Source organism: Sphingopyxis sp. Soil_C_28 (assembly GCF_057657055.1).
Map to the genome: position 1 here is coordinate 1 of NZ_JBDGJE010000001.1, position 56,893 is coordinate 56,893.

Sequence of the window (56,893 nt, forward strand, 5' to 3'; positions counted from 1 at the left end):
CGGGCGTTACGGGCTCGAGACAATGTGCATCGGCGGCGGTCAGGGCATCGCCGCGATCTTCGAACGCGCCGCCTGACGCGCTGGCGTTTCATCGCCTACTGGATAATGATGATTTGGGCGCCGTGCGATTTCGTCGGCGCGTGCCGCTGCGGCACTGTCCCGGCATAAATGCGGGAGAGCCATCATGGAATTGGACGTGGGCAAGTTGTGGGATCGCGAGATGATCCGCGATTGCCTCTATCGCTATTGCCGCGGGATCGACCGCGCCGACGAGGCGCTGTTGCGATCCGCTTGCTGGCCTGGAGGCACCGACGATCACGGCGCCTATAATGGGACGACTGACGGTTTTATCGACTGGGCGATGCAGGCGCTGCCCCTGATCGAACGCGGCATTCACCAGATTCACAATATTTTGATCGAGCTGCGCGGCGATCAGGCGGCTGTCGAAAGCTATTTCACCGCCTTGCAGCGGCAATCCGGCAGTGATGGCGGGCTGGTCGAACTCACCATGGCGGGACGATATGTCGACCGGTTCGAAAAGCGCGCAGGCGAATGGCGGGTCGCTGACCGGGTGGTCGTCTTCGATTGGGTTGAGGAACGCCCGGCGCCCCGTAAAAGCGAGGCCGAACGGTTTGCGCACCGCAAGTCGGTTGGCAAGCGCTGGCCCGAAGATCCCGTCTATGCGTTGTTCGGCACGGGACAGAGGGGAGAAGGTTGATGGGGATCGAGACGCTGGCATGGGAGCCGCTGTTCGTGATGCGGCTGAACGTCGCATATGATCAGGCGCAACCCATCGGGGGCGAAAGCCGGCTCGGGATTTTTCCGGTGCATGGCGGGACGTTCGAAGGGGCGCGGCTCAAGGGGCGGGTGATGCCCGACGGCGCCGATTGGGTAACTTGGCGGGCCGACGGGACGATGATCATCGACGTCCGCACGTCGCTCGAAACCGACGACGGCGCCCGGATCGCAATGCACTACACCGGGCTTACCGTTCCGACCTCGCCCGAAGCGGCGGAGCGTTTCAAACGGCGCGAGCCGGGGCCGTATGAGGATCTGTATCTTCGCACGACGCCGCGCTTTGTCACGGCGCACCCGGACTATCTCTGGCTGAATCAAGTGGTGGCCGTCGCCAATGGCATGCGCACAGACGACGGCCCGATGTATCACGTCTTCGCGATCAAGTGACTGCATCTGTGGCCGCGGTGAAATGATCGCCGTGGCGTTTGCGGAGTTCGGTCTTGAGCAGCTTGCCCGTCGCGGTATGCGGCAGGTCGTCGACGAACAGCACATCATCGGGCAGCCACCAGCGCGCGACCTTGTCGGCAAGGTGCGCCATGATCTCGTCCTTCGTGCACGCCTCGCCGGGATGCAGCCGGACGAGCATCAGCGGCCGTTCCTGCCATTTGGGGTGCTCGACGCCGATGACTGCGGCCTCGGCGACCGCGGCATGGGCGACGGCAGCATTTTCAAGGTCGATCGATGAAATCCATTCGCCGCCCGATTTGATGACGTCCTTGGCACGGTCGGTGATCTGGAGAAACCCATCGGGATCAATCTTGGCGACGTCGCCGGTGTCGAACCAGCCGTCGGCGTCGAGCGCGCTGCCCGCCGGCTGGCCTTCATAGGCGCTGAGCACCCAAGGCCCACGGACTTTAAGCAGCCCGGCGGCTTCGCCGTCGCGCGGCAGTTCCTGCCCGTCTTCATTCTCGATGCGCAGCTCGATGCCGAACACCGCGCGGCCCTGCAGCGCGCGCAGGTCGATCTGCTCGGCGTCGGAAAGCCCGGCATGATGTGCGAGCGGGCGGCAGACGGTCGCGACGGGGCTCGTTTCGGTCATTCCCCAAGCCTGCATCGTCTCGACGCCGATCAGCGCGCGGAAGCGTTCGATCAGCGAGCGCGGCGTCGCGGCTCCACCGGTGAAGATGCGGTTGAGCTTGAGCGCCTGCCGCTCTTCGAACGCGCGCTCGCGCTCGAGATGGTCGAGGAAGGCGAACCAGATCGTCGGAACGCCGAGCGAGAAAGTGACATCTTCATCGCGCATCAGGTCGAACAGCGACACGGGGTCGAGCGCCGATCCGGGTAGCACCAGCTTCGACCCCGCCATCGCCGCCGAATAGGGGATGCCCCATGCGTTGACGTGGAATAGCGGGGTGATGACGAGGATCGCGTCCGCCGCGCCGAGCGACATGCTGTCGTTCGCGAGCGCGCTCATCGCGTGCAGCACTGTCGAGCGGTGGCTGTAGAGAACACCCTTCGGATTTCCCGTTGTGCCGCTGGTGTAGCAGAGCGCGCTCGCCATATTTTCATCGAGATCGGGCCATGCGGGAATCGCGCGCGGGCCGCTGGTCAGGCTCTGATACGAGATTGGGTCGGTGATGCCCGTCGGCGGCATGTCGACCTGATCGCTCAGGATGATGACGCGCTCGATCTTGGCCAGGTCGCCCAACATCGGCTCGACGATCGCAAGGAGGTCGGGATCTACGCACAGCACGCGCGCGCCGCCATCGTCGATGATGTAGCGGATCTGTTCGGGGAACAGGCGCGGGTTGACGGTGTGGAGCACCATGCCTGCACCGCTGACGCCGTAATAAAGCTCGAGGTGCGGCAAGCGGTTCCACGCGAGCGTCGCGACGCGGTCGCCGGGGCGCAGCCCGAGATCGGCGAGGCCGGCCGCGATGTGGCGCGCATGGCGTTCGACCGTCTGCCAGTCGGACCGCGTCAGCGATCCGTCGGGCCCGCGCGAGACGATTTCGCGGCGCGGATGATTGACCGCCGCGTGGCGGATCAGCATCGCCGTCGTCAGCTGTTGCGCCTGCATCAGGCCTTGCATCGACACTCTCCCTTTCAATGGCTTGGTTGCCGGACGATTGCCCAGACGGCGACTGGCGCGAAGCGCTGCCGTCGGGCTGCTGCGACAATCACATTTGGGAAAGTCGCGCGATCTTCGCGCGCTCGCGAGCCAGCGACGCGATGCTGCGGCTAAGTCCGCTACAATTAATGGGAGATGCGAACATGAATCTGGATCTGGCCCCGGAAGACCGGGACTTTCAGCAGGAAGTGCGTGCCTTTTTCGCGGACAGCATCCCCGAAGGATGGAAGACGACCGTGCGCGCCGGGCTGCGCCTGTCGCCCGCAACGCTGACCGCCTATCAACGCCGCCTCGCCGACCGGGGCTGGGGCGCGCCGACCTGGCCCAAACAATATGGCGGCACCGGCTGGACCCCGCAGCAACTCCACATCTTCTGGTCGGAGGCGTCAGCCGCCGATGCACCCTCGCAATTCCACCAGGGGCTCGAACTGATCGGTCCGATCATCTTCACCTATGGTAGCCAGGCGCAGAAGGATTTCTACCTGCCGCGGATCATCACCGGGGAGGATTGGTGGTGTCAGGGTTATTCGGAACCCGGCGCGGGATCGGATCTTGCGGCGCTGCGCACCCGCGCGGCGCGCGAGGGCGACGAATATGTCGTCAACGGGCACAAGATGTGGACCAGCTATGCCCATGTCGCAAACCGCATGTTCATCCTTGCGCGCACGTCGACCGAGGCGCGGCGGCAACAGGGCATTTCGTTGATGCTCGTCAACATGGACGCGCCGGGCATCCGCATCAGCCCGATCCGCACGCTCGACGAAAAGCACCACACCAATGAGGTCTTCCTCGACGATGTCCGTATCCCCACCGCGAACCTCGTCGGCGAGGAAGGCATGGGCTGGAATTACGGCAAGGTGCTCCTCGACCGCGAACGCATGGTTGCCGCAGCGACCGCGATGTTCCTGCCGCAGACGCTGCGTGCGGTGCGCGCGGCGGCGGCGCGGCGACCCGTCGCCAACGGGACACTGCTCGACAAGCCCGAATTCCGCGCCAAGCTTGCGCAGGTCGAAATCGAGGCAATGGCGGTGCAGGCAATGGTGCTGCGCCTGATGGCGGATGCCGCGGCGGGCGCCGATTCGGGCGCGCGCGGATCGATGGTCAAGCTGCGCTGGTCCGAACTGACGCAGCAGGCGACCGCCTTGTGGGTCGAGGCGCTGGGTCCAAAGGCGCAGCATTTCGCGGCGCTCGACGATGACAGCGCGCTGCCGCAGGACATGCCGCTCGCCTTGCAGGGCGCGCTCTATTCGCGCGTGACCACGATTTACGGCGGATCGAGCGAGATCCAGCGCAACATCATCGCGCGCCGCGCGCTCGGCCTTTAAGGAGAAAATCGATGCAGTTCGCCTATAATGACGAGCAGCAGATGCTGCGCGACAGCGCCCGGCGTTTCGGCGAGGACGAATGGGGCGCGGCCGATCGGCTGAAGCGCCTGGCGGAGGGCGCCGACGGCAATGCGCGCCGCTGGGCCCAGATGGCCGAACTCGGCTGGCTGATGCTACCGATCGCCGAAGCCGACGGCGGTCTTGGCGGCGGGCCGATCGAAATCATGTCGATCATGGAGGGTTTCGGTCGCCACCTGATGACCGAGGCCTATGTCAGCCACTGCGTCCTCGCGCCTGCGCTGATGCAGGGTGGCGGCGACCATTGCACGGCGCTGCTCGAACAGGTCGGGGCAGGGCAGGTTCGCATTTCCGCCGCGTTGATCGAGGAAGAAGGTTATGCGACCGCATCGATCGCAACGTCCGCCGCGCAGAGCGGTGACGGTTTTCGCCTGACCGGCGCGAAAGCCCATGTCGAAGATGGTGCCGATGCCGACTGGTATCTGGTATCGGGGCGCACCGCAGGATCGTTCGGGGCGCGCGAAGGCGTCAGCCTGTTTCTCGTCCCGCGCAATGCTGACGGGCTCGTCGTGGGCCGTTTCCGGTCGGTTGACGGCCATCGCCATTGCACGCTTGAGCTAGCCGATGTTGCAGCGATCCCGGTCGGGGCAGTCGGCGAGGCGGCGGACCGCATCGATGCCGCGCTCGACCGCGCCATCGTGGCGCACCTTGCCGAAGCTGTCGGATCTATGGAGGCCGCGGTCGACGCGACGCTAGATTATGTGCGAACGCGCCAGCAGTTCGGCGCGCCGATCGGCAGCTTTCAGGTCGTACAGCACAAGATCGTCGATATGAGCGTCGCCTGCGAAGAAGCGCGTGCACTCACGATGGTTGCCGCGTCGCAGCTCGCTAGCGGCGGTGACGCGGCGTCGTTGATCGCGGCGGCAAAGGTCCGCGTTGCCCAGTGCGGGATTGCGGTGGCGCAGCAGGCGGTGCAGCTTCATGGCGGCGTGGGTACCAGCGAGGAGCTGGTCGTTAGCCACCACCTCCGCCGCCAGATGATGCTCGACCTCGCACACGGCGACCGCGACTATCACAAGGCACGCTTCGCCGACCTGACGCGTTAAGCATTCTTCGCCTCGTCGGCCGCGATCCGGCGGCCGGCGAGCCAGAAGAGCAACGACCCGACCGCCAGCGGGAGCGCGACGAGCGCCATGGCCACGCGCAAACCCTGCTCGCTCCCCAGCGTTGGCGCGAGCAGGTCGCTGGCGATGCCGACGAAGAGCGGCCCGAGGGCGAGGCCGATTGCGTTGGTGACGAACAGCTGCACCGCCGCGGCCATTGCGCGCACGCGCGCCGGGACGAGCGTCTGGACGGAGGCGAAGACCGAGCCATAGTTGAGCGCGTGGACGAGGATCGCGCAGCTGAGGAAGGCGAAGGATAGCGGAACGCTGTTCGCGAGCGCGGCGCCTGCGAACAGCGGCGCAGCGATGACGAGCGAGGTCGTCGGTACCAGCGTGTAACCCGCGATACCGCGCCGGGCGGCGCGATCGGCGAGATGGCCCCCGACGAACGTCCCAACCATGCCGACCAGCCCGACGATCATGCCAAGGCTGATCCCCAGAAACACGCTGGGCGGCACGCCCCAGTCGGCGGCGAGCGCACCGATGCCCGCCGTGTGCGTCCGCATATAGAGCGAGCCGAAGAAGGACGCCTGACCATAATAGCCAAAAGCACCCATGGCGGTGCCGAAGGAAATGAACCAGAAGCTCGGCAGGCTGCGCAGCGTTTCGAGAACCTGCTTCAGCGGGATCTGCGGCGGCGCGGCGGTGATGGCGGCGGCCTGTTTGCGCGGCTCGTCGAGCGTGAACCAGACGATGACGGCCAAGATGATGCCGGGCAGGCCCGCCATCAGGAAAGCGGCGCGCCAGCCGAGTGTCGCAAGCAGGATACCGCCGAGGACGAGCCCGGCGAGCGAGCCGACCGGCACGCCCAGCGAATAGAGCGCGAGCGCGCGGCCGCGATGTTCGCGCGGGACGTAGTCGGTGATCAGGCTATGTGCCGCGGGGGTGCAGCCGGCTTCGCCAACGCCGACCCCGATGCGCGCCAGCAGCAATTCAGTGAAGTTGCGCGCAAGGCCGCACAGGGCTGTAAATCCGCTCCACACGAACAGCGCGATTGCGATCATCCCGACACGGTTGCCGCGGTCGGCGATGCGCGCGAGCGGGATACCGAGCAGCGTGTAGAAAAGCGCGAAGGCAAGCCCGCTGATCATCCCGATCTGCCAATCCGCCAGATTCAAGTCGGCCTTCATCGGTTCGACGAGGATTGTGACGATCTGTCGGTCGAGCATGTTGAACGCATAGACGATCATCAACAGGAACAGCGCGCCATAGGGCATGCGTGCGGGCGCGGTTTCGCTGGGCATCGGGGTGGTATCGCCGGTCATAAGCCTCTCCATGGCGGGCGCATCGCCCGTCCGTCGCTGATGCCACTCTAGGGATTTGGCGCGCGCGCGCAGGGCGGCTGCCTCCCAACCGCGCGATTATCCCCATGCTGATTTGTCGTACCCCGCGCAGCCTGCGCTCGCGGAGGCGGCGCGTGCCGTTCAGATGCTGGCGGAAAGGAAACGGCGTCATGGCATTCGCAACGAACGGCGAGATTCGCATCTCTTACGAGCGCATGACTGCGGGCGATGGCCCGGCGGTAATCCTGCTCGCCGGCGCCGGGCGCCCGTCGACCGATTTCGATTATCATTTCTGCGCCCCGCTTTTTGCAGCGGGCTTTGTGCCGCTCCGCATCGACAGCCGCGATTCCGGGCGATCGACGGCGCTGATCGATGCCGTTCCCGATTTGCTGGCGATCAAGGCTGCCGCGCTGGGCGAAGGGAATGGTCGTCCGCCCTATGATATCGCCGATATGGCGCGCGATGTGCTGGCGGTGATGGAGGCCGAAGCGATTGGGAGCGCGCATTTCGTCGGCCGGTCGATCGGCGGCCTTGTCGCGCAGCAAATTGCCATTCTGAATCCCGACCGCGTGCTGAGCCTGTCGCTGGTCATGGCGATGAGCCGGTCGATGGCCGACGTCATTCCCGACGCCGCGCTCGATCGCCTGATGGCCGAGCATATCGCCGACGAGGATGCCTATGTCGCGCGCCAGCTGGGCGTCGCGCAGACGAATGGCATGGCACAGGATTTCGACGCCGCCCGCGTGGCCGTCGAGGCGCGGATCGCGTGGCACCACGGCATCCATCGCGGCGGCACGGCGCGGCATTTCGCTGCCAGCCTCGCCGTCGATGATCTGCGCCCGCCGCTCGCGTCGCTCCGCGTGCCCACGCTGATCCTTCACGGCCGACACGACAAGGTGATCCCGTTGGCGCGCGCGATCGAAACCGCCGAGGCAATCCCGGGGGCGGTAATCGAGGTCGACGAGACGATGGGACATGATGGCCCTCCTCGGCTCCGGCAGGCCTGGGGCGCCCGAATTGCAGCGCATCTGGCGGGCGGCGCCGCCGCCGTCTGAGTCTCGCCTCGATATCACATATGTGATATGGCTTCCGAAAGCCCCGGTTTTGGCCGCGCGGCGGTCTTTGAAGTTATGTTACCTCCATCAGAGACCGTCGCAGGACGGCAGGTGACCGACCGTTTAAGGCCTGCGTGCCTTCCGTAGTTGGGATGGAGAGATGAAAAGAAAACCCGTCAAATCGGCATCGCGCACGTTTGAGGTGCTCGAACTGTTCCGCGACCGCCGCCAGCCGCTGCGCCTCAACGAAATATACTCGGCGCTTGGTTATCCGCAATCGAGCACGACGAACCTGCTCAAGAGCATGGTGATCGAAGGCTACCTCAATTACAATCGCAACACGCGGACTTATCTGCCGACGTTGCAGGTCGCATCGCTCGGAAGCTGGCTTTACGGCCATGTTGCATTCGGCAACGGATATAGCTGGCTGATCGAGGAACTGTACCGCAAGACAGACGAGACGATCGTGCTCGTCACCCAGAACGATCTGTTCATCCAATATGTGATGATGCGCGTGCCCGACCATCCACACAAGCGTCCGCCCAATCCGGGCGAGATGCGGCTGATGCTTGATGCGACGTCGGGTATGGTGCTGATGAGCCGGATGCGCGACCGCGAGATCGACAAAATCTATCGCTATTCCAACTATTACGAACTCAACCCCGACCGACAGATCGCGCTCGAGGATGTCATGAGCCGCATCCGCTGGATCCGTCACACCGGCTATTGCTATTGGCCCGAGCATCCGGTGCCGGGCATCGCGTCGATCGCGATGCCGCTGGGTGAAAGCATCCACGGTATCCCGCTGGTTATCGGAATTGGCGGGACCACCGAGCGCTTGTCGCCGCGGCGCGCTGAATATGTTGAGCTGATGCGCGACACCATCGCAGAATTTCACCGGCGCTTCCCGCAGGATCAGCGCGAAACCGGCGGCGAGGATGTCGAAGACTATGCCATCGCCGCCGAGTAGCCATTTCATTTGAAATAATGCCGAACGCTCGCACGCTGCGCGGCGTGTCCGGCGCGTCGACGTATATCGTCGCGCCGGAAGAGGAGTTTGTATGCCCGTTGAAATCGATCTGCTGGACGCCGGCGTTGCCGGGCTTGGCGAAAGCCCGCTCTGGGACCACCGGAACGCGCGGCTGTGGTGGGTAGATTCGATCGCGGGACGCCTGCATTCGAGCGATGCCGAAGGCGGCAAGCAGGCCGAATGGACCTTCGATCAACCGATCGGCAGCATCGGACTGGCCGAAGGCGGATTGATCGTCGCACTGGCCGACGGCTTCTATCGATTTGCCATCGAAAGCGGGCGTATCGAACGCGTTGCGAGCCTCGATTTGGCGCCGGAAACACGACTGAACGACGGCAAGGCCGATCGCGCTGGCCGCTTCCTTGCTGCGTCGATGCGAACGGGCGACGCGATCGGGGCCGCTGCACTGTTCCGGCTCGACGCCGACGGTGCGACCGCCTGTCTGGAGGCGGGGATCGGAATCGGCAATGCGATCTGTTTTTCGCCGCGCGGCGACACGCTCTATTTCGCCGACAGCCTCGACGGCATGTTGCGCCGCTATGCCTATGATCAGGAGAGTGGAAAGGTCGGCCAGCGGCATGACCTCGTCGATTGCCGCGAACATGGATCGGGCGCGGACGGCGCGACGGTCGATGCCGAAGGGCGAATATGGGTCGCGCTGGTCCTGGCCCAAGCGGTCGCTTGCTACACGCCCGACGGAAAACTGCTGCGCTCGATCCCGGTGCCGCTGCCTTATCCGTCCTGCCCGGCCTTTGGTGGCCCGAACCTTGATATTCTTTACCTGACGAGCATCGCCAATTCGGGGCATCGGATCGTCGCCGATCATCCCGATGCCGGACGCATCACCGCGATCCTGGGGCTCGACGTTCCCGGGATAGCGGAGGGGATTTACCGCTGAACGCGCTTATTCTTTTCCCTATTCTGCGAACTATCGGCTGTTTCAGCTGACTTCAGGATGCTCAGCGCAGCGCGATCGAGATGCCGCCGTCGACGAGCAGTGACTGACCGGTAATGAAGCCCGACCGCGCGGGGTCGGCAAAGAAGAGCACCGCTTCGGCAATATCCGACGTTTCGCCGAGTCGACCGAGGGGCGTGCTGGCGACGCGGGCTTCGAACGTCGCTTCGTCGAGCATGGCGCGCACGCCTTCGGTCGCGACGGTTGAGGGTGCCACCGCGTTGACCCGGATACCCTCGGGCGCCAGTTCGATGGCAGAGGAGCGTGTCATCCCCTCCACCGCCGCCTTGACCCCGCAATAGACCATGGCGTTCGGCAGGCCGAGATGCGCCGAAACCGAAGCGATGTTGATGATCGACCCGCCGCCGCGTGCCCGCATCGCGGCGGCCGCCGCCTGTGTGCCCCAAATGATGCCCGCGATGCCCACGCCCAACATCCGGTCGAGGCTGTCTTCGTCAATATCCTCGATCGCGGCATATTTGGTCCACATCGCATTGTTGACCACGATGTCGATGCCGCCGAGCGCCGCTGTAATGGTGTCGAACGCTTCGGCCAGCGCGGCGCGGTCGGACACGTCGCAACCGAGCGCAATCGCCTTGCCGCCCGCCGCTTCAATTTCCGTAACGAGGTCGCCGGCCCAATGCGCCTTGCGGTCGAGCAGCGCCACCGCAGCCCCCGCTGCCGCGAACCGCTGCGCGATTTCGCGGCCGAGCCCGCGCGATGCGCCCGTTACCAGCGCGACGCGCCCTTCAAATTGTTTGGACATGCTTGTCCCCATAAAAATGGAGCCCGCTTTTGGCGGGCTCCAGTGGGAGAGAGATCAGAATTTGTAACCGACTTCGACGCCGTAGACCCGGCCCTTGTTGAGGGGCGAGAAGGTCGACCCGGCAAAGAAGGGAAGGGGCGCCTCGGTCCCGAACGTCGCCTCGTTGAGAAGGTTGTTTCCGTAAACCGATACCTTCACGCGGCCATGCGTCACCGCCAGGCTGGCATCGACCATCGTTGCCGCGCGCAGCAAGCCGGTGTTCTGGTCATTGTAGAAAGCGGCATCGCGATGGTTCGCACCGACGCGGGCTTCGGCATCCAGATCGCCGCCGAGGCTGGTCGCATAGGTGATCGACCCGCCATAGCTCCACGGCGACAGGCGCGGCAGTTTCAGCGCGAAGTCCCGGTCGTTGATCACGCCGTCGGCGTTCAGGTCGAACAGAATCTTTTCATATTTGCCCTTGGTATAACCAAACTGTCCCGCGATCGTCAGGCCGGCGACCGGCTTGAGCAGCAATTCGCCCTCGATCCCCTTGATCGATACATCGGCCGCGTTGGTGATGATCTGGAAGTTGCCGAACGGTGCGAACGGCGCCTGGAACTCGCGCTGGGTGCCGTTGATCCGGCTGTAGAAACCGGAAAGATTGATCCGCGCAAAGCCGCCCACTTCCTGTTTCAGGCCAATTTCATACGCGTCCTGCTTTTCCTGATCGAACGGACCCGGATCGACATTCGGATTGAGGTTGCGGAAGTTATAGCCGCCGCTGCGGAAGCCCTTGGCAAAGGATGCATAGAGCAAGGTGTCCTCGCTCGGCTTGAACTGGACGCCGACGCGCGGCGTAAAGCCACTCCAATTATCCTTGTCGCGGAAATCATAGCTGCACCGCAGCGTGTCGAGATTGCACCCGCCAACGCCGATCGAACGAACCTGAACCTCTTTCTCTTCGGCCGAATAGCGTGCGCCGACGCTGAGCGTCAGCATGTCGGTCAGGTTCCAGTCGACCGTCGCAAAGACGCCGCCCGTCCGCTGCTTTTGACGTCCGCCGCCCGATACGGTCAGCGCCCCGCCCGACAGCAGGCGCTGTTCGGCATAGTTGATGTCTTGGTTGAAGTAGAAGAGGCCCGTCGTGACGTCGAACGCGCCAAAGGTGCCCGCGTAACGCAACTCGTTGCTGAACTGCCACTGGTCGATGTTGTTGCGTGAATGGAGGCTGGTGATCGGTGAGCCATCAACGTCGGCGCCGGAATCGTTGCTGAGTGCGCGCACTGCGGCGATGTTTGTGATCTTGCCGTCGCCAAAGGCGGTGTCGATGTTGAGCTCGGCAATGCCCTGATCCCAGTCGGTTTTGACGAAACCGGCATAATTCTGGTTCACGCGAAAGCTGTCGCGCGGGAAGAGACCATGGTTGGTGACGGCGGGGCCGTCGCCGCGGATGCGGCCATGCTCATACCGCAGGACGAGGTCGAAAACGTCGTTGGGTTGCAGGCGCAGTGCCGAGCGGACGATCAGCGTTTCGCTGCCGCCGATCTTTTTGCCGTCGAAGTCGTTTTTGAACCAGCCGTTGTCGTCATTATAATAGACGGCGACCTTGCCGCTCAGCACGTCGCCCGCGAGCGGGCCCGAGACCGAGATGCTGGCGCGCTTTTCCAGACCCGTCGACAGGCCGGCCTTCGCGTCGAGGCGGAAGCGGTTCGTCGGGGTCGTGGTGCGCAGCAGCACTGCGCCGCCGGTCACGTTGCGGCCGAACAACAGACCCTGCGGCCCGCGCAGGATTTCGACGCCCTCCAGATCGAAGGTGTCGAACAGGACGCCCGCGCTGACACCCAGATAGACGCCATCGACAAAGACGCCGACGGTCGGGTCGATCGAGGGGATCGAGCTGTTGATGCCGAGGCCGCGGATCGAGAAATTGGCGTAACCGGGCGTCGTACCGACACTTTCGAGCGAGGCATTCGGGACGGCGTAGCTCACGCTGGCGATCGAACGTGCGTGGATGCTGTCGAGTTCGGTCGAACCGAATGCGGTGATCGCGATCGGCACGTCCTGGACATTCTGCGCCGAACCGCGCTTGGTCGCGGTCACGATGATGTCGGTCAGGCCGCCGCTGCTCTGCTGCGCCTCATCCTGCGCTGCCTGCTCGTCCTGCGCGAGCGCGGGCGATGCGGTAATCAGCGCAGCGAAACCGACACTCGCCAACAAAAGCTTATAGTGTTTCGTCATTGTCCACTCCCTGGTGTGAATCGCGCTTTCCGTTGGTCCTCCGGTGGGCGATTCGCCGTGAAGGGGTGCGCGGGTTTTAAATCATGTTGCCGTTCGATGACGAACCGGCCGCCCCCCGTTCTGGCGTTCCGGTGCCAAGAGCAACCAAGGGGCGGGGTGGGGCCCAATAATCACAATCGCGATTCCGCACGGGCGCTTTCAATCCAGAATGAGATTTTTGACGCGCAGCGCGGCTTTCGCGTCCCGATCTCGATGCGCCGATGCCATGACCGTGAGCAACTGGGAGATAAGATCATGAGCAGCATTCGAACCGAAATCGAAAATCATGTCGCGCTCGTCACGCTCGACAATGCGCCGGTCAACGCAGCCGCGCTGGACATGCTTCAGGAACTCACCGACGTCTTCGACAGCTTCAACGACCGCGACGATGTGCGTGTCGCGGTGCTGACCGGCGCCGGGCGCTGCTTCAGTGCAGGCGCCGATCTCAAGAACCGGCCCGACCTGTCGATCCCCGGCAAGCGCTGGAACCGCAACCGCGTCGTCCGCGAAGTGGCCTATGCGATCGCCGATTGCGCCAAGCCGGTGATCGCCGCGGTCAACGGCCCGGCACTCGGCGCCGGGCTAGGCCTCGTGTCCAGCTGCGACATCATTGTCGCCTCAGAAAATGCGGTGTTCGGCTTGCCCGAAATCGACGTCGGCCTGATGGGCGGCGGCAAGCATACCGCGCGGATCATCCCACACTCGCTGACGCGGCGGATGATGCTGACCGGATACCGCGTCCCGGCCGAAGAAATGTACCGCCGCGGCATCATTGAGGCGTGCCTGCCCGCCGATGAATTGCTGCCCTATTGCATGGATATGGCCGCCGTGATCGCGGCGAAAAGCCCGCTCGCGACGCGCTATGCCAAGGACAGCATGCGGACGATCGAAAATATGACGCTGCGCGACGGCTATATTTACGAGCAAGGCAACACGGCCAAGCTGTCGACCTCGCACGATGCGCAGGAAGCGGTCGCGGCGTTCGTCGAAAAGCGCGCGCCCGTCTTCCTCGGGCGCTGAGGACGCGCGGCGATGGACTGGAATTTCGGCGACTTGCTGGACGCGACCGCGGCGCATGTACCCGGCGACCGGCCGGCGATCATCCGCGGCGATCATGTCACGACGTGGGCGGATTTTGATGCGCGCACCAACCGGCTGGCCCGCGCGATGCTGGCGGCCGGTCTGCCTGCGGGCGCGCGCATCGCGATCCTCGCGCGCAACATCCCCGAATTTATCGAAATCGCGGGGGCGGCTTTCAAGGCGCGGCTGACTCACGTCAATCTCAACTATCGCTACACGACGTCCGAGATCGAATATGTGCTGCGCGACTGTCAGGCGGCGGGGCTTTTCTATCAGGATGAATTCGCACCTGTCGTCGCGCCTCTGATCAGCGGCGCGATCGACCACCTGACCTATGCGGTGCAGATCGGCGGCGACGGCGCCTATGACGGCATCGTGATCGAGGGCGATGGGTCGCCTCTCGGGATCGCGCGCTCGCCCGACGACGGCTATCTTCTCTACACCGGCGGCACCACGGGGCGGCCGAAGGGGGTAATGTGGCGGTCGGCCGACGCGCGGCGTTCGCAGCTTGAATCTCCGGTTGCGGGGACGGCGCCTGCCAGCATGGACGATCATATCGCGCATGTTCTGAAAGGCGCCGCCGGCCGCGTGATGCCCGCCTGCCCTTTGATGCACGGCGCGGGGCTCAACAGCTCGCTTTCCGAGCTGTTGGTCGGGGGTACGGCGGTGTTGCTGCCCTCGGACCGCTTCAGTGCGGAGGAATTATGGGCCGAGGCGGCGCGCCATCGTGTCACGCGGATCCTGATCGTCGGCGACGCCTTTGCTCGACCGATGGCGGATACATTGCTCGCGAATCCCGGCCGGTGGGACCTGTCGGCGCTGCGCCTGATCTCGTCGGCCGGGCTTATGTGGTCGGAGCAGGTGAAGGCGGCATTGCTTCACGCGTTGCCGGACCTGACCTTGCTCGACATCCTTGGTGCGTCCGAGGCTTCGGGTTTCGGCTTTGCGATCACCAACAAGGACCGCGCGACACCGACGGGGTTGTTCGAACCCGGAGCGCAGACGGTGATCATCGATCAGGAAAGCGGCCGCGTGCTCGCTGATGACGAGGTCGGGCAAGGCTGGCTCGCGCGCCGTGCGCCCTTTGGTGCAGGTTATCATGGCGATCCCGAAAAGACCGCCAGCGTCTATCGCACGATCGACGGCACGGACTATGCGATCCCCGGCGACATGGCCGAACGCTTGCCCGACGGGCGGTTTCGCCTGCTCGGTCGGGGCAGCATGTGCATCAACACTGGCGGCGAAAAGGTCTTCGTCGAAGAGGTTGAGGAAGCGCTGAAGCGCGTCGACGGCGTCGCCGATGCGATGGTGTTCGGACTGCCCGATCCCAAATGGGGCGCCGTCGTCACCGCGTTGATCGAAGCGGGCGATGCCCCCGACGATCACGCGCTGCGGATCGCGCTGTCGCACGATCTCGCCGCCTACAAGCAGCCGCGTAACATCATCCGCGTCGAGATGCTGCCGCGCCACGCGAGCGGCAAGAGCGACTATCGCAGCGGAATGGACATCGCCCGCGCGCGCATTGGCGACGCGGGCTGAGCGCCCCTCAACACGAAAATTCCCGGAAAGAAGAGCATGCAACAGGCTGACAATCAAAACGAACCCGCTCCCCGCCGGCTCGATGCGCTGATCATCGGTGCCGGATTCGGCGGCATGTATGCGCTGCACCGCACCCGCGGCATGGGGCTCGACGCCCATTTGATCGAGGCAGGCGACGATGTCGGCGGCACCTGGTATTGGAACCGTTATCCGGGCGCCCGCTGCGACGTCATGAGCATCGACTACAGCTATTCCTTCTCCGACGCGATTCAGCAGGAATGGACATGGAGCGAGCAGTTCGCTGCACAACCCGAGATCCTGTCCTACGCGCGCTTCGTCGCCGACAAGCTCGACCTGAAGCGCGACATCAGCTTCGAAACCCGCGCGACCGCCGTGCAATATGACGAGCAAGCGGCACTGTGGCGCATCGAGACCGATCGCGGCGAGGTGTATGAAGCGAACTATTGCCTGATGGCGACCGGCCCGCTGTCGGTACCGAAGCAGGTCGATATTCCGGGCGCCGAAAAGTTCAAGGGCGAGCTCTACCTGTCGGGAAAATGGCCGCATCATGACGTCGATCTCAAAGGCAAGCGCGTTGCGGTGATCGGCACCGGGTCGTCGGGTATCCAGATCGTGCCGGTGGTCGCCGAACAGGCCGAACATCTCACCGTCTATCAACGCACGCCCAGCTTCACCCTGCCGATGCGCAACCGCAAGCTCGACGAAGACTATGTCGCGCACATCAAGGCGCATTATCCGGGGCTGCGCGCCGTGGCGCGTCATTCGCTGACCGGCGGCGTTCGTCCGATTACCAGCCGTCCGGTGTTCAGTGTGACCCCGGCCGAATGCGAAAAATTGCTGGAGGATGCGTGGCAGCACAGCGGCCTGGCGTTCCTCGGGCTCTTTTCGGACCTGCTGACCAACGCCGAAGCCAATGAGGTGGTCGCCGAGTTCGTTCGCGGCAAGATTTCCGAAACGGTCGACGATCCTGACACTGCACGCAAGTTGACCCCGCGCGGCTACCCGATCTTCGCGCGGCGGCCATGCCTCGATACCGGCTATTACGAAGCCTATAACCGCGACAATGTTACGCTGAAGGATTGTCTCGAACATCCGATCCTCGAGATCACCGAAAAGGGTATTCGGACCGCCGAGGGTGAGGTCGAGGTCGACATCATCATCGCCGCGATCGGCTATGACGCGCTGACCGGCGCGATGCTGTCGATCGACATCAGGGGCCGGGACGGGCGCGCGCTCAAGGACAAATGGGCCGACGGCGGCCGCTCGCACCTGGGCCTGATGATCGAAGGCTTTCCGAACCTGTTCGTCATTGCGGGGCCGAACGGTCCGTCGGCGCTTGCGAATTTCATTCTTTTGAACGAGCAGAATGTCGACTGGGTTTGCGACTGCATCACCCATATGCGCGCCGGCGGCCTGCGCTCGATTGAGGCGAACCTCGACGCCGAGGAAGGCTGGATGCAGAAGGTGACGACGCTGGGCTCGCTGTCGCTCTATCCGACCGCCAACACTTGGTATACCGGCGCCAATGTGCCGGGCAAGCCGCGCACCTTTCCGGTCTACATCGGTGGACTTGGCCGCTATCGCGAAATTTGTTCCGACGCAGCGGCTGAAGGCTATCGCGGCTTCACGCTGAGATAGGTCGGGGGTACGCGTCCCGATATGGAGTGACCGATATGTCGTCCGAAAGTCTGTTCGCGCCGTTGCCCCTTGCGCGCGGCGCGCCGATGAAAAACCGGCTGATGCTGGCGCCGCTGACCAACCGGCAGAGCCATGTCGACGGCACGCTTTCGGATGCCGAGCGCAATTGGCTGGAAATGCGCGCGGGGGGTGGCTTCGCGCTCACGATGACCGCCGCCTCCCACGTCCAGCCGGTTGGGCAGGGCTTTACGGGGCAACTCGGTGTTTTCTCCGACGACCATGTCGAGGGACTCGCAGCGCTCGCGACGGGGATCAAGTCACGCGGCTCGCTATCGTCGCTACAACTGCATCACGCGGGCAGTCGCGCCGAACCCGATCTTATCAACGCGCCAGTCGCGCCGTCGGAAGTCGCCGAACGCAACGTCCGGGCTCTGTCCGAAGCCGAGGTCGAGACACTGCGCGACGATTTTATCATGGGCGCACGGCGCGCCGAGCAGGCGGGCTTTGACGGCGTCGAGATTCATGGCGCACACGGCTATATACTCGCCGAGTTCCTGTCGGCGACAAGCAACCGGCGAACAGACCGCTATGGTGGCAGTATCGAGAACCGCGCGCGGATCATCTTCGAAATCATCGACGGCATCCGCGCCGTAACCCGGCCCGATTTTCAGCTTGGCCTCCGGCTCTCGCCCGAGCGCTTCGGTCTCGAACTCGACGAAATGGGCGATGTGGCGGCCGAAGTTCTGCGGCAGGAAAAGATCGATTTCCTCGACATGTCGTTGTGGGATGTCCGCAAGCAGCCCGAGGATGAACGGTTCAGAGGCCGGTCGCTGATGAGCTTTTTTACGGATTTGCCGCGCGGAAACGTTCGCCTCGGCGCGGCGGGCAAAGTGATGGACGCCGAAGACGCGGCTTGGGTGCTCGACGCCGGGTGCGATTTCGTCGTGATCGGCCGCGCTGCCATATTGCGCCACGATTTTCCCGAACGCGTCCGCCGCGATCCGGCCTATCGGTCGCCGGAGCTTCCTGCATCGGTCCAGCATTTGCGGGACGAAGGGCTGAGCGATATCTTCATTCACTATATGCGGCGCTGGCCGGGTTTCGTGGAATCGGACCCGGTCGGATAGATCTTCCTTTCGGCAGGGTGATTTGCCCACGACTGGCTAATCGCTGGGAGCCGCGCCAGCGGTGGCGCTGTCTTTTCATAACGGCCGCGCCGTCGCAAGCTTCGGCGGAACGTCTTGTAAGGTCTGGACAAGGCCCTTTGGCTGTTTAAATGTGATGATATCACGTCTCATGATTCGGTGCGACCTGTCCCGGCAGGGCAGGCTGCACCCGTAGAAACAGCCAGGGGGGATTAAATGGTTCGGGTTATTCTGGCTGCCGGAGCCGCTATCGCGGCACCGGCGGTCGCGGTCGCGCAGGAGGCGGCCGAAAACGAGATCGTGGTCCTCGGTACGCGCGAGCAAGGCTATCGAGCCACTGTGGCTCCCCGGACCAACAAGTCCGACACCCCGATCAAGGAAACACCCTATTCGGTGCAGGTCGTGACGCGCGAGCTCATTCGCGACCGGGGGATCACCACGATCGGCGAGGCGCTGCGCTATGTTCCGGGGTTCAGCCCGCAAGTTGGCTTCGGCGCGACCAACGACCGTTTCTATATCCGCGGCTTTATCACCCCCTATAATCTGAAGAACGGCCTTCGCCGCTCGGCTTATGCACCCGATGAGCAGTTGCAGAATGTCGAACAGATTGAGGTGCTGAAGGGCTCCGCGTCCGCTCTCTATGGTCGTTTCGAGCCCGGCGGCGTCGTCAACTTCGTCACCAAGAAACCGCTGGGCGAGCCCGTCGCCGAAGTCAGCGCGCTCTACGGCTCTTTCGACCACCTACGGCTGACGGCGGACTTTTCGGTGCCGCTGTCCGAAACGCTGGGCCTTCGTGTCAATATCTCGCATGACGACCGCGACGGCTTTCGCGATTTCATTTTTTCGCGCGGCACCTTCATCGCGCCCGTAGTCCAATGGAAGCCGACGGACGCGACCAGCGTGACGATCGAAGGCGAATATGCGCGCAAGCGCGGCTATTTTGATCGCGGATTCGCCAATGATCCGCTGTTCCTCGAAGCGCCGCGCAAGCGGCAGTTCGGCGAGGAGGACGCGCGCTACACGAACAAGGGCGGCGTCGCGAGCCTGTTCGTCGACCATCGCTTCTCCGATGTTTTCTCTGGACGCATTGCCTTAGGCTATTCGGACTTCACCAAGGACAGCTATTATTACGCCTTCGGCTTTCCACCCGTCAGCCGCGCCGATCCCGCCGACCCCAAGGTCAATCGCCGCACGAGCCGAGCCTATGATCGCCAGACCGATCTGACTGCGCAGGCCGAACTCTATGCGCGCTTCACTACGGGCGCCGTCGAACACAAGGCGCTCTTCGGCGCCGAATATGGCTATGATCACTGGCGATTCGACGTTCGCAATCCACCCTTCGGCGTCAACATCCCGATCGATTTCGACAATCCGGTCTATGGGCAGCGCGCCGAGCCGACGCTACTCGTCTCGGACGGTGCCTGGGATAGCGATTCCACGGCCATCTATGCGCAGGACGAGCTGAAGCTTGGCAATTGGCGCTTGCTGGTCGGTGGCCGCTACGACTGGAACGAACTTCGCAATCGCGATTATCTGGCCGGAACGGGAGAGGGAGGGACGAAGCGCGGCGCCTTTTCGCCGCGCGCGGGTCTCACCTGGACGCCGGTACCTGCGCTCTCGCTCTACGGAAGCTGGGCGCGGTCGTTCCGTGCGCAGGTCGACGTCGGTCGCCTCAAGGGCGGTTCGTTGCCCAAGCCGCTCATCGGCGAAAGCTGGGAGGTGGGCGCCAAGGCCGAGCTTTTCGGCGGGAGGCTGACGCCGACGCTCGCGCTCTTCGATATCACCCGTCGTAACGTTGCGGTATCCGACCCCGTCGACTTCGATCTCGTGATCCAGATCGGCAAGTCGCGTTCACGCGGGATCGAGGTCGAAATTCCCGCCGTGCTGACTCCGCACTGGCGGCTCATCGCCAATTATACCTATCTCGATGCGAAGATTCTCGAGGACAGTTTTGCAACGCCGGGGGCGCGGCTCGTCAATGCGCCGCGGCACTCGGCAAGCCTCTGGACGACTTACGATTTCACGGGTGCTCTCAAGGGTGCGAGCGTCGGCTTCGGGATTCAGCATATCGGGAGCCGCGCGGGCAATACCGACAATAGCATCCTGCTGCCGGCCTACACGCGCGTCGATGCGAACCTCGCCTATGAGTTCGACGCCGGCTTCGGGCCACTTCGCGCGCAGCTCAATATCCTCAACCTCTTCGATAAATTCTATTACGACAGCGGCGGCGCCTTCATTCCCCTCTATCCAGGCGCGCCGCGCACCGTCACGGCCAGCCTCTCCTATCGTTTCGGGGGAGGGCGGTGAGGCTGCTGCTCGCGCTGGGATCGCTCGCGGCGCTCGCCGCCTGCGCACCGATCCCGATGCGCGAACCGCCCGTGCGCGACGCCATCGCGGTCGGCTCCCAGCCTACGGCCAATCTCGCCGAGGGCTGTGTCGCCGACTATCGGCCGGGTACCGACTATTTCCCCGACAAGGCAGCCTTCCGCCATTCGGCCCAACTCAAGGTCGAATATAACAAGAACTGGAAGCGCGTGACCTTCACCCCGTCGGTCGACACGCGCGAGACGCTCAGCCTGCTTCTGGTCCAGTGCGGCACGCCGCCACCGAAGCTCGGCCCGCGCGACACGCTCGTCGAAGTTCCGGTGCGCGACTTCGCAACCGCCAATGTGTCGCTGCTCGGCGCCGCGCATCTTCTCGGTGTCGACGAACGGCTGAAGGGCGTGCCGACGCGCAACGTCTCGATCCCGGCGATCGCCGCGCGGATCGACGGCGGCGAGACCATTCCCATCTACGCCGCGCAGCATGGCAATGGCGAGCAGGCGGCGGCGCTCGGCGCCGATCTCTTCTTCACTTTCTACTCGGCCTATCCCGACGCCAATATTCACCCGCTATTGAAGCGCCTCGGCGTCGTCTCGGCGCCGCAGTCCGACCATACCGAACCCACCCCGCTCGGGCGCGCCGAATGGATCAAATATCTCGGGATTTTCTTTAATCGCGAGGCGCGCGCCAACCAGATCTTCGATGACCGCGCGGCCCGCTATGTGCGATTGCGCGAACGCGTCGCGAAGGTCGATCGCCGGCCGCTCGTCCAGCTCGGCTATCCCGAGAACCGCGACGAGTGGAGCCAGGCTGGTGGGCGTAACCAGCTCTACCGCATGATCGAGGACGCCGGCGGTCGCCATGCTTGGCACGACATTGCCATCGCGGGCAGCCTCACCTACGCGCCGATGGAGCAGCTTTTCAACCGAGCGGCGACCGCCGACGTCTGGCTCGGCAATTTCATGCCGGGCGCCACAGACATGGCGGCGCTCCGCCGCGACCATCCACGGCTCACATGGCTTCGCGCCGTGCGAGATGGCCGCGTCTATTGGTTCGACGCCGGCAAGGTCGGACCTTTCGCGAACAGCTGGTCTGACCAGGGCATGACCGAGCCGCAGGATGCGCTCGCCGAGCTCATCGCGATCCTCCATCCCGAATTGCTCGCTGCGCCCGCGCGTCCGCGCTTCATCCGCAAAATCCCCGGAGGCTCGGCATGATAAGGTCGCTTCCTTTCACCCTCATTATCGGCGGGCTTATTGCCGCGCTTTTCCTTGCCGAACTGGCGCTCGGCGTCGTCGATATTCCGGTCGATGCGATCGCCGCGAGCCTGACCGGCGGACCCATCGCGCAGGAAGGCTGGGGCCATATCGTCCGCGAATATCGCCTTCCGCGGGCGCTCGCCGCGCTCGTCGGCGGCGCCAGCCTCGGCGCCTGCGGGCTGATGCTCCAGACGCTGTTCCGCAATCCACTCGCCGACCCCTTCGTTCTGGGCATCGCGCACGGCGCCCGGTTCGGCGTCGCGTTGCTCGTCGTCGCCACCGGCCTCGCCGGTCCTGCCTTTGCCGAGAGCTACGGGCTCGTTGGCGATGTCGGTCTCGCGGTCGCCGCCTCGGCCGGGACGATTCTCGTCATGGGTTTGCTTATGTTGCTCGCGCGCCGCGTCGATAATGTCACGCTCCTGCTGTCGGGACTGATGCTCGGCTATATTGCCGCGGGCCTGATCAGCCTTTCGCTCCATCTCATCGACGAGACGCAGGCGTCAGCCTTCAAGGGCTGGGATGATGCGAGCTTCGCGGGCGTGACCTGGTCGCAGCATATTCTTCTGCTTCCGGCCTGCGGTCTCGGGCTTATGCTTCTGATGGCGCTCGCCAAGCCGCTCAACATCCTGATGCTCGGCGATACCTATGCGCAGAGCCTCGGCGTGCCATTGAAGGCGCTGCGCTACGCCTGTTTCGGCGTCGTGGCGCTGCTCGTCGGTACAGTCACCGCCTTTTGCGGCGCGATCAACTTCCTGGGGCTGATCGCCGGCCACGCCGCGCGCGGTGTGCTGCAGACCGAGGATCACCGGATACTGCTGCCGGCGGCGGCGCTGGCCGGCGGCGCGCTCGCGCTCGCCACCGATCTCATCACCCATCTCCCATGGGCCCGGCACCTCCTTCACCTCAATGCGGTAAACGGGCTGATCGGCGGCCCGATCGTTCTCTGGGTGCTGCTGCGGCGCCATGCCCGGTTCGGAGCCGCAGCATGAGCGCGATCCTTTCGACTGACGAACTCGCAATCGGCTACCCGGACCGCCTCGTTGCCGACCATCTCTCGCTCGATCTTCATCCGGGCGATGTCGTTGCGCTTGTCGGGCCGAACGGGACGGGCAAGACAACCTTGCTGCGCACGCTCGCGGGCCTCCTCCCGCCGCTGGCAGGATCGGTTGCGCTTGAGGGTCACCCTCTCGCGTCTCTGTCGTCGCGCGAGAAGGCGCAGCGTCTTGGGGTCGTCCTGACCGAGCGGCCGCAGACGGGCTATCTGACTGGGTTCGAGCTCGCGTCCGCGGGCCGATATCCCCACACCGGCTGGCAGGGGCGGCTCGCGGACGAAGACGTCGCGATTATCGACGAGGCGCTCGCGCTCGTCGGCGCCGCGGCATTTCGTGACCGCCCCGTGGCGAGCCTTTCCGATGGCGAGCGGCAACGCGTCATGGTTGCGCGCGCGCTCGCCCAACAGCCGCGCCTCCTGCTTCTCGACGAGGTGACGTCCTTTCTGGATGTGCCGCGCCGCGTCGCCTTCTTCGCGCTGCTCGGCGAGCTGGGGGCGCAAAGAGGCTATGCGATCGTCATTTCGACCCACGAGCTTGAGCTGGCCCTGCGCTGTGCGAACCGGCTGTGGCTCTACGACGGCACGAAGCTCCTCGATGGCGCCCCCGAAGACCTGATCCTCTCGGGCGACTTCGCGCGCATATTCGCGGCGGATGGCGTGAGCTTCGATGAGGATGCCGGTCATTTCGAACTGCGGCGTCCGGCGACCCGCCGGGTGGCGCTGGAGGGGGAGGGCGTTCGGGCCGCATGGACGCGCCGAGCGCTCGACCGGGCGGGATTCGCGGTTGACCCGGCGGCTTCGATCCGCTTGTCGGTGGACGCTACGGGATGGGGGATCGGAGCGGAGCGCGCCGACAGCATCGCTGCGATGCTTGGACGGCTTGATAGCTTGTAACGCCAGGCGGCGTCCTTGATGTTGGGAATGTCTGCATTCTGCGACGGCATGCTGAAAGCTGCCGGTCTCAAATCGGCCAGAATTGACGGTCGACTGCGGGCGCTTTGGCGGTTCTCTCCGCGGGTGAGCCCACCTGAGGGTTTCCCCGATGCCCTTCGGCGGACCGCGAACCGGTTCATGGAGCTTTATCGCAGCCAGGCGCAGACCTTCGAAGAAACCGGATCGCTTCTTGAAATCCAATCAATGCTCCGGCGGTGGCGCTGCGGGCTTGCTCGATGTCATTGTCGCAAGCTCACCCCGAGTGTGCGCCGCTATGCCGCACTGACGCGACGAGGGAGCTTCCAGTTCGGTCGCACGAAATGGCAGGTATAACCGTCCGGAAGACGTTCGAGATAATCCTGGTGTTCAGGCTCGGCTTCCCAGAACTCGCCAGCCGGGGTGACTTCGGTGACGACCTGACCCGGCCACAGACCCGAGGCATCGACGTCGGCAATCGTGTCCTCTGCCACCGCCTTCTGCTCGTCGCTCGTGTAGAAGATTGCCGAACGATAGCTGTCACCGACGTCGTTGCCCTGGCGGTTCTTCGTCGTGGGATCGTGGATCTGAAAGAAGAACTCGAGCAGGGCGCGGAAGCTGGTGAGCGCGGGATCGAAGATGATCTCGATCGCTTCGGCGTGGCCCGCGTGGTTGCGATAGGTGGCGTTGGCGACGGCGCCGCCCGAATAGCCGACACGGGTCGAGATCACGCCGGTTTGCCGGCGCACGAGATCCTGCACGCCCCAGAAGCAGCCGCCGGCGAGAATTGCGCGCTCTATGTTCATGCCACATCCTCCACCTGGTCGAGGTAGGCGCCGTACCCCTCGGCTTCCATGTCGTCGCGATGGACGAAGCGAAGCGACGCCGAATTGATGCAATAGCGCAGGCCGCCGCGATCCGGCGGCCCGTCGTCGAATACATGGCCGAGATGGCTGTCGCCATGCGCAGAGCGCACTTCGGTCCGGACCATGCCCAGGCTCCCGTCGCTCAGCTCGCTGACATTCGCGGGCTCGATAGGTTTGGTGAAGCTTGGCCAGCCGCAGCCGGACTCATATTTGTCGGAGGACGCGAACAGGGGTTCGCCGGAGACGATATCAACGTAAATGCCGGGTTTCTTGTTGTCGAGATATTTGCCCGTTCCGGGCCGTTCGGTGCCGTTTTGCTGCGTCACCCGATATTCCTCGGGGGTGAGGGCGGCGATCGCGTCGTCGGTTTTGCGATACTCGGTCATGTCGGTCTCCACTTCGGCTTTGCATATGGTGTCGGCGCCAGCAAAATTCACCCTCTGCTGTTTGAATGTCTGGCGCGGGACGAACGAAAACGCGGCGCCTCGCTTCAGGATGGGACTGGGGTCAGGCCGGCCGTAGCGAGCGGATCGGTCGAGCATTGACCGTCCAACAGACATTGCCTCTCCGAGGTCCGGCGGGCGCATTCCCGCGACACATAAAAATTTGAGGCGGCTCTGTCTTGCCCATGTTGTCGAACACCCGCTCTCTTCATTTGGTCCCCGAACGCTGCCAATCTCCTGTCGGACATATCCGGCAGGAATTGGTCTGTGGTCAGCCAACGCCAGTGAAATATCTGACGTCGGGTAGAAAACTGCCGTTGGCGCTTCTATCTATAGGGCTGCTCAAACCTCGCCACCCCAGCCAGAACGGCGGCCACGGACAAGCGGCCTTCGACAATATGAGAGACGATATCATTGTCCAAAATTGTTAATGGTGCCAGCCTGAAGCCACGCTCGGGAGCACCGCCCAAAAAGATCGTCTTGCTGCTCCACGGCTTTGGTTCGAGCGGCACCGATATGATCTCGCTCGCACCGCAATGGCAGGAAGCGCTTCCCGATACATTATTCCTTGCGCCGCACGCGCCGCAGCGATGCGGAATGATGGGGGCTGGCTATCAATGGTGGGGATTGTCAGGATTTGCGCCGTCGGCGCTGGCAGCCGGCGCGGCCTCGGCAGCGCCCGCCATCGACGCCTTTATCGATCGCAAGCTGGCCCAATATGGGCTGGCCGAGGCCGACCTGGCACTCGTCGGCTTTAGCCAGGGCACGATGATGGCGCTGCACATCGGGCTACGCCGGCCGCGGGCGGTAGCCGCGGTGGTCGGATATTCGGGGATGCTCGCCGGAACGATGGGGCTTGCGTCCGACGATCTCGCGAAGCCACCGGTCTTGTTGGTGCACGGAACCGCCGATCCGGTGGTTCCGATCGCCGCGCTTCATATGTCAGAGAGCGAACTCAAACGACTTGGCGTCGAGGTCACGACCCACATATCCTACGGGGTAGCGCACAGCGTCGATCCCGTTGGCCTGCGGCTTGGCCGAGATTTTGTGTCGGCGGCCTTTGATCGGACGTCGTGACCGCGTTTCAGCATAGAGCCCCGAAATCAGACTGATTACAAACGGCTAAAAGCGGCCATGAGTCCCGATGCTGTTGCCCGTGCGGGTACGGCATTTGTGGGGCATCCTTCTACGATTCTGAGACGGTTAGAAGAGTTTGAGATGAGCCATTGTGCAAGACCGATGCGCTGCAGTTGGCGAGAGGCGTCCATCAAGGCGCTCGTTATTCAGGGATTTTGGGGGAGTGGTGCCGCTTACAGGACTCGAACCTGTGACCCCATCATTACGAATGATGTGCTCTACCAACTGAGCTAAAGCGGCAACGAGGGGCGCCACTAGCAGCGCCTCCGGGTGAAAACAAGCGTCCTTGCGCACGATAGCGTGTTCGCGTTTGGAGCCGCAAGAGGTGAGGTGGCCCGTCGCGCAATTCTAACCCAGCGGCAATTCGGTCGTCGCCTTGATTTCGGACAGCGCCACGGTCGAGTTGATTTCCTGCACCCCGGGCAGCTTGCTCAGCTGGTCGAAGAAGAAGCGTTCATAGGCGTCGATATCCTTCGCCACGATGCGCAGCATGAAATCGGTCGTGCCCATCAGCACATAAGCGTCGAGCACTTCGGGAAACCCGCGGATCGTGGCACTGAATTCGTCGAGGTTGGCGCGGCCATGGGCGTTGAGCTTCACCTGCGCGAAAACATGTGCGTTGAGCCCGACCTTGCGCCGGTCGATGATCGCGACGCGTTTCTTGATGAACCCCTCGCGCTCGAGGCGATCGATGCGGCGCCAGCACGGCGACACCGACAGCCCGACGCGCTCGGCGATCTCCGCCGTCGTCTGATTCGCGTCGCGCTGCAATTCGCGGAGAATTTTTATCTCGAATGGATCCAGATCGGTCATTATATTCTCATATCGCAAATATCTGGATCATAATATCCCATAATCTTCTCTCGCTCCCGATAATCGATCAAGTTTGCCCAAAACGGAAATGCGACAACCGGCGCTCAATCAAAGGAGAGTGTTTCATGGTCGTCCGTCTTTCCCGTCTGGCTCCGCCGCTCGAATGCGTGCGCCTTTATGATCTGGAAGCGGGACTCGACGGCTTCATTGCGATCCACTCGACCGCCTTGGGGCCGGGGGCCGGCGGTTGCCGCCTGTGGTCCTATTCCGATGCGAGCCACGCGCTCGCCGATGCCGTCCGGCTTGCCGAGGGCATGAGCTATAAGAATGCGCTCGCCGGGCTGCCGCTTGGCGGTGCGAAGGCGGTGCTGCGGCGGCCCGAGGGCGAATGGGACCGGGTCGCACTGTTCCGGGCGTTCGGCCGTGCGGTCGAACAATTGGGCGGTCTGTATGTGACGGCCGAAGATGTCGGGACGTCGGTCGCCGATATGCAGGAGGTCGCGACCGCTTCGCGCCACGTCGCGGGCTTGCCGTCCGCAGAGGGGCGCGCGGGCGGGGATCCGTCGCCATGGACCGCGAAAGGTGTATTCGACGCGATGCAGGTCGCGGCGGAGTTTGCTCTGGGGAGGGGGCTCGAGGGCCTGACCGTCGCGGTGCAGGGCACCGGCAATGTCGGCGCCGACCTTTGCCGCCGCCTAGCCGATGCCGGCGCGCGGCTTGTGATCGCCGACGTCAACCCCGTGCGCCGCGACCGGTTGCAGGCGGTGCATGGTGCAAAGGTCGTCGATGTGTCCGAAATCGCGTCGGTCGATGCCGATATCTTCGCGCCCTGCGCGCTCGGCGGTGCGCTCGATCGCGAGAGCGTCGGGCGGATGAAAGCGAAGCTCGTGTGCGGCGCCGCGAACAACCAGCTTGCGACGCCCGATGTCGCGGCGCTGCTGCTCGACCGCGGCATCGCCTATGCGCCCGACTATGTCGTCAATGCTGGCGGGATCATCAATGTTTCGGCCGAATATCTGGGCGAGGACGAGCGCGATGTCGCGGTTCGGGTAGCCGGGATCGGGCCGCGCGTCGGGGCGCTGCTCGAACGCGCGGCGCGCGAAGGCCGCTCGCCCGCGGTGGTCGCCGACGAAATGGCCGAGGCGGTGATCGCCAGCGCGCAGCGTGTGGCTGCCTGATGCATCGTTTCCGGATCGATGCGATCCTCGACCCGCAATCGCTGCTGCGTGTCGCGGGATATTTCGCGCAACGATCGATCGTCCCCGCCGAGATGAAGATGCATGTCCTGCCGGGCCATATGCGGATCGATGTGACCGTCGGAGGCCTCGATACCCGGCAGGCGAGGGTGATTGCGGCAAAGCTGGGCGAGGTGGTTGCGGTGACCGGGTCCGAGCTCGAGGAACTGGCGGCCTAGAGGGTCGATGGCGGCCCGTAGCGAACGGAGCCAAGCTCAGCTACGGGCCGCAACAGTATCTCTACTGTTTTGGTAGAGTGTCATCAGGGCGATTGCCTGGCTGGACTGCGGGCATTCGAAACAGCGCAGCAACCACTCGATTCATCGCCTCATGCCGCAGAAGCAGAAGATCAGAACCGGACTCATCATCCGCCACGTCCCGCATGAGGGGATCGCGGGCTATCGCGCGCCGATCGAGGCCGCGGGATATGATCTTGCGCGGATCGATGTATGCGATCCGGGGTTCGGCGCGGTCGACCTCGCCGAACCCGATCTGCTGATCATGATGGGCGGGCCGATGGGGGTGTATGAGCAGGACCGGCATCCGTGGATTGCGTGCCAGATGCGGCGGCTGGCGCGGCGGCTCGATGCCGGGCGGCCGACGCTCGGCGTCTGCTTCGGGGCGCAGATGATGGCCGCGGCGATGGGCGCGCGCGTCTATCCCGGGCCGGCGAAGGAGGTCGGATTTCATCCGCTGACCTTCGTCGATGTCACCTCGCCGCTGCGCCATCTTGCCGATGTGCCGGTGCTCCACTGGCACGGCGACACCTTCGACCTTCCACGCGATGTCGAGCTTCTGGCATCGACCGCGGCCTATCCACATCAGGCGTTCCGTCGCGGCAACAATATATTGGCGCTGCAGTTTCACGGCGAAATGGGCCTCGATCCGCGCTTCGACGAATGGCTTCGCCAATGGCCCGATGTGCTGGCCGAAACCGGCGGCTGCGTCGACGGGATGCGCGACCTCCATCGGCGGCATGGTCCCTCGGCCGTCGTGGCGGGGCGGGCGATGATCGCCGAATGGCTGGCCGGCCTGTCGGACTGACCCAAATTTTCTTTCGTCAGGACGAGGCGGCACCCGCTTGCCTCGCTCGCGGGCGCGTGCAAGGGGCGCCTGACGGGTAGCCGGAGGCGAGACGATGCAGTTCGACGTGGTGATAGTGGGCGCGGGGCATGGCGGGGCGCAGGTGGCGATCATGCTGCGCACGCAAAAGTTCGAAGGCAGCATCGCGATCATCGGCGAGGAGCCCGAGCTTCCCTATGAGCGTCCGCCCTTGTCGAAGGAATATTTCGCGGGCGAGAAGGAATTCGAACGCATCCAGCTGCGCCCCGCCAAATATTGGGACGAGCGCGAGGTGACGATGCTGCTCGGCAAGCGTGTCGCCAGCGTCGATCCGGCCGCGCACAATGTCACCACCGATGGCGGCGAAACGATCGGCTATGGCAAGCTCGTCTGGGCGACCGGCGGCCACCCGCGGATGCTGCCGATCCCGGGCGGCGACTTGCCCGGCGTGCAGGGCGTGCGCACGCGCGCCGATGCCGATGCGATGAAGGCGGCGTCGGAGACGGCAAAGCAGATCGTCGTGATCGGCGGCGGCTATATCGGGCTCGAAGCCGCGGCGGTCCTCACCAAGGCGGGCAAGAAGGTCGTGCTGCTCGAAGCGCAGAATCGCGTGCTCGCGCGTGTCGCGGGCGAAGATCTCTCCCGGTTTTACGAAAAAGAGCATCGCGACCATGGCGTCGAACTGCACCTTGGCGTCTGCGTCGACGCAATCGAGGGAACCGACCGCGTCACCGGCGTCCGGCTCTCCGACGGCGAAATCATCCCAGCCGATCTGGTGATCGTGGGTATCGGCATCGTCCCCGCGGTCGAGCCGCTCGTCGCCGCCGGCGCCGATTGCGGTAACGGCGTGCGCGTCGACCGGCTCTGCAAGACGAGCCTGCCCGACGTCTATGCGATCGGCGACTGCGCGGCGCATGTGAACGACTTTGCCGAAGGAGCGGAGATTCGGCTTGAGTCGGTCCAGAACGCCAATGATCAGGCCAATGTCGTCGCCAAGGGCATCGTCGGCGACGAGGCCGCCTATCATGCGATCCCGTGGTTCTGGTCGAACCAATATGACCTCAAACTGCAGACCGCGGGCCTGTCGACCGGGCACGATCAGGCAGTCCTGCGCGGCGATCCCGCGACGCGCAGCTTCTCGGTCGTCTACCTCAAGGCGGGCCGGGTGATCGCGCTCGACTGCGTCAATGCGACCAGAGATTATGTCCAGGGCCGCATGATCGTTACCGCAGGCCTGATGGCGACGGCAGAACAGCTTGCCGACAGCGAAACCCCGCTGAAGGCGCTGCTCCCCGCCTGACGCCACATCGGCTATGCGTCAATCGGCGGCGGTTCATCGCCCAGCGCCCGCTTCAGCGTCGCCTTGATATTGCGGAGCAGTCGGCGCAGCGCGATGATCACGATGACCGCCGCCACCGCGAGCAGGATGGCGATGACGATCGCGAACGGCGGGTAAGCAATGGCAAGCGCGAGCAACCCGCCCGTTGCGACATCTTCGCCCGTCGACACCACGGCGTTGCTGAACGGTTCGGGGCTGACATTGACGACCGCGCGCGTCGTCGCCTTCGCCCCGTGGCTCAGCAGCGCGCCGCCGCCGCCCAGCAGGAAGGCGATGACCTGCCATGCCGGGTCCGAGGAATCGACGAGCGCCAGCGCGAGCAGCGCGCCGCCGAGCGGGCGGATGATGCTGTGGACCGTGTCCCAGATCGAATCGACCCAGGCGATCTTGTCGGCGAGGAATTCGGCAAGGGTGCCGACCGCCGCGACCCCCAGAACCCAGGGGTTGGCGAGCACCTGAAGCGCTGCAAGATGTTCGGGCAGCGGCAGCCAGCCGAAATGCATCGCGGTGCCGGTGGCCAATATGGTCAGATAGAGCCGCCAGCCGGCGAGGAGGCTCAGACTGCCGGCGACGCCCAAAATCTCGACGATTCCCAATATCCTGCTCCCCGTCCCGGATCCCTCGGTCGTGCGTCATCTTGCACCTGCGCGCGCATGCCCGCAATGCCGGGATGACAAGGTGCGGCGGCGCGGTTATCGATCAGACCATGACTGATGCATCTTTGCCGCCGCCGCCGACCGAGGTCTTGCCCGACGGTGCCATCCCCGCGGCGACGCTTGTCATCATGCGGCCCGCCGATGGCGGCGGACCCGACGAGATTTTGATGGTCAAGCGGTCGACGAGCATGGCTTTCGCGGCGGGCGCAGTGGTGTTTCCCGGCGGCCGGGTCGATCCCGACGATTACCGGGTGGCACGTCTTTATGACGTCGGCGTCGATGAAGCCGACGGCGCGGCGCGGGTCGCGGCGCTGCGCGAGACGCTCGAGGAAACGGGGCTTGCGGTCGGCTGGCCGGGGCTCGCCGAAAACGATGTCGCCGATGTGCGCCGGGCGCTGCTCGCCGGGACCTTGCTGTCCGACATCCTCGCGGCGCGCGGCGAGCGAATCAAACTGGAATCATTCGTCCCTTTCGCGCGGTGGTGCCCGAACTTCAAAGAGGCGCGCACCTTTGATACGCGCTTCTATGCCGTCGCCGCGCCGCCGCACGGTCATGAGCTTACCGTCGAGAAGGCCGAGCACAGCCATATTTTCTGGGCCAGCGCGAAGGACACGCTGGCGATGGCCGACAGCGGCGAAGTGGCTGTGATCTTTCCTACTCGCCGCAATCTCGAGCGCCTCGCGAGCGCCGCCGATTTTTCCAGATTTTCCGAGCATTGCGGCCAGTTTCCGGTCGAGCTGGTGACCCCCTGGATCGAAGATCGCGACGGGCAGGCCTTTCTCTGCATTCCCGAGCATCTTGGTTACCCTGTCACGAGCGAATCCTTTGAGCGCGTACGACGCGGATAAAACGGGGGCGATGCAACAACTTTTTCCTTATTTAGAATTTACTAAGAATTGGCGGGGTAGGGCAAAACGTCGTTGCAATTGCTGTATGCTGTGCCTAAGAGGGCCCTGCAGAAGCAGACCGGGGAGTGATCTTCGGTGTGATTCGACAAAAGTAATCCAGTGGACGGAGAATATGATGAACCTGCTTAAGAAGGCTGCGATCTCTCTCGCAGCAACCTCGATGATCGCGGCGCCGGTCGCCGCTTCGGCTGCTCCCGCAGCAACCGCAGCTTCGGCTGTTGATGGCCAGAGCGAACTCGAAGGCAGCACCAGCTGGATCATCGCTATCCTCGCTCTCGTTGCTGTCGTTGGTGGCATCATCATCGCGTCGGACAACGACGACGATTCGCCGACCAGCCCGGGCTGATCTGGCTAACCAGAGTTTTTCAAAGGGCTCCGAGCTTCGCTCGGGGCCCTTTGTTTATTCCGGCGCATAAATTTCCGCAGTCACCGCTCAACGCGCGGCTCGATGCGAATTAGAGCGTGACGGCCCGGTTCGCCCGCGACCGCGCGAGCGGGATCGCCTGCCGCGCCCGCTGCATCGCTGCCGCGTCGACGGGCGCCAGCGCCAGCGCATAGCCCTTCCCGCCGACATCCGCTGTTGCCCCTGCGTCGGCGAGGATCGCTCCCCACGGATCGACCGCCACGCTGTGACCATAGGTCTGCCGGCCATCCTGATGCGTGCCGCTTTGCGCAGCAGCAAGGACATGACAGCCGGTCTCGATCGCCCTTGCGCGCATCAGGACGTGCCAATGCGCCTCGCCCGTCGACACGGTGAAGGCCGCAGGGATCGCGATCAGTGTCGCGCCGCGATCGACCAGCGCGCGATAGAGCTCCGGAAAACGCAGATCATAGCAGACGCTGAGCCCCAGCTGTCCCAGCGGCGTATCGACGACAGACAGCGTGGCACCCCCGGCATAGGCCGCCGATTCCTGCCAATTCTCACCCGATGGCAGGGTGACATCGAACATATGCACCTTGTCATAGCGCGCGCGGATGCTGCCGTCGGCGGCAATGACATGGCTGCGGTTCACGCGCCGCTCGCCATCGTCGGCGAGGAGCGGAATCGACCCCGAATGCAGCCATATCCCATGCTTTTGCGCGATGGCCTGGAGCGCCGCAGGCCACGGACTGTCGGCTTCACGGGCGATATGCGCACCCGATCGCGCGCGATCGCGGTCGAGCAGCAGCGACATTTCGGGCAGGAACGCCATCGCGGCGCCGCCCGCGGCCGCTTCGCCGACGGCATGGTCGATGGTCGCCAGATTCGCGGCGGGGTCGATGCCGCTCGTCATCTGGACCAGTGCGGCGAGCGGGGCGGGGTGATTGTCCATAACAGCTGGCTAAGCCCGCGGTGGCCGCAGGACAAGCGCTCGTGACAGTTCAGTGGCCAGCAAGGTTCGAAGGCGATAAGATGCGCCGATGGTATATTTTTCCGCGCGCGCGCCGCTTCGTTTGACCCGATCCCTCCTTTTCGCCGGCGCTGCCGCCGCGTTGCTGCTGGCCGGGCCCGTTGCCAGCGCGCAAGGTGGCGCACCGACAAATGCGGGCATGCAGGCAAAGAGCGGCGACTGGCTCTATGTCGGCAGCGACATTCCGCGCGATACGGCGTGGCAATTCGGCGTCCTCCCCAACGGCGTGCGCTATGCGGTGCGCAACAATGGCGTCCCCCCCGGGCAGGTCTCGATTCGCGTCCGCATGGATGTCGGCTCAATGTTCGAAACCGAGCAGGAGCGCGGCTACGCCCATTTGCTCGAGCATCTGACCTTTCGCGGTTCGGAGCATATTCCCGACGGCGAAGCCAAGCGCATCTGGCAGCGGTTCGGGGTGACCTTCGGCAGCGATTCGAACGCGCAGACGACGCCGACCCAGACGGTGTACCAGCTCGATCTGCCCAGCGTTACGCCCGCCAACCTCGACGAGAGCATGAAATTGCTGTCGGGCATGGTCCGCGAACCGCGCATTTCCGAACTCGCGGTTGCTGCGGAGCGCGGCGTCGTCATGTCTGAATTGCGCGAATCGGACGGTCCGCAAAAGCGGATCGCCGACGCGACCAATGCGCATCTGTTCGCCGGCCAGCTCCTCGGCGACCGTTCGCCGATCGGCACGACCGCATCGCTGGGCAAGGCGAGCGCCACCTCGGTCACCGCCTTTCATAACCGCTGGTATCGCCCCGACCGCGCGGTCGTGGTCATCGTCGGCGATGCCGACCCGGCCGTGCTCGCCGGGCTGGTCGCTAAATATTATGGCGACTGGAAAGCCGACGGCCCGAATCCGGCCAATCCCGATTTCGGCAAACCCGACCCCAAAGCACCCGCCGCGCGCGAAATCGTCGAGGCGAATCAGCCGCTCGCGCTGACGCTGGCCATGGTGCGTCCATGGAAAAAGCGGATCGACACGGTTGAAAACACCCGGCGTCTCTATCTCGAGTTCATCGCGCAGGCGCTCGTCAACCGGCGGCTGGAAAATCGGGCGCGTAGCGGCGGCAGCTATCTGGTCGCGACGGTCGAGCAGCAATATGTGAGCCGCAGCGTCGATGTGACGATGGCGTCGATCGTTCCGCTCAGCGACTGGAAAGCGGCGCTTGCGGACGTCCGCGGCGTGATCGCCGATGCGGTCCGCACGCCGCCGTCGCAGGCGGACATCGACCGCGAAGCCAACGAGATTCAGGCGTTTCTGGTCAAGGAACTGGAAAATGCGCGGAACGAGCCGGGTGCGCGTCTCGCCGACGACATGGTGCGCGCGGTCGATATCGGCGAAACGGTGACCAGCCCGCAGGGGCAGGTCGACATGTTCAAGGCGATCCGCGCATCCGCAACGCCAAAGGTGATGCTCGACATCAGCAAGGCGATCTTCGCCGCGCCCGTAACGCGCGTCGTGCTGACGACGCCGACCGCGGCGGGCGGCGATGCCGCCGTGCTCGCGGCGCTGAAGGCTCCGGTGACCGCGCGCGACGACCGGCTCGCGACGGTGAAGGCCGATTTCAAACAGCTGCCCGCTCCTGGCAAGCCGGGCACGATCGCCTCGACGAGCAACATCCTTGGTCTGCGCGCCGAACGCATCGAATTTGCCAATGGCGTCACCGCGTTGATTTCGAACAACAAGGTCGAACCGGGCAAGGTTCGCGTCAATGTGCGCTTCGGCACCGGCAACCGCAGCGTCGCCGCCGACGCGCCGAACCTGCTGTGGACCGGCGATTATGCTCTGGTCGCCAGCGGCATCGGGCCGTGGGGCCAGAATGAGATCGACCAGCTGACCAACGGGCGGCAGATCCAGATGAACTTTGCGATCGACGACGATGCGTTCGAACTGTCGGCCGAGAGCAACCCGGCCGACCTTGCCGACCAGATGCGACTGATCGCCGGCAAATTGGCTCAGCCGCGCTGGGATCCGGCACCGATCGAACGGCTGCGCATTGGTTTTTTGACCGGATACGACCTCAATGACGCCACCCCCAATGCGGTGCTCGACCGCAATTTGCGCGGCTGGCTGACGAACAATGACGCACGCTGGGCCGCGCCCGACAAGGCGCAGATCGAAGCGCTGACCCCGGCGGCCTTCCGCGCCTTCTGGGAACCGCGGCTCGCCAGCGGGCCGATCGAAGTTCAGATTTTTGGCGACCTCGAAACGGTCGATTATCGCAAGATCCTCGCCGAAACGCTCGGCGCCCTGCCGCCGCGCGGGACATTGGCGCCGCCCGCCGGGCAGCGCGTCGATTTTGCCAGGCATGTCACGGTTCCCGAGATTGCCTATCATCGCGGTCAACAGGGCCAAGCGGCAGCGATGACCGCCTGGCCGACCAGCGGCGGCTTGGCCAGCCCGCGCGACGCCCGCGGGCTCGAAGTCCTCGCGGCGATCTTCAACGACCGCCTCTTCGACCGGCTCCGCGCCGAACAGGGGGCAAGCTATGGCCCCGTCGTCGACAGCCATTGGCCGACCGGGTTCGACACCGGCGGATATCTGCTCGTCGGCAGCCTGCTCGCACCGAAGGATCTCGATCGGTTCTACGGCATCGCGCGGGATATCGCGGCCGACCTCGTGACAAAGCCGGTCACTGCCGACGAACTGACGCGCAACGCCGGCCCGATCCGCGAACAGGTTGCGCGCGCCTCGACGGGCAATGTCTATTGGATGTTCCTGCTCGAAGGCGCGACCCGCGACCCGCGTGTCACTGCGGCGGCGCTGTCGATTCAGGATGATATCTCGGCGGTTACCGCCGCCGACGTCCAGCGGCTGGCGCGGCAATATCTGACGCCCGAACGCCAATGGTCGCTGGCGATTCTGCCCAAGGGGATGACATTGGCCGACGCCTCGGGGTTGGGAGCGGCGTCGGCGTCGGCGTCGGCGCCGGCAGCAGGCGGGCGCTAGGCGTCGCTGCCGGCCACGGGTCGCCGCGTCCGCCGGATGCGGGGCTCGTTCTCCAGCTTGCCCTTCGTCATGATGTCGTGCCGCATCTTCGCACGCACGTCGTGGATCGACGCGATGACGGGCCCCATCGCAACGCCCAGGTCGATCAACACCGCTTCGGCCAGTTGCAGCGAGCTTTCGAGCGTCTCGGGAACCGCATCGCTCGCGCCCGCCTGATAGAGGACCGCGGCATGGTCGGCGTCGCGCGCGCGGCTGATGATCGGCAGCTCGGGATATTTCTGGCGCAGCTGGCGCGTCATGCGGAGCTGTTGCACCGGATCGTCCATGGTGAGGACGACCGCGTTGGCGGTCTCGATGCCTAGCTTGTCGAGGGCGCCCGGCCGCGCGACGTCGGCAAAGCGAACGATGAAGCCGTCGCGCCGCGCCGCGGCAACGGTGTCGATGTCGGCGTCGACCGCCATATAGGGCCGCCCATGTTCGCGCAGCAATTCGGCGACGGTGTGGCCGACGCGGCCAAAGCCGACGACGACGGTGCGGCCCTCGGGTGTTTCCTCTGGCTGTCCTTCGCCGGTCCGCATCTCGATCCGCCGCGCGATATCGTGGCCGATACGCGCCAGCAAAGGCGTGATCGTCAATCCGATCGCGGTGACCAGCTGCCAGAATTCGGCCGAGCTGCGGCTGATGATTTGCGCCTGGAGCGCCGTCGCGAGCACGATCAGGGTCGTTTCGGACGGGCTCGACATCAGCAAGCCGACCTCGGCCGCGGTGCCGCGCCGGGCAACATTGGAAAAGCGGAGCAGCGCCGCGGTGACGAACGCCTTGATGACGATGACGCCGACGACCGCGACGATCAATTGTGGCCATTGCTCGGCGATTGTCTTGAGGTTCAGTCCCATCCCGACACTGATCAGGAACACCCCGAGCGCGAGCCCCTTGAACGGCGCGGTGATCGCCTCAACCTCGTTATGATATTCGGTTTCGGCGATCATCAGCCCCGCTAGCAGCGCGCCGACGATCGGTGACAGGCCGACCGCCGCGGTCGCCATCGCCGCGACGATGACGACGAGCAGACTGGCGGCGAGGAACAGTTCGGGGTCCTTGGCGCGCGCGGCCTGCGCAAAGATGCGCGGCAGCAGGAACCAGCCCGCGACCGCGAGCACCGCAACGACAACGACGCCCTGCCACAGGGTGGTCAGCAGCACTTCGGTGTTGTCGGCCGCGGCGTTCGGCGCGAGCGCGCCGAGGATGAAGATGATCGGGACGATCGCCAGATCCTCGAACAACAGCATCGAGAAGGAGGCGCGGCCGACCGCCGATTTGGTGCCCGCGATCGGCAGCACCAGCGCGGTCGACGACAGCGCGAGCGCGATCCCGAGCCCGAAAGCGGCGGGCGTCGAATAGCCGCCGACCAGCTTGAGCGCGACGCCGAGGATCAGCCCGCCGAGCAGCAGTTCGGCGGCGCCGATCCCGAACACCAGCTTTCTGAGTTGCCAAAGGCGACGGAACGACAGCTCGAGCCCGATCGAGAAGAGCAGCAGGATGATGCCGAATTCGGCGAAGAGCGCGATGTCGTCGGTCGATCCGATCGTGATATGTTTCAGCCACGGATAGTCGCCCGCCAGCGCGCCGAGCCCCGAGGGTCCGACGAGCAGACCGACGAGGATGAACCCGATCACGGGCGGCAGGCGAAAGCGCGCGAACGCCGGGATCACGATGCCCGCGGCGCCGAGGACCACCAGCGCATTGCCGATGGCGGAGGTTTCTGCTTCCGATACCATAAGGGCCGACCTTATGCAGGCCGGCCCCGATTGGCTAGAGGACTAACCCAACCTTTTTGGTTGTTTTCAGCTGCCCATCTTCTTTTCGAGATTTTCGACGATCGCCTCGAAGAAGCCTTCGGTGGTCAGCCAGTTCTGGTCGGGACCGATCAGCAACGCCAGATCCTTGGTCATCTTGCCGCTTTCGACCGTCGCAACGCAGACCTTTTCGAGGTCGTCGGCGAATTTGATCAGCTCGGCATTGTCGTCGAGCTTGCCGCGATGCTTCAGACCGCCGGTCCACGCAAAGATCGACGCAATCGGGTTGGTCGAGGTCGCCTTGCCCTGCTGATGCATGCGATAGTGGCGGGTGACAGTGCCGTGCGCGGCTTCGGATTCGACCGTCTGGCCGTCGGGGGTCATCAGCACGCTGGTCATCAGGCCGAGCGAGCCAAATCCCTGCGCGACGGTGTCCGACTGGACGTCGCCATCGTAATTCTTGCAGGCCCAGACAAACTTGCCCGACCATTTGAGCGCCGATGCGACCATGTCGTCGATCAGGCGATGTTCGTAAACGATGCCCGCGGCGTCGAAATCGGCCTTGAATTCGGCGTTGAAAACTTCCTCGAAGATGTCCTTGAAGCGGCCGTCATAGGCTTTCAGGATCGTGTTCTTGGTCGACAGATACACCGGCCACTTGCGCGCGAGGCCATAGTTGAGGCTGGCGCGCGCGAAGTCGCGGATCGAATCGTCGAGGTTGTACATCGCCATTGCGACGCCCGACGAGGGGAACAGGAACACTTCTTCGTCGATGACCTTGCCGTCTTCGCCCTCGAACACGAGGCGCAGCTTGCCGGGGCCGGGGACACGGAAGTCGGTCGCCTTATACTGGTCGCCGAACGCGTGGCGGCCGACGACGATCGGGTCGGTCCAGCCGGGGACGAGCCTGGGCACGTTCTTCATCACGATCGGTTCGCGGAACACGACGCCGCCCAGAATGTTGCGGATCGTGCCGTTCGGCGACTTCCACATCTTCTTGAGGCCGAATTCCTCGACGCGCTGTTCGTCGGGGGTGATCGTCGCGCACTTCACGCCGACGCCATGCTTCTTGATCGCATTGGCGGCATCGACCGTGATCTTGTCATCGGTCTGGTCGCGCATCTCGATGCTCAGATCGTAATAATGCAGGTCGATGTCGAGATAGGGGAGGATCAGCCGTTCGCGGATCCACTGCCAGATGATCCGGGTCATTTCGTCGCCATCGAGTTCGACGACCGGGTTGGCTACCTTGATCTTGCCCATGCTTACAGCCTTTTTCCTTGGGGAGTCGGAGTTGCAGCGGGCCTTAGGCAAAGCAGGGCGATTGATCAACTGCCCCGTCGTTTCCCGACTTGTGCCTCGATGGCAACGATCGCCGCGCCTTATCCGTTGTCAGTGCAGATGCTGCACCCTAGAAGAACGCCCATGTCCAATATCATATCTTCGAACCGCCCCGGTGGCGGCATCAAGTGGCAGTGGCCGTCGATCCATCCCGAAGGCCGCAAATTCCTTCTGATCGCCGGTATCGTCACCCTCTGTTTCTGGCTGCTCGGCTGGGAGATCGTCGGCTGGCTGATGCTCGGCGTCACTGTGTGGGTCGGCGCCTTCTTTCGCGATCCGGTGCGTGTCACGCCTGCGGGGGGCGATGTCATCATTGCGCCCGCCGACGGGCTCGTCACCCAGATCGCGGAGGTTCCGCCGCCGCCCGAAATCGCGGGCCCCGACGGGCTGGGCGCCGCGCCGATGCTCCGCGTCTCGATTTTCATGAGCGTCTTCGATGTTCACATCAACCGCACGCCCGTCGCCGGGACGCTGCGCAAGCTCGTCTATATTCCCGGCAAGTTCGTGAACGCCGATCTCGACAAGGCGAGCGAAGAGAATGAGCGTCAGCATTTCGTCGTCGAACGCGCCGACGGCGTGCGCATCGGCTTCACCCAGATCGCCGGCCTCGTTGCGCGGCGCATCATGCCCTTCGTCACCATGGGCAACGAACTCACGACCGGCCAGCGCGTCGGCCTGATCCGCTTCGGCAGCCGCGTCGATGTCTACCTGCCCGCGGGAACCACGCCGCAAGTCCTGCTCGGTCAGCGCACCCTCGCTGGCGAGACCGTCGTTGCACGGATCGGCATCGCCGAGACGATCGACGGCATCGGACAATGAAGTGACCGACCCCATGGTGAGCGAGAACGAGCAGATCATTCCCGACGCCGCGGGGCGCCGCATCGCCGGGGTCAGCCTGCGCGCCTTTGCGCCCAATGCGATCACCATCCTTGCGCTCTGCTCGGGGCTGACCGGCGTCCGGTTTGCTATCGGCGGCGAATGGGCCGCGGCGGTGACGATGATCATCGTCGCCGGGGTGCTCGACGGCATGGACGGCCGCATCGCGCGGCTGCTGCGCGCGCAGAGCAAATTCGGCGCCGAGCTCGATTCGCTGTCGGACGTGATCGCCTTTGGCGTTGCGCCGGCGATGATTCTTTTTCTCTGGTCGCTCGCCGATGCGCCCAAATTCGGCTGGACCGCCGCGCTGGCGCTGGCCGTGTGCTGCGCGCTGCGCCTTGCGCGCTTCAACTCGCGCATGGATGCCGACTTTCAACCGCACAAGTCGGCGGGCTTCATGACCGGCATTCCCGCACCCGCGGGGGCCGGACTGTCGTTCGTCCCCGTCTATCTGTGGCTGGTGACCGGCAACGACCTGTTCCGCGAATGGTATGTCGTCATGCCATGGGCGCTCGGCGTCGCGATGCTGATGATCTCGGCGATCCCGACCTACAGCTGGTCGTCGATCCGGCTGCGCCGCTCATGGCGTTTGTTCGCGCTGGCGGGTGTCGGCTTGCTGGGCGCCGCGCTCGTCACGGCGCCGTGGCAGACGCTGCTCGCTGTGTGCATACTCTATGTGATCGCGCTGCCTTTCGGCCTCGCGAGCTATGCGAAGGTCAAGCGGCGCGGCTGAGCGCCGGCTGCATGCGACCTGCGGCACGGACGGGGCGGGGAGCGTCGCGGCGCGCCGGCGACCGGCGCAGCGTCATTTTCTGCGGAACGGGCCCCGACTGCGGTGCAACGTCGACCGGGAAGGCGCCTTCGCCGAGCAGCGCCGAGAGAATCGCATTCTCGTTATTTTTGAGCATGGCCAGGATCACCGTGACGCCGAGACCGGCGGCGAGGGTGAAGAGGAGAGCGGCTGCGACCTGAACCATGACTTGTCCTTTCGGCTTTCGTGTGCGAAACCTTTTGTTAACCCGTGACGGTTTCGTTGAGCTTTTTGTTCCATGTTCCCGTTTTGTTCTCAAGACTTTTGCGACGAACCGAGTCGCTTTTTCGCCGAATGGAGTCGCGCGCGCCGTTTCGGTTGAACCCGAAAATGAGCCGGCACCTCTTGCTTTCGGCAGCCAAGGCCGCTAACGGCCCGGCCATTCCACATGGAAGGCGCACATAAACCGGTGCCGGATCGTCCGCTTGCGGACCTTCGGTTCTTGCTTTCCAGAGGACCAACCGGAAGGAGAAAGACTATGGCGGCACCTGTCGTCACGATGCAGAACCTTATCGAGGCTGGCGCCCACTTCGGCCACCAGACCCACCGCTGGAACCCGCGCATGAAGCCGTATATCTTCGGTGCGCGCAACGGCATTCACATTCTCGACCTGTCGCAGACCGTGCCGCTTTTCGCGCGCGCGCTCGACTTCATCGCGTCCTCGTCGGCCGCCGGTGGCAAGGTCCTGTTCGTCGGCACCAAGCGCCAGGCACAGGGTCCGATCGCCGACGCCGCGCGCGCTTCGGGTCAGCATTTCGTCAACCATCGCTGGCTGGGCGGCATGCTCACCAACTGGAAGACGATCTCGGGTTCGATCAAGCGTCTCAAGACGCTCGAAGAGCAGCTTTCGGGCGACACCTCGGGCCTCACCAAGAAGGAAGTGCTCAACCGCACCCGCGAACGCGACAAGCTCGAAATGTCGCTCGGCGGCATCCGTGACATGGGCGGCATTCCCGACGTGATGTTCGTGATCGACGCGAACAAGGAAGAGCTGGCGATCAAGGAAGCCAATGTCCTTGGCATCCCCGTCGTCGCGATCCTCGATTCGAACGTCTCGCCCGACGGCATCGCGTTCCCGGTTCCGGCGAACGATGACGCCGCGCGCGCCATCCGCATGTATTGCGACGCGGTGGCCCAGGCGGCGACCCGTGGCGGCCAGCAGGCCCGTGCGAACCGCGGCGAAGATCTCGGCGCCGCAGTCGAGCCCGTCGCCGAAGCGGCACTGACCGAAGAAGCAGCCGCTCCGGTTGCTGAAGACGTCCCGGCCGTCGAAGCCGCTCCGGCTGTCGACACCGCTCCGGTGACCGAAGACGAACAGGTCCCGGCCGAAGCCGCTGCCGAAACCGAACGTCAGAGCGACGCCTAAGCGCGCCTGAATGACGGGGCGGCGCGCTGCGAACGGCAGCCGCCGCCCTTGGTCATCGTTTTGACTTGTCGCGCCGCCACGCGTGCGGCGCATGCAGTCCCGATTACGGGATTGCTCCACACTGGAAAGGATCACCCATGGCTGAAATTACGGCCGCTCTCGTCAAGGAACTGCGCGACCGCACGGGCGCAGGCATGATGGATTGCAAAAGAGCCCTCGCCGAAAACAACGGCGACATCGAAGCATCGATCGACTGGCTGCGCACCAAGGGTCTCGCTGCTGCTGCCAAGAAGGCCGGCCGCGTTGCCGCCGAAGGCCTCGTTGGCGTTGCCACCGACGGCAATCGCGGCGCGATGGTCGAAGTGAACAGCGAAACCGACTTCGTTGCGAAGAACGAGCAGTTCCAGACCTTCGTTCGCGACGTGACCCAGGTCGCACTCGCCGGCAATATCTCGGACATCGACGCCCTCGGCGCATCGGCTTATCCGTCGGGCGGCACCGTCACCGAACAGCTGACGCAGAACATCTCGACGATCGGTGAAAACCAGTCGCTGCGCCGTTCGGTCATCGTCTCGGTGAACTCGGGCGTCGTCACCGCCTATGTCCACAACGCCGCCGCCCCCGGCATGGGCAAGATCGGCGTGCTTATCGCGCTCGAATCGACCGCCGGTGCCGATGTTCTTGAACCGCTGGGCAAGCAGCTCGCGATGCACGTTGCGGCCGCGAACCCGCTGGCGCTGAACGGCGACGACCTCGACGCCGACCTCGTTGCGCGCGAACGTGCGATCGCCGAGGAAAAGGCCGCCCAGTCGGGCAAGCCTGCCGAAATCGTGTCGAAGATGGTCGATGGCTCGATCGCGAAGTTCCGCAAGGAAAACGCACTGCTGTCGCAGCTGTTCGTGATGGACGGCAAGACCCCGGTCGCCGAAGTCGTTGCCGCTGCCGGTAAGGATGTCGGCGCGACGATCACGCTGAAGGGCTTTGTCCGCTTCCAGCTCGGTGAAGGCATCGAGAAGGAAGAAAGCGATTTCGCGGCGGAAGTCGCGGCTGTCGCCGGCGTTTAAAAGAAACGCGCGACTGCTGCGTCCAACGCGCGGCAGTCCGCTTGGCAATGGCGCGTACCCGCTCTAGGGTGCGCGCCATTCGCTTATTCATCGATTACATAAGGTTCCCCCGATCATGGCTCTGCCCGGCATGAAACGTATCTTGCTGAAACTGTCGGGCGAGGCGCTGATGGGCTCGAGCGCCTTCGGCATCGACCCCGAAACCGTTGCGAGCATGGCGGCCGAGGTCAAGGAAGCCAAGGATCGCGGGCTCGAAATCTGTCTCGTCATCGGCGGCGGCAACATCTTTCGCGGCATGGCGGGCGCTGCCAAGGGCATGGACCGCGCGCAGGCCGACTATATGGGCATGCTGGCGACCGTGATGAACGCGCTCGCGATGCAGAATGCGCTCGAACAGCTGGGCGTCGAAACGCGCGTCCAGTCGGCGATCGAGATGGACAAGGTGTGCGAACCCGTGATCCGCCGCCGCGCCGAACGCCATATGGAAAAGGGCCGCGTCGTGATCTTTGCCGCGGGCGTCGGCGCTCCTTATTTTACCACCGACAGCGGTGCGGCGCTGCGCGCGGCCGAGATGAAGTGCGACGCGTTGCTGAAGGGCACCAGCGTCGACGGCGTCTATAACGCCGATCCCAAGAAGGATCCGACCGCGGTCCGTTATGATACATTGAGCTATGACCGCGTGCTCGCCGACAATCTGAAGGTGATGGACGCCAGCGCGGTGGCGCTGTGCCGCGACAATCATATTCCGATCGTCGTGTTCAATATTCGCGAGCCGGGCAATCTGGCGCGCGTGCTGGCGGGCGAGGGTGTTTCCACTGTCGTCGGCGACGCAGCCTGACAAGAATCAAGAGAGGAAAAGACGATGGCGAAATATGACAAGGCCGACCTTGAACGCCGCATGCACGGCGCGGTCGAATCGCTGAAGAGCGATCTTGCGGGCCTGCGTACCGGCCGCGCGCACACCGCGCTGCTCGATCCGGTGACGGTCGAAGTCTATGGCAGCCATATGCCGTTGAACCAGGTCGCGTCGGTCAGCGCGCCCGAAGCGCGCATGCTGACGGTTCAGGTTTGGGACAAATCGAACGTCGGTCCGGTGGACAAGGCGATCCGCTCGGCGGGGCTCGGCCTCAACCCGATCGTCGACGGTCAGGTGCTGCGCCTGCCGATCCCCGAAATGACGCAGGAGCGCCGCAAGGAATTGTCGAAGCTCGCCGGCAAATATGCCGAGGCGGCGCGCATCGCGGTGCGCAACGTCCGCCGCGACGGCATGGACAATCTGAAGGCCGACGAAAACAAGAAGGAAATCAGCGAGGACGAACGCAAGCGCCATGAGACCGAGGTGCAAAAGCTGACCGACGCGACGATTGCCGAACTCGACGCCGCCGCGACCGCCAAGGAAAAGGAAATCCTGGGCTAGTGGACCGGGCGGCTTTCGGGACCCTTTGCAGATTATGACGACCTCAGCCGCCAGCCACGGCGCGCGCCATGTCGCCATCATCATGGACGGCAATGGCCGCTGGGCCAAAAAGCGCCTTTTGCCCCGCGTCGCCGGTCACAAGGCCGGGGTCGAGGCGGTGCGGACGATCGTGCGCGCCGCGGGCGATCTCGGCATCGAGGCGATGACGCTCTATGCCTTCTCCTCCGAAAACTGGAAACGGCCCGAGGAAGAGGTCAGCGACCTGATGGGGCTGATGAAACGCTTCATCCTGAGCGATCTCGAAGAGTTCGCCGCGAACGATGTGAAGCTGAAAGTGATCGGCAACTGGCGTGCGCTGGCGCCCGACGTCGTCAAGCTGATCGAAAATGCGCTCGAGCGCACCGCCGGAAACAAGCGCACCACGCTCGCGGTCGCGCTCAACTATGGCGCGCAGGACGAACTGGTGCGCGCGGCAACGGCCGCGGCGGCATCGGGCGACGTCAGCGAGGCGTCGATCGAAGCGCATCTCGACACCGCCGACATGCCGCCGCTCGACCTGCTCATCCGCACGTCGGGCGAGGTCCGGCTGTCGAATTTCCTGCTGTGGCAGTCGGCCTATGCCGAGCTTTATTTCACCGACATTCTTTGGCCGGACTTCAAACCGGCCGATCTCAAGGCGGCGCTCGATCATTTCGCGCGCCGCGATCGTCGTTACGGGGGACTTTAGGGCATGGCGGCAGCGGGCAAGTCGGATCTGTGGGTGCGGGCGGGATCGGCGATCGTGCTGTTTGCGATCGCGGGCACCGCGCTGTGGTTCGGGGGTCTTGCTTTCGGTCTGTTGCTGCTCGTCGGTGGCGCTTTGGTCCTCGTCGAATGGTTCGCGCTCGTACGCGCCATGACCCTTGGCAGCGGCGCCAAAGCGGCGCTGAGCGCGCTCGGGCCCATCCTCGTCCTCGGCGCGATGGCGGGGCTCTGGTTCATCCGCGATGCGCTGGGCATGACCGCCGCGCTTTGGGTTTTCGGTATGGTCTGGGCGACCGACATCGGTGCCTATTTTGCTGGCCGAGCCTTTGGCGGCGCACGCCTCGCACCCAAAATCAGCCCTTCGAAGACATGGTCGGGATTGATCGGCGGCATGGTCGCCGCGCTGATCGCCAGCGCCACCATCGGCGACCGCGCGGGTATCGTCGGGGTACCGCTGTGGATCGGCCTCTTCATGGGACTGCTCGCGCAGCTCGGCGATCTCGCGCAAAGCTGGATGAAGCGCCGCGCCGGGGTCAAGGATTCGGGCAAGCTCATCCCGGGTCACGGCGGGCTGTTCGACCGCGTCGACGGCGTGCTGCCGGTCGCGCTGCTGCTCGGCGCACTGGCGTTCGCAGGACATATCGCCGTGCGGGCGGTGATCTGACATGACGCGCCGCCTTTCGCTGTTCGGCGCGACGGGTTCGGTCGGGCAATCGACCCTCGATCTCGTCCGCCGTGACGGCGAGGCGTGGAAGGTCGGGGTGCTGACCGCGAACAGCGACGTCGCCGAGCTGGCGAAGCTCGCGAAAGAATTCCGACCCGACATCGCGGTGATTGCCGATGAAACGCTCTATGGCGCGCTGAAACAGGCTCTCGCCGGAACCGGCATCGAAATCGCCGCAGGGGCCGACGCGCTGGTCGAAGCCGCGCAGCGGCCCACCGATCTCGTGATGGCGGCGATTGTCGGCACCGCGGGCCTCGCGCCGACGATGGCGGCGCTTGCCGCCGGCTACGACGTCGCGCTCGCCAACAAGGAAGCTTTGGTGTCGGCGGGCGAACTGATGACCGCCGTGGCGCGGACATCGGGCGCGACGATCCTGCCGGTCGACAGCGAGCATAATGCGATCTTCCAGTGCCTCGCGGGCGGGCGCATCGATCAGGTGCGCCGTATCATCCTGACCGCTAGCGGCGGCCCCTTCCGCACGATGAGCGCCGCGGACATGGCCGGGGTCACGCCCAAACAGGCCGTCGCCCATCCCAACTGGTCGATGGGCGCCAAGATCAGCGTCGATTCGGCGACGATGATGAACAAGGGCCTTGAACTGATCGAGGCGCATCACCTGTTCCCCGTCGGGCTCGAACGGATCGAAATCCTCGTCCACCCGCAATCGGTGATCCACAGCCTCGTCGAATATATCGATTGTTCGACCTTGGCTCAGCTTGGCTCGCCCGACATGCGCATCCCGATCAGCAGCGCGCTCGCCTGGCCGCAGCGGATGGCGACGCCATGCGCGCCGCTCGACCTCGCGAGCATCGCGCGGCTCGATTTCGAGGCGCCCGACGAGGTGCGTTTTCCCGCGACCGCGCTTTGCAGGGCCGCGATTGCCGAGGGCGGCGCGCGCCCCGCGCAGCTCAACGCCGCGAACGAGGTGGCGGTCGCCGCGTTCCTTGCCGGACGCATATCCTTTCCCGCGATCGTCGATACCGTGCGCCGCGTGATCGAGTCTACGGAACCTGCGGCCCCCTCATCGCTTCAGGACATATTCAGCGTCGATACCGCATCGCGTGCGGCTGCCCGATATTTTGTGGACCAATATGAACCTGCCTGACATTCCTATGTGGCTTTATCCGGTCGCGTTCCTCGCGGTCCTCGGCCCGCTCGTATTCGTTCATGAATATGGGCACTATATCGTCGGCCGCTGGTGCGGGGTGAAGGCCGAAACCTTCTCGATCGGTTTCGGCCGCAAGATCCTCCGCTGGACCGACAAGCGCGGCACCGAATGGAAGATCGGCTGGTTGCCGCTTGGCGGCTATGTCCAGTTCGCGGGCGATCGTGACGCGGTCAGCCAGCCCGACGCGACCTGGCATCAACTGCCCGCTGCGGAAAAGTCGCACACATTTCCGGCTCAGCCGGTATGGAAGCGCGCGTTGATCGTCGCCGCGGGGCCGGTCACCAACTTCCTGTTCGCGATTGCCATCTTCGCCGGATTTTTCATGGTCTATGGCGCACCGCAGACCCCGCCGGTGGTGAGCGTGGTCGCACCGCAAAGCGCGGCCGCCGAGGCCAGGCTGCAGCCGGGCGATCGCATCGCCGCGATCGACGGCCGGACCATGGACAGTTTCGACGATATCCGCCTCGCGATCAGCTACGACCTCGGCAAACCGGCAAGGCTGGATATCGAACGCGGCGCCGAACGGTTCGAAGTCACGCTGCGTCCGCGGATCATTTCGGAAAAGGATCCGTTCGGTAACAAGGCCGAGCGGGCGATCATCGGCATCCTGCCCGGCGCGCCGGTGTACACCGACGTCGGCCCGTTGACGGCGGTGCAGGCGGGCGCGACCCAGACCTGGGCGATGGTGCGTCTGACAGGCAATATCCTCGGGCAGTTTCTGACCGGGCAGCGGTCGGTCAAGGAAATGGGCGGGCCGATCCGGATCGCCAAACAGTCGGGCGAAATGGCTTCGCTCGGCATCGCGGCCCTGATCTTCTTCGTCGCCTTTATTTCCATCAATCTGGGGTTCATCAACCTGTTGCCATTGCCGATGCTCGATGGTGGTCATTTGCTATTCTACGCTTATGAATCGGTTCGGCGGCGTCCTGCTCCGCCGCAGGTGCAGGAATGGGCGTTTCGATTCGGCTTTGCGGCGGTCGTTACACTGATGCTGGTCGTGACTTTCAACGATTTGGGCTCATTGGGCCTGTGGGACGGGATCGCGCGCTTGATTGGCTAGCGAGTCTGGGGCAGGGAGTGCGCGCAGCCCGCGGTCAGGCGGGTTTGTCGCTTTTGAGTTATTTTTTCGGGATGAACAGCGTGGCTTCACACAAATTCTCGGCGCGGACACAGCTGTCGGCCCTCCTCATGGCAGGAACGATGCTTGGCGCGCCGGTGATGGCGCAGGAAGTTGCGCCGCCGCCCGTGCCCGCTCCCGCCGTTCCGGCGCCCGCGCGCGAAGCGGTGCCGACCGCAACGACGGTTCAATCGATCACCGTCGTGGGCAACCAGCGGCTCGAGGCGCAGACGATCCTGTCGTACCTGCGTTTGCGCGTCGGGCAGCAATATGACCGTTCGGTGCTCGATCAGGCACTGAAGGATCTCGCGGCCACCGAGTTGTTCAAGGATTTCCAGATCAGCGACAACGCCGGTGCGCTGACGATTCAGGTCGCCGAGAACCCGGTGATCAACCGCGTCATCCTCGAAGGCAACAAGCGCCTGAAGGAAGACAAGGTCCGGCCCGAAATCAAGCTTGCGCCGCGCCAGATCTTCACGCGCTCGAAGGTCCGCGCCGACGTTGCGCGTATCATCGAACTCTACAAGCGCCAGGGCCGCTTCGCCGCGACGGTCGAGCCCAAGATGGTGTCGCTCGACCAGAACCGCGTCGATGTGGTGTTCGAAATCAACGAAGGGCCGAAGTCGAAGGTCCGCCAGATCAACATCATCGGCAACGAGAAGTTCAGCGACGGCGACCTCAAGGGCGAGATGGCGACGAAGCAGTCGAGCCTGATGACGATCCTGTCGTCGAACACCAGCTACGACCCCGACCGTCTCGCCTATGACCAGCAGAAGCTGCGCCTCTTCTACCTGACCAACGGCTATGCCGATTTCCGCGTGATTTCGGCGGTGGCGGAGCTGACGAGCAACAAGCAGGACTTCATCATCACCTATGTGGTCGAGGAAGGCGAGCGCTACAAGTTCGGCGACATCGACGTGAAGAGCGAAATCCGCGACTTCCAGCCCGAGATGCTGAAGAAGCTGCTGCCGATGCACACGGGCGACTGGTATGATGCCAAGCAGGTCGAGGACACGGTCGAAAGCCTGAGCGAGACTGCGGGTCTGTTCGGTTACGCCTTTGCCGACATCAATCCCGAATTCCGCCGCGATCCCGAAACCAGGACGATGGCGATCACGTTCAACGTCGCCGAAAGCCCGCGTACGTACGTCGAGCGGATCGACGTCAACGGCAATACGCTGACCCACGACAAGGTCGTACGCCGCGAATTCCGTCTGAACGAGGGCGATGCCTTCAACAGCTTCGGCATCAAGCGTACGGAGAACCGCATCAACAGCCTTGGCTATTTCCAGGAAAATCTGGAAATCGAGCGCAAGGAAGGCAGCACGCCCGATCGCATCATCCTCGAAACCAATGTCGAGGAAAAGCCGACCGGCGAACTGTCGCTGTCGGCCGGTTTCTCGTCGATCGAGAATTTCCTGCTCCAGGCGTCGATCCGCCAGCGCAACTTCCGCGGCCTTGGGCAGCAGCTCCAGGCATCGGTCAACTATTCGAGCTATTCGAAGTCGATCGAACTCGGGTTTACCGAACCCTATCTGTTCGACCGCAATATTTCCGTGGGCGGCAGCGTCTATCGCCGCGATCTGAACTCGTTCAACTTCATCAACAATGACCGCCGGACGACGTTCCAGCAGGTCACGACCGGCTTGCAGCTCAACGCCGGCGTGCCGCTCACCGAATTCATGTCCTTCTTTGCGCGCTACAGCATCAACTTCGACGATGTGACGCTCGACAGGGGGGTTTATTATTTCGGCGACCAGTGCGACCCCCTCGTTGCCGGCCGCTATCTGTGCGACGCGATCGGCAACCGCACGACCTCGCTGCTCGGCTACACGCTCGCCTATGATGACCGCGACAATCGCATCCGCCCGACGCGCGGCCAGTCGCTGTCGCTCAGCCAGGATTTCGCGGGCCTTGGCGGCAGCGTCAAATATGTCCGCACGCGTTTGAACGGATCGAAGCACTTCAACCTCGGTAGCCGCTTCATCCTCAACGTCTCGGCCGAAGGCGGTTATATCTATCCGTTCGGCGGTCGTCCGACCCCGACGAGCGACAAAGTCCGCCTGACCGACCGCTTCTTCCTCGGCGAGCCGCAGATGCGCGGTTTCGATATCCGCGGCGTCGGCCCGCGCGTCATCCGCTATTCGGTCAACAATCTCGATCCCGCCAACCCGATTGTCGTCACGGACGGCGACGGTGGTGATCGCGGCCAGATCGACGACGCGCTCGGCGGCCGTGCTTATTATCAGGGCCGGATCGAACTCGATATTCCGCTCGGCACCGGTGCGAAGGAAATGGGGCTTCGGCCGTCGATCTTCCTCGACGTCGGGTCGGTGTTCAGCGTTCGCCGGCCGCAGCTGACGACGCTCGCGAATTTCAGGGAAACGGACCCCAACGCGCCCGGTTTCGGCCTCACCAAGTCGCTTTGCCGCAACGCGAACACGGGCGTCACCCAGTTCGCGACGGAGACGACAACGACGCCGACGGGCGGCGTCCCGACGGGGACGGGACAATATACGACCTGTCCGACCGATTTCTCTCGCCTCGATCCGTTCGAAGAACGCTTCTTCGGCGATACGTGGATGCCGCGCGTCTCGATCGGTGCCGGGGTCAACTGGAACTCTCCTTTCGGTCCCTTCCGGATCGACTTCGCTTACGCCCTTCGCAAAGAAGAGGGCGACGACACAAAACGCTTCTCATTCAATGTAGGAACTCAATTCTAATGAAGAAAATTCTCGTCGCTTCGGCGCTGGCCATGGCCACGCTGTCGGTTTCGCCCATCCTGTCGGCCCCGGCCATCGCCCAGGCAAAGGGGGTCGGCGTCGCCGACGTCCGCGTCGCGGCTGCCCGTTCGAACGCCTTCACCGTTGCCAGCGGGCAGATCGAGACCACCTACAAGGCGCAGATCGATCAGCAGCAGTCGCGCGGCCAGACGCTTCAGGCGGAGGTCAACGTCCTGATCGCCAAGTATAACGAAGAAATCAAAAAGACGCCGCGCAACGAAACCGCGGTCGCCGCTGCCGGCAAGGCGGTGCAGGACAAGCAGCGCGCCGCGCAGGCCGAACTCGGTCAGATCGGCGCGCCCGTCGATCTCGCCATCGCCTATGTCGAGGATCAGATCAGCATTCGCATGAACGAAGCGATCAAGGCCGCGATGACCGCAAAGAAGGTCGACCTGCTGGTCAACCCCGAAGCCGTGATTGCGCGCGAAAACAATGTCGACATCACCGACGCGGTGGTCGCCGAACTCAACCGCATCCTGCCGACCGTGTCGACCGCAGTTCCGGCCGGCTATCAGGCTGGCCAGCTCGTCCAGCAGCGCAACCAGCAGCTGATGGACCAGGCCCGCGCCGCACAGGGCGCACGTCCCGCAACCCCGGCTCCGGCGCCGACGGGCACCGCACCGACGACCCGCTAAGTCGCATGACCGACGGGGAAAAGTCTGACGGCGCACTGGGTCCGGTGGATATCCGCCGGATCCTGACGCTGCTGCCGCATCGGTATCCGATGCTGCTCGTCGACCGGGTGGAATCGATGGTGAAGGACACCTCGATCCACGCGGTCAAGGCAGTGACGATGAACGAGCCCTTTTTTCAGGGACATTTCCCCGGCCGGCCGATCATGCCCGGCGTCCTCATCGTCGAGGCGCTGGCGCAGGCCGGCGGCATTTTGGCGATCGAGTCGCTCGGCCTCGGCGGCTCGGGCAAGCTCGTCTATTTCATGGGTATCGACGGCGTGAAGTTCCGCAAGCCCGTCGAACCCGGCGTGCTGCTCGATCTCCATGTCACGATCCTTCAGGCGAAGCGCAATATCTGCAAGTTCGAAGGCAAGGCGATGCTGGGCGGCCAGCTGGCGACCGAATGCCAGTTCACCGCCATGATCGCCGATCCGCCGAGCGACTGAGGCCGCCACTGTTTTCTATCGTCACCCCGGACCTGATCCGGGGTTCATGACGCCGATGCGGCCATGGATGCCGGATCAAGTCCGGCATGACGAGGGCAGGGTGTTGCATTTCACATCATAGGCCACTAAAGGCCGCACCTTCGCGTCCCCGGACGCACAGACTCACAGCTAGCTGGTCGGTAACCAGCGGCACAGGAGCCAGGAAACATGAAAAAAGATATCCACCCCGCGTACCACATGATCACCGTCAAGATGACCGATGGCACCGAATATCAGACGCGCTCGACCTGGGGCAAAGAGGGCGACACGATGACGCTCGAAATCGACCCCACCGCGCACCCGGCATGGACCGGCGGCACCGGACGCATGCTCGACGCTGCGGGCCAGGTTGCCAAGTTCAACAAGCGTTTCGGTGGTCTCACCCTCAAGCGCTAAGCCTTCGGGCCTTAGCCTAAAACCTTTGCAAGCGCGCTTTGCCACCCGGCAAGGCGCGTTTTGCGTTTCTCGGCATCCAGCGCGGGGGTGAAGCGCGTCGCGGTGCCGCGCATCGCCTTGGCTGCGCTCGACAGGTCGGGATAAAGTCCCGCCCCCGTCGCGGCGAGCATCGCGGCGCCAAGCGCGGTGCTCTCGACGAAATCGGGCCGCTCGACCGTCAGGTCGAGTATGTCGGCCAGATCCTGCGCCATCCAGTCGTTCGCGGCCATGCCGCCGTCGATGCGCAGGTCCGCCCAGTCGACGCCGTCGGCGGCGAAGGCCGATTTCAGGTCGTGCGCCTGATAGGCCATCGCTTCGAGCGCCGCGCGCGCGACATGTGCCTTGCCCGTCGCAAAATTCAGCCCCGATATCGCCGCGAGCGCATCGGGCCGCCAGTGCGGCGCGCCAAGCCCGGTGAGGGCGGGGACCATATAGACCCCGCCATTGTCGGTGACCGAACGCGCGAGGCCTTCGCTCTCGCCTGCGTTCGCGAGCAGGCCGAGCCCGTCGCGCAGCCATTTGATCAGGCTCCCCGCGACGAACACCGACCCTTCGAGCGCGTAAGAGCGAACATTGCCTTCCTGCACCAGCACCGTCGCGAGCAGGCGATGGTTCGATATGGGGCGCGTCGTGCCGCTCGCCGACAGGATGAAGGCGCCGGTGCCGAATGTCGCCTTTGTCTGTCCCCGCGACAGGCACGCCTGCCCGATCGTCGCGGCCTGCTGGTCGCCCGCCATGCCGCAAATCGGGATCGCGCCGCCGAACAGCGCGGGATTGGTCTTGCCGACCGTCGTCGTGCAGCCGGTGATTTCGGGCAGCAACGTCATCGGGACGCCCAGCAGGTTGCACAATTCGGCGTCCCAGCCGCCCTGACCGTTGATGTCCATCAGCAAGGTGCGCGACGCATTTGTCGCGTCGCTGACATGCACGCCGCCGGTCAGGCGATAGATCAGGTAGGATTCGATCGTCCCCACCGCGAGCTTGTCGCCAGCTTCCTTCAGCTGCGGCCAGTTTTTCAGCGCCCAGCCGATCTTCGTCCCCGAAAAATAGGGATCGAGCAGCAGCCCGCTTTTCGCCTGCACCCGGGGTTCGTGGCCCGCCTCTTTCAGCACCGCACAGTCGGCGGCCGAACGCCGGTCCTGCCACACGATCGCGGGCGCGAGCGGCTCGCCGGTCGTCCGGTCCCAGAACACCACCGTTTCGCGCTGATTGGTGATCCCGATCGCGGCGACATGGTCGGCGCCGCCCGCCTGCGCGATCATCTCGCGCGTGCAGGCGAGAGTCGCTTCCCAAATCTCGCTGGCATCATGTTCGACGAGGCCGGGGCCGGGGTAATGTTGCTGGATTTCGCGCTGCGCGCTGCCCAGTGGGATGCCGTCGGCACCGAAAAGCATCGTGCGCGTCGACGTGGTTCCCTCGTCGATGACGATGATTTTCTCGGCCATATCGCTCTCCCTCTTTTGCCTGTGATGCAAAAAGAAAGCCGCGCCGACAAGCTGCACGACACTTACATTCGTATCCGGCTTGCAAAATTGCGGCGGCTATGCCATATATTGTGCAGCGCAGCATGGCGGGACCACCCGCCGTAACCACCGGCAGCGTGATTTTCCCGCCCAATCTCAGGCGCGGGACGAGCCGGAACCGCGCTATTGTCCCCAGAGGCACCCTTTCACGCGGGTCGTTTCGAACCCGCGGCCCGTGCGCCGTCCGTTCGATCCGAACGGATGCGCCTGCGCGTCGCCCATTGTGAGTATCTTATGACGACTTTTAACGACTTTGGCCTGCATGCCGACATCAATCGCGCGCTTGCCGCCAAGGATTATACCGTCCCGACCCCGATCCAGATGCAGGCGATCCCGCCGCTGATGAAGGGTCGCGACCTGTGCGGCATCGCGCAGACGGGCACCGGCAAGACCGCCGGTTTCTCGCTGCCCTCGATCCACCATCTTCTGACCTATCCGCATCGCCCGACCCCGCGCGGCTGCCGCATGCTCGTGCTGGCACCGACGCGTGAGCTGGCCGCGCAGATCGCGCAGAGCTGCCGCGACTATGGCCGTTTCACCAAGCTGTCGGTCTCGACGGTGTTCGGCGGCGTGCCGATCAACAAGCAGATCCGCGACCTTTCGGGCGGCGTCGATATCCTCGTCGCTACCCCGGGCCGTCTGCTCGACCTGATCGATCAGCGCGCGCTGCGCCTCGACGATGTCGAAATCTTCGTCCTCGACGAAGCCGATCAGATGATGGACATGGGCTTCATCCATTCGCTGCGCCGCGTCGCCAAGCTGCTGCCGTCGCGCCGTCAGAATCTGTTTTTCTCGGCCACGATGCCGAAGGAAATCGCGCACCTCGCCGAACAGTTTCTCAACGATCCGGTCACCGTGTCGGTTACCCCGGCAGCAACCACGGTCGAAAAGATCAGCCAGTTCGCGACCTTCGTCGAACAGAAGGAAAAGCAGGCGCTGCTTCATTCGATCGTCGCCAGCGAAGAGATCGACCGCGCGCTGATCTTCACCCGCACCAAGCATGGCGCCGACCGCGTCGTGCGCCACCTCGCCGGCGCGGGCATTAAGGCGATGGCGATCCATGGCAACAAGAGCCAGTCGCAGCGCACCCACGCGCTGCAGGCCTTCCGCTCGGGCGACATCAAGCTGCTCGTCGCAACCGACATCGCCGCGCGCGGCATCGACGTGTCGGGCGTTTCGCATGTCATCAACTTCGAAATCCCGAACGTGCCCGAACAATATGTTCACCGCATCGGCCGCACCGCGCGCGCCGGCGCCGAGGGCAAGGCGATCAGCTTCATCGCTCCCGATGAGCGTCCGTACATGAAAGACATCGAGCGCGTCACGCGGTCGAAGTCCGAACCGATGCCGCTGCCCGAGAATTTCAACGAGCTGGTGCGTAACCTGCCCAAGCCCGTTGCGGGTCCCCGCGACACCGGCAGCCAGGGTCGTGACCCCAATCGTCAACGTCAGGACGCCAATCGCGGACGCAATGGCGGCAAGCCGCAAGGCGAGCGCGGTCCGCGCCGCGATGGTGCCGCCGGCGATGCGACGGCCGAAGGCCAGCGCAAGCGCCGCTTCCGCCCGCGCAACAAAAGCGTCGGCGCACATAAGGGCGCGGTAACCCGCGTCGGTTGACGCGCCGCTGACACCCGCTAGACCCTTCGCCCAACGATGATGGGCGAAGGGGCAGCGGATGACGGACGGCGAAACAGCAGGCAAGGCACCCATCGACAGCCGGCAGAGCGAACGCAAGGTGATCCTCGCCTCGTCGCTCGGCACGGTTTTCGAATGGTATGATTTCTACCTCTACGGCCTGCTCGCCACGATCATCTCGGCGCAATTCTTTTCGGGCGTCAACGAAACCACCGGCTTTATCTTTGCACTCGCGGCGTTTGCGGCGGGCTTTGCCGTTCGTCCCTTCGGTGCCTTGTTTTTCGGGCGCATCGGCGATCTCGTCGGACGCAAGAACACCTTCCTCGTCACGATGGGGCTCATGGGCGCATCGACCTTTTTTGTCGGCATTCTCCCCAGCTATGCGTCGATCGGCGTCGCTGCACCGATTCTGCTCGTCGTCCTGCGATTGCTCCAGGGCCT

Annotated in this window: 52 protein-coding genes and 1 tRNA gene (1 of these 53 cut by a window edge); 39 read left to right on the forward strand and 14 right to left on the reverse strand. The window is 64.2% G+C overall.

Annotation, left to right across the window (positions count from 1 at the left end):
• The first annotated feature begins 184 nt into the window (after positions 1-184).
• Both AC3A43_RS00005 and AC3A43_RS00010 read left to right on the forward strand, forming a co-directional pair.
• Entirely contained in the window at positions 185-718 is a 534-nt protein-coding gene (locus AC3A43_RS00005) for a nuclear transport factor 2 family protein (RefSeq protein ID WP_487790503.1), read from the forward strand.
• A complete protein-coding gene (locus AC3A43_RS00010; RefSeq protein WP_487790504.1) occupies positions 718-1,185 on the forward strand; it encodes a DUF3237 domain-containing protein in 468 nt (155 codons plus the stop codon). The genes AC3A43_RS00005 and AC3A43_RS00010 overlap by 1 nt, the downstream gene beginning before the upstream one ends.
• Here AC3A43_RS00010 and AC3A43_RS00015 read toward each other — a convergent pair.
• On the reverse strand, positions 1,178-2,830 hold the full coding sequence (locus AC3A43_RS00015) for a long-chain fatty acid--CoA ligase (RefSeq protein WP_487790505.1): 1,653 nt from the start codon (positions 2,828-2,830) through the stop codon (positions 1,178-1,180). The genes AC3A43_RS00010 and AC3A43_RS00015 overlap by 8 nt on opposite strands.
• Before the next feature lie 182 nt (positions 2,831-3,012).
• On the opposite strand from AC3A43_RS00015, the gene AC3A43_RS00020 reads away from it, so the two are divergent.
• Both AC3A43_RS00020 and AC3A43_RS00025 read left to right on the forward strand, forming a co-directional pair.
• Positions 3,013-4,194 (forward strand): acyl-CoA dehydrogenase family protein, encoded by a 1,182-nt coding sequence (locus AC3A43_RS00020; protein WP_487790506.1) that lies wholly within the window; start codon positions 3,013-3,015, stop codon positions 4,192-4,194.
• A gap of 11 nt (positions 4,195-4,205) precedes the next feature.
• A complete protein-coding gene (locus tag AC3A43_RS00025) occupies positions 4,206-5,318 on the forward strand; it encodes an acyl-CoA dehydrogenase family protein (protein ID WP_487790507.1) in 1,113 nt (370 codons plus the stop codon).
• Here the strand turns inward: AC3A43_RS00025 and AC3A43_RS00030 are convergent.
• Positions 5,315-6,640, reverse strand: a complete 1,326-nt coding sequence (locus AC3A43_RS00030) for a spinster family MFS transporter (protein WP_487790508.1) — start codon at positions 6,638-6,640, stop codon at positions 5,315-5,317. The genes AC3A43_RS00025 and AC3A43_RS00030 overlap by 4 nt on opposite strands.
• A 188-nt stretch (positions 6,641-6,828) precedes the next feature.
• Between AC3A43_RS00030 and AC3A43_RS00035 the strand changes: the two genes are divergently transcribed.
• From AC3A43_RS00035 to AC3A43_RS00045, 3 genes are all read left to right on the forward strand, one after another.
• Complete coding sequence (locus AC3A43_RS00035) at positions 6,829-7,713, forward strand: alpha/beta fold hydrolase (protein ID WP_487790509.1); 885 nt, start codon at positions 6,829-6,831, stop codon at positions 7,711-7,713.
• A gap of 160 nt (positions 7,714-7,873) precedes the next feature.
• Positions 7,874-8,683, forward strand: a complete 810-nt coding sequence (locus AC3A43_RS00040; protein ID WP_487790510.1) for an IclR family transcriptional regulator — start codon at positions 7,874-7,876, stop codon at positions 8,681-8,683.
• Between the two features lie 91 nt (positions 8,684-8,774).
• Positions 8,775-9,641, forward strand: a complete 867-nt coding sequence (locus AC3A43_RS00045) for an SMP-30/gluconolactonase/LRE family protein (RefSeq protein WP_487790511.1) — start codon at positions 8,775-8,777, stop codon at positions 9,639-9,641.
• Positions 9,642-9,702: 61 nt separating this feature from the next.
• Here the strand turns inward: AC3A43_RS00045 and AC3A43_RS00050 are convergent, their stop codons facing one another.
• Together AC3A43_RS00050 and AC3A43_RS00055 are read right to left on the reverse strand one after the other, a co-directional pair.
• The gene (locus AC3A43_RS00050; RefSeq protein WP_487790512.1) at positions 9,703-10,464 is read right to left on the reverse strand and encodes an SDR family NAD(P)-dependent oxidoreductase; all 762 of its coding nucleotides are present in this window, start codon (positions 10,462-10,464) and stop codon (positions 9,703-9,705) included.
• A 54-nt stretch (positions 10,465-10,518) separates the two neighbouring features.
• Entirely contained in the window at positions 10,519-12,684 is a 2,166-nt protein-coding gene (locus tag AC3A43_RS00055; protein WP_487790513.1) for a TonB-dependent receptor, read from the reverse strand.
• 294 nt (positions 12,685-12,978) lie between these two features.
• Between AC3A43_RS00055 and AC3A43_RS00060 the strand changes: the two genes are divergently transcribed.
• The 8 genes from AC3A43_RS00060 to AC3A43_RS00095 all read left to right on the forward strand — a co-directional run bounded on the left by AC3A43_RS00060 (position 12,979) and on the right by AC3A43_RS00095 (position 23,672).
• On the forward strand, positions 12,979-13,743 hold the full coding sequence (locus tag AC3A43_RS00060) for an enoyl-CoA hydratase/isomerase family protein (RefSeq protein ID WP_487790514.1): 765 nt from the start codon (positions 12,979-12,981) through the stop codon (positions 13,741-13,743).
• Between the two features lie 12 nt (positions 13,744-13,755).
• Positions 13,756-15,342: an AMP-binding protein gene (locus tag AC3A43_RS00065; RefSeq protein WP_487790515.1), complete on the forward strand. Its 1,587-nt coding sequence runs from the start codon at positions 13,756-13,758 to the stop codon at positions 15,340-15,342.
• 36 nt (positions 15,343-15,378) lie between these two features.
• Positions 15,379-17,001, forward strand: coding sequence for a flavin-containing monooxygenase (locus tag AC3A43_RS00070; protein WP_487790516.1), 1,623 nt, complete (start codon positions 15,379-15,381; stop codon positions 16,999-17,001).
• A 35-nt stretch (positions 17,002-17,036) separates the two neighbouring features.
• Positions 17,037-18,128, forward strand: coding sequence for an NADH:flavin oxidoreductase (locus AC3A43_RS00075; RefSeq protein WP_487790517.1), 1,092 nt, complete (start codon positions 17,037-17,039; stop codon positions 18,126-18,128).
• A gap of 234 nt (positions 18,129-18,362) precedes the next feature.
• Positions 18,363-20,453 (forward strand): TonB-dependent siderophore receptor, encoded by a 2,091-nt coding sequence (locus tag AC3A43_RS00080; RefSeq protein WP_487790518.1) that lies wholly within the window; start codon positions 18,363-18,365, stop codon positions 20,451-20,453.
• Positions 20,450-21,685, forward strand: coding sequence for an ABC transporter substrate-binding protein (locus tag AC3A43_RS00085; protein ID WP_487790519.1), 1,236 nt, complete (start codon positions 20,450-20,452; stop codon positions 21,683-21,685). The genes AC3A43_RS00080 and AC3A43_RS00085 overlap by 4 nt, the downstream gene beginning before the upstream one ends.
• On the forward strand, positions 21,682-22,716 hold the full coding sequence (locus tag AC3A43_RS00090) for an iron chelate uptake ABC transporter family permease subunit (RefSeq protein WP_487790520.1): 1,035 nt from the start codon (positions 21,682-21,684) through the stop codon (positions 22,714-22,716). Before AC3A43_RS00085 ends, AC3A43_RS00090 begins: the two co-directional genes overlap by 4 nt.
• A complete protein-coding gene (locus AC3A43_RS00095; protein WP_487790521.1) occupies positions 22,713-23,672 on the forward strand; it encodes an ABC transporter ATP-binding protein in 960 nt (319 codons plus the stop codon). The genes AC3A43_RS00090 and AC3A43_RS00095 overlap by 4 nt, the downstream gene beginning before the upstream one ends.
• Before the next feature lie 311 nt (positions 23,673-23,983).
• On the opposite strand, the gene msrA is transcribed toward AC3A43_RS00095, so the two are convergent.
• Positions 23,984-24,493 (reverse strand): peptide-methionine (S)-S-oxide reductase MsrA, encoded by a 510-nt coding sequence (msrA, locus tag AC3A43_RS00100; RefSeq protein WP_487790522.1) that lies wholly within the window; start codon positions 24,491-24,493, stop codon positions 23,984-23,986.
• The gene (gene msrB / locus AC3A43_RS00105) at positions 24,490-24,939 is read right to left on the reverse strand and encodes a peptide-methionine (R)-S-oxide reductase MsrB (RefSeq protein WP_487791994.1); all 450 of its coding nucleotides are present in this window, start codon (positions 24,937-24,939) and stop codon (positions 24,490-24,492) included. Before msrB ends, msrA begins: the two co-directional genes overlap by 4 nt.
• 471 nt (positions 24,940-25,410) lie before the next feature.
• On the opposite strand from msrB, the gene AC3A43_RS00110 reads away from it, so the two are divergent.
• Complete coding sequence (locus AC3A43_RS00110; RefSeq protein ID WP_487790523.1) at positions 25,411-26,073, forward strand: alpha/beta hydrolase; 663 nt, start codon at positions 25,411-25,413, stop codon at positions 26,071-26,073.
• Between the two features lie 224 nt (positions 26,074-26,297).
• Here AC3A43_RS00110 and AC3A43_RS00115 read toward each other — a convergent pair.
• Positions 26,298-26,373, reverse strand: a tRNA-Thr gene (locus tag AC3A43_RS00115).
• Positions 26,374-26,481: 108 nt separating this feature from the next.
• Complete coding sequence (locus AC3A43_RS00120; protein WP_487790524.1) at positions 26,482-26,946, reverse strand: Lrp/AsnC family transcriptional regulator; 465 nt, start codon at positions 26,944-26,946, stop codon at positions 26,482-26,484.
• A 125-nt stretch (positions 26,947-27,071) separates the two neighbouring features.
• Here AC3A43_RS00120 and AC3A43_RS00125 point away from each other — a divergent pair, with 125 nt between their 5' ends.
• From AC3A43_RS00125 to AC3A43_RS00140, 4 genes are all read left to right on the forward strand, one after another.
• The gene (locus tag AC3A43_RS00125) at positions 27,072-28,124 is read left to right on the forward strand and encodes a Leu/Phe/Val dehydrogenase (RefSeq protein ID WP_487790525.1); all 1,053 of its coding nucleotides are present in this window, start codon (positions 27,072-27,074) and stop codon (positions 28,122-28,124) included.
• Positions 28,124-28,360, forward strand: coding sequence for a hypothetical protein (locus AC3A43_RS00130; RefSeq protein WP_487790526.1), 237 nt, complete (start codon positions 28,124-28,126; stop codon positions 28,358-28,360). The genes AC3A43_RS00125 and AC3A43_RS00130 overlap by 1 nt, the downstream gene beginning before the upstream one ends.
• A gap of 169 nt (positions 28,361-28,529) precedes the next feature.
• Complete coding sequence (locus tag AC3A43_RS00135) at positions 28,530-29,225, forward strand: glutamine amidotransferase (RefSeq protein WP_487791995.1); 696 nt, start codon at positions 28,530-28,532, stop codon at positions 29,223-29,225.
• Positions 29,226-29,319: 94 nt separating this feature from the next.
• Positions 29,320-30,543: an NAD(P)/FAD-dependent oxidoreductase gene (locus tag AC3A43_RS00140; protein ID WP_487790527.1), complete on the forward strand. Its 1,224-nt coding sequence runs from the start codon at positions 29,320-29,322 to the stop codon at positions 30,541-30,543.
• A gap of 11 nt (positions 30,544-30,554) precedes the next feature.
• Here the strand turns inward: AC3A43_RS00140 and AC3A43_RS00145 are convergent, their stop codons facing one another.
• Positions 30,555-31,178 (reverse strand): DUF4126 domain-containing protein, encoded by a 624-nt coding sequence (locus tag AC3A43_RS00145; protein WP_487790528.1) that lies wholly within the window; start codon positions 31,176-31,178, stop codon positions 30,555-30,557.
• 110 nt (positions 31,179-31,288) lie between these two features.
• On the opposite strand from AC3A43_RS00145, the gene AC3A43_RS00150 reads away from it, so the two are divergent.
• The gene (locus tag AC3A43_RS00150; RefSeq protein WP_487790529.1) at positions 31,289-32,086 is read left to right on the forward strand and encodes an NUDIX hydrolase; all 798 of its coding nucleotides are present in this window, start codon (positions 31,289-31,291) and stop codon (positions 32,084-32,086) included.
• A gap of 172 nt (positions 32,087-32,258) precedes the next feature.
• On the forward strand, positions 32,259-32,492 hold the full coding sequence (locus AC3A43_RS00155; protein ID WP_487790530.1) for a hypothetical protein: 234 nt from the start codon (positions 32,259-32,261) through the stop codon (positions 32,490-32,492).
• A 109-nt stretch (positions 32,493-32,601) separates the two neighbouring features.
• On the opposite strand, the gene AC3A43_RS00160 is transcribed toward AC3A43_RS00155, so the two are convergent.
• Complete coding sequence (locus AC3A43_RS00160; RefSeq protein WP_487790531.1) at positions 32,602-33,459, reverse strand: carbon-nitrogen hydrolase family protein; 858 nt, start codon at positions 33,457-33,459, stop codon at positions 32,602-32,604.
• An 88-nt stretch (positions 33,460-33,547) separates the two neighbouring features.
• Between AC3A43_RS00160 and AC3A43_RS00165 the strand changes: the two genes are divergently transcribed.
• The gene (locus AC3A43_RS00165) at positions 33,548-36,493 is read left to right on the forward strand and encodes a M16 family metallopeptidase (RefSeq protein WP_487790532.1); all 2,946 of its coding nucleotides are present in this window, start codon (positions 33,548-33,550) and stop codon (positions 36,491-36,493) included.
• Here the strand turns inward: AC3A43_RS00165 and AC3A43_RS00170 are convergent.
• Complete coding sequence (locus AC3A43_RS00170) at positions 36,490-38,271, reverse strand: cation:proton antiporter domain-containing protein (RefSeq protein ID WP_487790533.1); 1,782 nt, start codon at positions 38,269-38,271, stop codon at positions 36,490-36,492. The genes AC3A43_RS00165 and AC3A43_RS00170 overlap by 4 nt on opposite strands.
• Before the next feature lie 66 nt (positions 38,272-38,337).
• Positions 38,338-39,552, reverse strand: coding sequence for an NADP-dependent isocitrate dehydrogenase (locus AC3A43_RS00175; RefSeq protein ID WP_487790534.1), 1,215 nt, complete (start codon positions 39,550-39,552; stop codon positions 38,338-38,340).
• 162 nt (positions 39,553-39,714) lie between these two features.
• Here AC3A43_RS00175 and AC3A43_RS00180 point away from each other — a divergent pair, with 162 nt between their 5' ends.
• Together AC3A43_RS00180 and AC3A43_RS00185 are read left to right on the forward strand one after the other, a co-directional pair.
• Positions 39,715-40,449, forward strand: a complete 735-nt coding sequence (locus AC3A43_RS00180) for a phosphatidylserine decarboxylase (RefSeq protein WP_487790535.1) — start codon at positions 39,715-39,717, stop codon at positions 40,447-40,449.
• A gap of 13 nt (positions 40,450-40,462) precedes the next feature.
• The gene (locus tag AC3A43_RS00185; RefSeq protein WP_487791996.1) at positions 40,463-41,239 is read left to right on the forward strand and encodes a CDP-alcohol phosphatidyltransferase family protein; all 777 of its coding nucleotides are present in this window, start codon (positions 40,463-40,465) and stop codon (positions 41,237-41,239) included.
• Here the strand turns inward: AC3A43_RS00185 and AC3A43_RS00190 are convergent.
• Entirely contained in the window at positions 41,223-41,483 is a 261-nt protein-coding gene (locus AC3A43_RS00190) for a hypothetical protein (RefSeq protein ID WP_487790536.1), read from the reverse strand. The two genes, AC3A43_RS00185 and AC3A43_RS00190, sit on opposite strands and share 17 nt — an antisense overlap.
• Before the next feature lie 312 nt (positions 41,484-41,795).
• Between AC3A43_RS00190 and rpsB the strand changes: the two genes are divergently transcribed.
• The 12 genes from rpsB to rpmE all read left to right on the forward strand — a co-directional run bounded on the left by rpsB (position 41,796) and on the right by rpmE (position 53,255).
• Positions 41,796-42,683, forward strand: coding sequence for a 30S ribosomal protein S2 (gene rpsB / locus AC3A43_RS00195; RefSeq protein WP_487790537.1), 888 nt, complete (start codon positions 41,796-41,798; stop codon positions 42,681-42,683).
• Between the two features lie 137 nt (positions 42,684-42,820).
• Entirely contained in the window at positions 42,821-43,747 is a 927-nt protein-coding gene (gene tsf / locus AC3A43_RS00200) for a translation elongation factor Ts (RefSeq protein ID WP_487790538.1), read from the forward strand.
• Positions 43,748-43,862: 115 nt separating this feature from the next.
• Positions 43,863-44,585, forward strand: coding sequence for a UMP kinase (gene pyrH / locus AC3A43_RS00205; RefSeq protein WP_487790539.1), 723 nt, complete (start codon positions 43,863-43,865; stop codon positions 44,583-44,585).
• A 24-nt stretch (positions 44,586-44,609) separates the two neighbouring features.
• Positions 44,610-45,164, forward strand: coding sequence for a ribosome recycling factor (gene frr, locus AC3A43_RS00210; protein ID WP_487790540.1), 555 nt, complete (start codon positions 44,610-44,612; stop codon positions 45,162-45,164).
• 34 nt (positions 45,165-45,198) lie between these two features.
• Entirely contained in the window at positions 45,199-45,891 is a 693-nt protein-coding gene (gene uppS, locus AC3A43_RS00215; protein ID WP_487790541.1) for a polyprenyl diphosphate synthase, read from the forward strand.
• A gap of 3 nt (positions 45,892-45,894) precedes the next feature.
• Entirely contained in the window at positions 45,895-46,572 is a 678-nt protein-coding gene (locus AC3A43_RS00220; RefSeq protein ID WP_487790542.1) for a phosphatidate cytidylyltransferase, read from the forward strand.
• Position 46,573: 1 nt separating this feature from the next.
• Positions 46,574-47,737: a 1-deoxy-D-xylulose-5-phosphate reductoisomerase gene (locus AC3A43_RS00225; RefSeq protein WP_487790543.1), complete on the forward strand. Its 1,164-nt coding sequence runs from the start codon at positions 46,574-46,576 to the stop codon at positions 47,735-47,737.
• The gene (gene rseP / locus AC3A43_RS00230; protein WP_487790544.1) at positions 47,724-48,860 is read left to right on the forward strand and encodes an RIP metalloprotease RseP; all 1,137 of its coding nucleotides are present in this window, start codon (positions 47,724-47,726) and stop codon (positions 48,858-48,860) included. Before AC3A43_RS00225 ends, rseP begins: the two co-directional genes overlap by 14 nt.
• 71 nt (positions 48,861-48,931) lie before the next feature.
• Positions 48,932-51,640 (forward strand): outer membrane protein assembly factor BamA, encoded by a 2,709-nt coding sequence (gene bamA / locus AC3A43_RS00235; protein WP_487791997.1) that lies wholly within the window; start codon positions 48,932-48,934, stop codon positions 51,638-51,640.
• Positions 51,640-52,335, forward strand: a complete 696-nt coding sequence (locus AC3A43_RS00240) for an OmpH/Skp family outer membrane protein (RefSeq protein WP_487790545.1) — start codon at positions 51,640-51,642, stop codon at positions 52,333-52,335. Before bamA ends, AC3A43_RS00240 begins: the two co-directional genes overlap by 1 nt.
• Before the next feature lie 5 nt (positions 52,336-52,340).
• Positions 52,341-52,820 carry a 3-hydroxyacyl-ACP dehydratase FabZ gene (gene fabZ / locus AC3A43_RS00245; RefSeq protein ID WP_487790546.1) on the forward strand — a complete coding sequence of 160 codons (480 nt, stop codon included), beginning with the start codon at positions 52,341-52,343 and terminating at the stop codon, positions 52,818-52,820.
• A 207-nt stretch (positions 52,821-53,027) separates the two neighbouring features.
• Positions 53,028-53,255, forward strand: coding sequence for a 50S ribosomal protein L31 (gene rpmE / locus AC3A43_RS00250; protein ID WP_324073844.1), 228 nt, complete (start codon positions 53,028-53,030; stop codon positions 53,253-53,255).
• Positions 53,256-53,266: 11 nt separating this feature from the next.
• On the opposite strand, the gene AC3A43_RS00255 is transcribed toward rpmE, so the two are convergent.
• Positions 53,267-54,739 carry a glycerol kinase gene (locus AC3A43_RS00255; protein WP_487790547.1) on the reverse strand — a complete coding sequence of 491 codons (1,473 nt, stop codon included), beginning with the start codon at positions 54,737-54,739 and terminating at the stop codon, positions 53,267-53,269.
• 312 nt (positions 54,740-55,051) lie between these two features.
• On the opposite strand from AC3A43_RS00255, the gene AC3A43_RS00260 reads away from it, so the two are divergent.
• Entirely contained in the window at positions 55,052-56,434 is a 1,383-nt protein-coding gene (locus tag AC3A43_RS00260; protein ID WP_487790548.1) for a DEAD/DEAH box helicase, read from the forward strand.
• Between the two features lie 58 nt (positions 56,435-56,492).
• On the forward strand, positions 56,493-56,893 hold the beginning of the coding sequence (locus AC3A43_RS00265; protein ID WP_487790549.1) for an MFS transporter. The gene runs 1,273 nt beyond the window's last position; the window shows 401 of its 1,674 coding nt (coding positions 1-401); it begins with the start codon at positions 56,493-56,495; its stop codon lies beyond the right edge, outside the window.

Bases quoted from the DNA above. Each gene is read 5' to 3' on its own strand.
- AC3A43_RS00005 (WP_487790503.1), top strand. From the start codon at position 185: ATGGAATTGGACGTGGGCAAGTTGTGGGATCGCGAGATGATCCGCGAT.
- AC3A43_RS00010 (WP_487790504.1), top strand. From the start codon at position 718: ATGGGGATCGAGACGCTGGCATGGGAGCCGCTGTTCGTGATGCGGCTG.
- AC3A43_RS00015 (WP_487790505.1), bottom strand. From the start codon at position 2,830: ATGCAAGGCCTGATGCAGGCGCAACAGCTGACGACGGCGATGCTGATC.
- AC3A43_RS00020 (WP_487790506.1), top strand. From the start codon at position 3,013: ATGAATCTGGATCTGGCCCCGGAAGACCGGGACTTTCAGCAGGAAGTG.
- AC3A43_RS00025 (WP_487790507.1), top strand. From the start codon at position 4,206: ATGCAGTTCGCCTATAATGACGAGCAGCAGATGCTGCGCGACAGCGCC.
- AC3A43_RS00030 (WP_487790508.1), bottom strand. From the start codon at position 6,640: ATGACCGGCGATACCACCCCGATGCCCAGCGAAACCGCGCCCGCACGC.
- AC3A43_RS00035 (WP_487790509.1), top strand. From the start codon at position 6,829: ATGGCATTCGCAACGAACGGCGAGATTCGCATCTCTTACGAGCGCATG.
- AC3A43_RS00040 (WP_487790510.1), top strand. From the start codon at position 7,874: ATGAAAAGAAAACCCGTCAAATCGGCATCGCGCACGTTTGAGGTGCTC.
- AC3A43_RS00045 (WP_487790511.1), top strand. From the start codon at position 8,775: ATGCCCGTTGAAATCGATCTGCTGGACGCCGGCGTTGCCGGGCTTGGC.
- AC3A43_RS00050 (WP_487790512.1), bottom strand. From the start codon at position 10,464: ATGTCCAAACAATTTGAAGGGCGCGTCGCGCTGGTAACGGGCGCATCG.
- AC3A43_RS00055 (WP_487790513.1), bottom strand. From the start codon at position 12,684: ATGACGAAACACTATAAGCTTTTGTTGGCGAGTGTCGGTTTCGCTGCG.
- AC3A43_RS00060 (WP_487790514.1), top strand. From the start codon at position 12,979: ATGAGCAGCATTCGAACCGAAATCGAAAATCATGTCGCGCTCGTCACG.
- AC3A43_RS00065 (WP_487790515.1), top strand. From the start codon at position 13,756: ATGGACTGGAATTTCGGCGACTTGCTGGACGCGACCGCGGCGCATGTA.
- AC3A43_RS00070 (WP_487790516.1), top strand. From the start codon at position 15,379: ATGCAACAGGCTGACAATCAAAACGAACCCGCTCCCCGCCGGCTCGAT.
- AC3A43_RS00075 (WP_487790517.1), top strand. From the start codon at position 17,037: ATGTCGTCCGAAAGTCTGTTCGCGCCGTTGCCCCTTGCGCGCGGCGCG.
- AC3A43_RS00080 (WP_487790518.1), top strand. From the start codon at position 18,363: ATGGTTCGGGTTATTCTGGCTGCCGGAGCCGCTATCGCGGCACCGGCG.
- AC3A43_RS00090 (WP_487790520.1), top strand. From the start codon at position 21,682: ATGATAAGGTCGCTTCCTTTCACCCTCATTATCGGCGGGCTTATTGCC.
- AC3A43_RS00095 (WP_487790521.1), top strand. From the start codon at position 22,713: ATGAGCGCGATCCTTTCGACTGACGAACTCGCAATCGGCTACCCGGAC.
- msrA (WP_487790522.1), bottom strand. From the start codon at position 24,493: ATGAACATAGAGCGCGCAATTCTCGCCGGCGGCTGCTTCTGGGGCGTG.
- msrB (WP_487791994.1), bottom strand. From the start codon at position 24,939: ATGACCGAGTATCGCAAAACCGACGACGCGATCGCCGCCCTCACCCCC.
- AC3A43_RS00120 (WP_487790524.1), bottom strand. From the start codon at position 26,946: ATGACCGATCTGGATCCATTCGAGATAAAAATTCTCCGCGAATTGCAG.
- AC3A43_RS00125 (WP_487790525.1), top strand. From the start codon at position 27,072: ATGGTCGTCCGTCTTTCCCGTCTGGCTCCGCCGCTCGAATGCGTGCGC.
- AC3A43_RS00130 (WP_487790526.1), top strand. From the start codon at position 28,124: ATGCATCGTTTCCGGATCGATGCGATCCTCGACCCGCAATCGCTGCTG.
- AC3A43_RS00140 (WP_487790527.1), top strand. From the start codon at position 29,320: ATGCAGTTCGACGTGGTGATAGTGGGCGCGGGGCATGGCGGGGCGCAG.
- AC3A43_RS00150 (WP_487790529.1), top strand. From the start codon at position 31,289: ATGACTGATGCATCTTTGCCGCCGCCGCCGACCGAGGTCTTGCCCGAC.
- AC3A43_RS00155 (WP_487790530.1), top strand. From the start codon at position 32,259: ATGATGAACCTGCTTAAGAAGGCTGCGATCTCTCTCGCAGCAACCTCG.
- AC3A43_RS00160 (WP_487790531.1), bottom strand. From the start codon at position 33,459: ATGGACAATCACCCCGCCCCGCTCGCCGCACTGGTCCAGATGACGAGC.
- AC3A43_RS00165 (WP_487790532.1), top strand. From the start codon at position 33,548: ATGGTATATTTTTCCGCGCGCGCGCCGCTTCGTTTGACCCGATCCCTC.
- AC3A43_RS00170 (WP_487790533.1), bottom strand. From the start codon at position 38,271: ATGGTATCGGAAGCAGAAACCTCCGCCATCGGCAATGCGCTGGTGGTC.
- AC3A43_RS00175 (WP_487790534.1), bottom strand. From the start codon at position 39,552: ATGGGCAAGATCAAGGTAGCCAACCCGGTCGTCGAACTCGATGGCGAC.
- AC3A43_RS00180 (WP_487790535.1), top strand. From the start codon at position 39,715: ATGTCCAATATCATATCTTCGAACCGCCCCGGTGGCGGCATCAAGTGG.
- AC3A43_RS00185 (WP_487791996.1), top strand. From the start codon at position 40,463: ATGGTGAGCGAGAACGAGCAGATCATTCCCGACGCCGCGGGGCGCCGC.
- AC3A43_RS00190 (WP_487790536.1), bottom strand. From the start codon at position 41,483: ATGGTTCAGGTCGCAGCCGCTCTCCTCTTCACCCTCGCCGCCGGTCTC.
- rpsB (WP_487790537.1), top strand. From the start codon at position 41,796: ATGGCGGCACCTGTCGTCACGATGCAGAACCTTATCGAGGCTGGCGCC.
- tsf (WP_487790538.1), top strand. From the start codon at position 42,821: ATGGCTGAAATTACGGCCGCTCTCGTCAAGGAACTGCGCGACCGCACG.
- pyrH (WP_487790539.1), top strand. From the start codon at position 43,863: ATGGCTCTGCCCGGCATGAAACGTATCTTGCTGAAACTGTCGGGCGAG.
- frr (WP_487790540.1), top strand. From the start codon at position 44,610: ATGGCGAAATATGACAAGGCCGACCTTGAACGCCGCATGCACGGCGCG.
- uppS (WP_487790541.1), top strand. From the start codon at position 45,199: ATGACGACCTCAGCCGCCAGCCACGGCGCGCGCCATGTCGCCATCATC.
- AC3A43_RS00220 (WP_487790542.1), top strand. From the start codon at position 45,895: ATGGCGGCAGCGGGCAAGTCGGATCTGTGGGTGCGGGCGGGATCGGCG.
- AC3A43_RS00225 (WP_487790543.1), top strand. From the start codon at position 46,574: ATGACGCGCCGCCTTTCGCTGTTCGGCGCGACGGGTTCGGTCGGGCAA.
- rseP (WP_487790544.1), top strand. From the start codon at position 47,724: ATGAACCTGCCTGACATTCCTATGTGGCTTTATCCGGTCGCGTTCCTC.
- bamA (WP_487791997.1), top strand. From the start codon at position 48,932: ATGAACAGCGTGGCTTCACACAAATTCTCGGCGCGGACACAGCTGTCG.
- AC3A43_RS00240 (WP_487790545.1), top strand. From the start codon at position 51,640: ATGAAGAAAATTCTCGTCGCTTCGGCGCTGGCCATGGCCACGCTGTCG.
- fabZ (WP_487790546.1), top strand. From the start codon at position 52,341: ATGACCGACGGGGAAAAGTCTGACGGCGCACTGGGTCCGGTGGATATC.
- rpmE (WP_324073844.1), top strand. From the start codon at position 53,028: ATGAAAAAAGATATCCACCCCGCGTACCACATGATCACCGTCAAGATG.
- AC3A43_RS00255 (WP_487790547.1), bottom strand. From the start codon at position 54,739: ATGGCCGAGAAAATCATCGTCATCGACGAGGGAACCACGTCGACGCGC.
- AC3A43_RS00260 (WP_487790548.1), top strand. From the start codon at position 55,052: ATGACGACTTTTAACGACTTTGGCCTGCATGCCGACATCAATCGCGCG.